The following is a 57,671-nucleotide window of genomic DNA, read 5'->3' as shown; positions in this document are numbered from 1 at the left end:
GCCGGTGACCTTGAGGATGGCGGCCACGGGCTCGGTCGGCTGCGCGCCGACACCCAGCCAATACTGGACGCGCTCCGAGTCGACCTCGATGCGCGAAGGGTTCTGCACCGGGTGGTAGAGACCGATCTCCTCGATGGCACGGCCGTCACGGCGCGTACGGGAGTCGGCCACGATGATGCGGTAGTGCGGCGAGCGGATCTTGCCCAGTCGCTTCAGCTTGATCTTGACTGCCACTGCTGTGGTGTCTCCTGGTCTTGACGTGGGTGGACACAACGGGTGACCACGTGGGGTTGCGGTACCCGGAGGTCCGATGGACGCGTCAGCCGTAGGAGAGAGGGGTCCTGTGCGACTGTCGAGTACAGCGCACCATGATGCCACAAGTGACCCGCCCGGCCGAACCGAAGTCCGGACCCCGGCCGCGGGCCTCGCCGCCGGGATCGTACGGAGGGGAACGGCGCAGGCCGGGACGCGGTGAAGCGGACCGGAATCCGGCCCGGCGCCGCCTCGCCGGCCCTCACGGAACCCGGCGCCAGTCGCTCAACTCACTTCGGCGCGGCGGCACTTGGGCTCCGCCCACAAAGCTGGGCTCAACCGACGCCGGCCACGGCCTCCACCCTGTCCTCGGAGCCCGCCGACGCGGCGCGCTCCACCGCGGCGTCCGCGGTGTCGGGGATGCGGAACGGCTTGCGGCACGCTCCGCACACGATCGGGGCCTGCGCCAGCACCGAGGGCACCACGCGCACGTTCCGCCCGCAGTCGCACACGGCCTTGACGCGCACGCCGCCCCCGCTCGATCCGTGCCGCGCCGCCGGACCGCGGAAGCTGCCTCCGCCGTCGGCCTCGGTCGCGGCGCTGTACGCCTTCAGCGCGCGCTGGAGACGCTCGATCGTGGGGCGGTAGGCCCGTCTGGTCTCCGCGGACGGAGTGACAAGCGAGAAACCACTGCTGGCATGCGGCTCTTCGGGGTGCACAAGCCCCAACTCCTCGGCCACGGCGAGGAATCGGCGGTTGTGATAGCGGCCGGCGCGGGAGGTGTCCCTGATTCCGCGCGCGGCGGCGATTCCGTGCACCGCCTCGTGCAGCAGCCTTTCGAAGGAGAGCCCGCTGCCGCATGCGGAAGAGGACTCCCCGATAAGCGATTCGGGCGCGGCCAAGTCCGGCAGCTCCGGGTGGCGGCTCTGAATGTCCGCCCAGGCAGCTGCCAACTCGGCGGCGAGAACTGGTGGTGTCGTGCTCACGTCGTGCTCAACGAGTCGGACCGCCTCAGTGTTCCGATTCCGGGACAACTTGAATATTTTGCACGTACCGGTCAGTTGCGAAGGTGCCGCATCAGCCGGGCGAGCAGGCAGGATTGCGCGTAACCGCTGCCGGCCCGGCCATCCCGGACGTACCTCCGGGATGGGAGGCCGTCGGGAGCGATCGGTACACCTCGGTGACCATACCGACATTCCCCGGAGCCGTGTGCACCGGGGTACCGCCTGCGACCAGGGAGAGAGCAGGATCACTTACTCTCGCCCGTTGGCAATATCCCGGATTCTGGATATTATCCGGCGCATGATCAGCGGCGCCGACGCGCGTTTCCTGACTCGCAACGGCATGGCAGCACGTCAACTGGCCGCGCTGCTGCTGAATCACGAAGCGGACACACGTCTTCCACGACTGCGCGACTTCGCGGGCGAGTTGCAGGTGGGGAACGGGACCGTACAGGCGGCGCTCCAGCTTCTCGAGGAGGCCGGAGCCGTCGAGACCAAGGCACGCGGCCATCTCGGCACGTTCCTGGTGCACTCCGACCGCGCCATACTGTGGCGGCTCGCGGGCCTGGGCACGCTGCTCGCGGCCATGCCCCTGCCGTATTCGCACCGTTACGAGGGCCTGGCCACCGGGCTGCGCGCCGCCTTCGAGCGGGCGGGGGCGCCGTTCGCCATCACGTTCATGCGCGGGGCGTCCACGCGGCTCGGAGCGCTGCTCGACGGAAAGGCCGACCTGGTCGTGCTCTCGCGCTTCGCCGCGGACCGGGTCGCGGAGGAGCATCCGGTCGAGCTCGTATGGGACTTGGGGCCCGGGACGTACGTCGGCTCGCACGGCCTGCTGCTGCGCCGCGGCGCCCGGCTTGAGGCGGAGGGGCTGCGGGTCGCCGTGGACTCCTCCTCCGAGGACCTGCGGATGCTGGCCGCGCGGGCGTTCCAGGGGCGGGAGGACGTGGAGTGGGTGGAGGCGTCGTACATGCAGCTGCGGGGGCTCTTCGCACAGGGACGCGTCGACGCCACGGTGTGGAACCTCGACGAGGTGCGCGACCATCTCGGGCCGGACGTCGAAGTCCTGCCGCTGGACGAGGAGATCGCCCGCGAGCTGGCCTCCCGCAACTCCAGCGCGGCGCTGATCGGGAGGGCCGGTGAGACGCCGGCGCTCGACGCCGTACGGACGTCGCTGGACTTCCGGCTGGTGACCGAGGTGCAGCGCGAGGTCATGAGGGGCGAACGGGTCCCGCAGTACTGAGACTTCGCGCGGCGAGGCGTTCCCGTGCGTGCGCAGATGCGCTTCCCGTTCCGGTCTCGCGCGGTTCTCGCGCGGTCCCTTTCACGCTTCCGGGCTCTTCTCTTTCCGTATGGAGGGTGAAAAAGAACCGCAGCAGGGCTCCCCAGAAAGCAGAATCCTGATTACTGTCGTGGCCGGTGATCGTGCCGCGGAAGGAAGCTCCATGGAGGAGAAGGCGGGCGGGACTCCGGAACGGGAACCGGAACTTGATCCGGATCAGGGACACGACCGTGAGCCGGGCGGTGAGCGGGGCGGAGGCCTGGACGGACAACTCGCCCTTCGCATCGCGCTGTTCCGGGATACGGGTCAAGTACGCGCGGAAGTAACCGAGTTCGTCGAGAGCGAGCTGAGGGGACTGACGCGCGAGGGCCTGCCCGTCTCCGAGGAGACCGCCGGCATGCTCACCAGCCATCTGATGATGGCCCTCAACCGGCTGCTCGACGGCGAGTCCCTCGACGACCCGGCCGCCGGCGAGCAGATGGCGGCCGAACTGGCCGACCGGCCCGGCGCCGTACTGCTGGCGCGGCGGATCGCCCTGCGGGCGGAGCGGACGCTCGGCACGGCGCCGCTCCCCGATTCCGAGACCCACTATCTGGCGATGCATCTGGCCGTGCTGGCGCAGAGCGCAGGCACGGCGGCCGGTTCGCGAGCCGGTGCAGGAGAGGACGTGCGGCAGGGCGCGTCCGTACGGCAGAACGGAGAGCGACCGTGACGAGGATCCTCACCGGAGGGATCGGCAAGACCCAAGTCGCCGAGGAGCTGGGCGGGTTGGGCATCGACGGCCTTGAGGTCACCGTCTCCGGGGACATGGAGGCGGCGATGAAGCTGCGCGCCGGGCAGGCCGACTACTACCTGGGCACCTGCCACACCGGCGCCGGGGCGTCCCTCGGGGTGCTGCTGGGCGTGCTGGGCAGCGGTACGTGCCACACCTTCGGCCGCGGTGTGCCCTCGGAGGCGGAGGTCACCGCGCTGCTGGAGGGCGGTACGAGGGTCTTCGGCTTCGGCGTGGACCAGATCCCCGACACCACGCCCGTGGTCGCGCGCGCCATCGCCGCGCACACCCGCTGACCGCCCGACGAATACAGGGAGCATCCCGTGAGCACTCTTCTTGCCGGCGCGGGGAGCGCGGGCGGGCACGGCCTCGACTTCTCGGGCGCCCAGCAGACCACCGTGATCGTGCTGTGCGCGCTGACCGCGCTCATATCCCATCTGGCGCTGGCCGTATTCAACGACGGCGTACGGCCGTTCATGCTCGACTTCATCCAGGGCCGCAGCACGCGCAGTGCGACGACCGCGGTCTCGTTCGGGCTCTCCGCGGGGTTCATCTTCGGGCTCGGGGCGCCGATGGCGCTGTCGACCGGGGTGCTCAACCCGTGGCTGCTCTTCCTGCCGACCGACGTGCTGGGGCTGCTCTCGCCGAAGAAGTGGCTCGCTCCCCTGCTGGGCGGGGCGTGGGGCGCGCTGGTCGTCTTCGGGCTGGGCGGGGCGAACAAGGTGGCACACGAGCTGCCCGTCGACTTCCTGACTGCCATGCAGCAGATGGCGACTCCGATCCTCTTCCTCTTCACGCTCTTCCCGGTGCTCGCGATCAGCAGGCAGTTCGGCAGGCTGCGCGGCGCGATAGCCGGTGTCGTGGAGCTGGCGCTGGTGATCCTCACGATGAAGCTGTGGCCGGACGTGTTCGCCGGTGCGCCGGCGATGGCGGTGGGCGTGGTCATGCTCGTCGGCCTCGCGACGGCGAAGGACGTGCGGCAGCGGCGTGCGGAGCGGGCGGAGGAGGCCGAACAGGCCCAACAGGCGGGCGGGGACGGGCAGTCGGGCGAGGGCGGGCGCACGGGCGCGGGCGCGGGCGCGGGCGGCGGCAAGGACGTCTCCGAGGCCGAGCTGGAGGACCCGATGCGCTCGCTGTTCAGCGCGAGCGCCACCCGGCTCCGCCGTCATCTGCCGCTGTTCATGGTGCTGGGCGCGGGCGTCTGCCTGCTGGCGCAGATGCACGTCTTCGGCGGCGGCGAGGCCACCAGCTTCCTCATAGCCAAGTCCGACTACTCGGGCGCCGCGCAGGTCGACTTCTACCGCGTCTTCGGCTTCATCCCGCTGATCGCCACCACCGCGCTCGCCTCGGGCGCGTACGCGATCGCGGGCTTCACCTTCGTCTATCCCATCGGCTATCTGCTGCCGAGCCCGTGGCTGGCGCTGCTCGCCGGCGCGGCGGTCTTCGCCGTCGAGGTGCTGGCGCTGTCGTGGATCGGCAGGATGCTGGGGCGGCTTCCGTCCGTACGCGACTCCTCGGAGCATCTGCGGAACGCGATCAGCGAAAGCCTGTGGCTGGCCATCCTGTTCGGGTCGCTGCTGGCGGCCAACACGATGGGCGGCGGTCTGGGCATCCTCATCGTGGGCGGCCTGTATCTGTTCAACGAGGCGACGGGCCGGGTCGTGGTGCGCATGGCCGCGGCGCCGGCCGCCGTGCTCGTGGGCGGTGTGCTGCTCAATCTCCTGTACTGGCTGGACCTGTTCACGCCGGTCAAGAGCTGACCGGGCCCCGCTTCAGGTCTTCGGCCACCGGCAGGGGAGGCGCACCGAGCACCATGTACGAGCAGCGAACTCCGCGTCCCGTGCACCCGCCCCTGCCCGCGCCGCTCCGCACCGTCACGGGGCCGGTGCCTGCCGCGCGGGTGCGCGGACCCGTACTGGCACACGAGCACCTGGCGCTGGACCTGTCGCACGGCGGTGATGCGGCAGCGGTGCTCGACGGCCGTCATCGCGCGGCGGTGAGCGCCGAACTGGCCGTGCTGCGAGAGGAGTTCGGCCTCTCGCTGGTCGTCGAGCTGACGTGTCGCGGCATGGGCCGTGACCTACGCGCCCTCGCCCGCATGTCCCGGAAGTCCGGGGTCGCGGTGGTGGCGGGCACGGGCTGGTACTACGAGCGCTTCCATCCTGCGGAGGCCGCGACCGCGGACGCGTCGGAGCTGGCCGAGTCGCTGATCCGCGAGATCGAGGCCGGTACGGGGGTAGGTAGCGGCACGGACCGAGGCACCGGTACGGACCGAGGCACCGGTACGGACCGAGGCACCGGCGCTGCGGACGGCCGCACGGAGTCCGGGGCGGACGGCGCCGACCACGCCGGGGCGGACGGCCAGTCCTGCGGTACGGGCATCGGGCCGGGCGTCATCGGCGAGGCCGGCAGCCACGGCGACGTACCGACCGGGCAGGAGGTCCGTACGCTCACGGCCGCCGCGCTCGCCGCACGCGCGACCGGCCTGTCCGTGGCCACCCACGCGCAGCTGGGGCGGGGCGGCGCCGCACAGCTGGAGCTGCTGACCGGCGCCGGACTCCCGCCGCACCGGGTGAGCATCGGGCACCAGGACCTGCTCGACGACCACGGGGTGCACCGCGAACTGGCCGCGGCGGGCGCGTATGTCGCCTTCGACACCGTCGGCAAGGAGCACTACCGCAGCGACGACGCGCGGCTTCGGCTCCTTCTCACGCTGCTGGAGGCGGGCCACGCGGACCGTGCGCTGCTCAGCTGCGACATCTCGCGCCACGCTTATCTGAGAAGCGAGGGCGGCACGGGCTACGGGCATCTGTTCCGCTCGTTCCTTCCGCGGCTGCGCGCGGCCGGAGCGGACGACGACCTGGTCGACCTGCTGACGCGGCGCAATCCGCTGCGCTTTCTGACGGGCGGCGACGCGGACGGGAAGGAGAGGGACGAGGAAAGGGACGGGGCGAGGGACGAGGAGGCACCGCGGGGAGGGCGCGCCGGACGGGGAGGAGCGGACGGGGAGGAAGCGCGGGACGCGCCCGCGCGCCGGACGGCCGGTACGAGGAGGACGGAGGGCCCGTGAGATGAACGCGCCACGACTGAACGCGCCACGACTGCCGCGGACTTACCCGCTGCCGACGGTGCCGCTGGAGGAGGCCGTGCGGACGCAGTTCCGGCTGATGGAGTCCACCGCGCGGCACTTCGAGGGCACGCAGCTCTTCGAGCCCGACGCCGGTGTGGTGCCGGGCCTCGGCAGGCCCCGTACCACCGCCCGCGTGGAGGCGGTGCTGGCGGACTTCTTCGGCACCGAGGACGCGGCACTGGTGCAGGGCGCGGGCACGGGCGCGATCCGCGGTGCGCTCGGCGCCGTGCTGCGCCCCGGGGATCCGCTGCTGATCCACCGCGCGCCGGTCTACCGCACCACCGCGGTCACGCTGCGCGGTCTCGGCGTACGGACCCGGGAGGCGGACTTCAACGACCGTGCGGAGCTGCGGTCGGCGCTGTCGGGCGGGGAGTTCCGTTTCGCGTACGTGCAGCACTCGCGGCAGCGGCTCGGCGACTCCTACGACCCGGGGGAAGTGGTGGCGCTGTGCAGGGAGGCGGGGGTGCGCACCGTCGTCGACGACAACTACACCGCGTTCCGGGTGCCGTTGAGCGGCGCCGGGATGGGCGCGGACGCCTCGTGCTTCTCGCTGTTCAAGCTGCACGGGCCGGAGGGCGTGGGCGCCGTCGTCGGCTCCCGCGAACTGGTGGGACGGGTGCGCGAGGACAACTACTCGGGCGGCGGCCAGGTGCAGGGCCACCAGGCGCTGGACGCGCTGCGGGCGCTCACGCACGTGCCCGTGATGTGGTCCGTGCAGTCGCGCACGGGCACCGAGATCGCGGAGCGGCTGGAGGCGGGCGAGGTGCCGGGGGTGGCGGAGGTACGCATCGCCAACGTGCAGGACCGCTGCCTTGTGGTGCGGCTGGAACGGCCGCTGGCGCGCGGACTGCCCGAGCATGCGGCGCGCTACGGGGCCGCGCCTCATCCGGTGGGCGCCGACTCCCGCTACGAGATCGCACCGCTCTTCTACCGGATGTCCTCCTCCGCCCTGGACGACCGGCCCGAACTCGCCGACTGGACGGTGCGGATCAACCCGATGCGTGCGGGGGCCGGTCTCGTACTGGACATCCTCCGGCGCGCGCTGGAAGACCTCTACGCCGCGAACGGCCCGGGAGCGGACTGAGACCGCCACGGCCGCCCGGGACCGCCCGGCCCCCGCGCCCCACGGCTGCCACATCCGCGGCCCCGCACCGCTTCGTCCGCCGTCGCCCCCGGCTCCAAGCCCTTCGCCCGGCCGCCCGGCGGCCGTTCCCCTCCCCCAGTCCCGAAGGACCGACCTTGTTCCTCGACACCGTCCTCGCCCGCAATCCCGGACTCGCGGACACCGCTGCCGCGCTGCACCGGGACGGTGCGATACCGCCGGACACCTACGTCGTCGACCGGGACGCCGTGGAGGCCAACGCCGCGCTGCTCGCCGACCAGGCCCGGCGGTCGGGCCTGACCCTGTGGTTCGTCGTCAAGCAGCTGGGCCGCAACCCGGAGCTGATCGCGGCCGTGGCCCGGCACATCCCCGCCTCCGCCGCGATCGACGCCCCCGAGGCACGCACCCTGCGCGCCGCGGGCGCCCGCGCGGGCAACCTCGGGCACCTCGCGCAGATTCCGCGGCGGGCGCTGCCGGAGATGCTCGCCTGGCGCCCCGAGGCGGTCACCGTCTTCGACCCGGCCAACGCCCGCGCCGTGTCGGACGAGGCGCGCAGGCAGGGCTTCGTACAGGACGTGCTGCTGCGGCTGGCGGGCGGACCCCGCTCGGCCTTCCCCGGCCAGGAGGGCGGGATCCCGCTGGAGGGCGTGGCCGGTTTCGCCGCCGAGGCCGAGGCGATGCCGGGCATACGGATCGCGGGCGTGACCGGATTCCCGTGCCTCGTATGCGATCCGGCTACGGGCACGCCGCGGCCCACGGACACCTTCGGGATGCTGCGCGAGGCCCGCGCCCTCCTGGACAGCCGGGGCCACACCGGCCTCCGGCTCAGCGCGCCCGGCGCCACATCGGCCGCCGCCCTCCCCCTCCTCGCCCGGCTCGGCGCCACGCACGGCGAGCCCGGCCACGCGCTGACGGGCACGACGCCGCTGCACGCGCTCGACCCGGACCAGCCGGAACGCCCCGGCTACGTCTACGTCACCGAGGTCGCCCACACCCTCGCCGACGGCCGCCCCGCCCTCTTCGGCGGAGGCTTCTACGCCCGCGCGCAGATCAAGGACGCGCTGCTGCACCGCACGGGCCTGCGGCTGCCCGTACAGGGCCTCCCCGCGGAGAACATCGACTACTACCGGCTGCTGGAGGCTCCCCCGCCGGGTGCGCCGCCGGTGCGCGCGGGCGACACCGCGCTGCTCGCCTTCCGCACGCAGATGTTCGTCACGCGCAGCAGCGTGGCGGTCGTCTCGGGTCTCGCCTCCGGGGCACCGGAGCTGACCGGCCTGTACGACGCGCTGGGGCGGGCCCTGTGAGCGGCGGCGGACGGCGAGCCGCCCGGGCGGGCTCAACGCGGGCCGCTCCCTCCCGGGTTGTGCGTACGCATCCGTCCGGGGACAGGGTCCGCAGGGCGGTGGTCGTCGTACTCGACGGTCTCGGCATCGGCGCCATGCCCGACGCCGGCACCCTGCGCCCCGGCGACCGGAACGCCCACACGCTCGTGCATCTCCTCGACCACTGCCGCCCCGCCCACGGTGGTGCGGAACCGGAGCTGCTGCTTCCCGCCCTCGGCGCGCTCGGTCTCGGCGTGCTGTGCCCGCACCCCGCCCTCGCGACCGGGACGGCGCTGCCCGTCGCGGTCGCCCGTGCCCGCCTCGGCTACGAGGGCGCGGACACCTATGCGGGCCACCAGACCATGATGGGCGCCGACTTCAGCCGGGTCGCCGTCGCCCGCCTCGCCGCGCACACGGGAGAGTTGGTACGGGCGCTGGAGGAGGCCGGTCACAAGGCGGAGCCCCTGGACGGCGGTCCGGTGCTGCTGGTCGACGGCGACGTCCTCGTGCACGACAACCTGGAGGCCGACCCGGGCGTCAACTGGAACGTCTCCGCCCGCCTCGACGACCTGCCCTTCGAGCGGATCCTCTCCGTGGCCCGTACGGTCCGGGCGGTCGCGCCCGTCGCCCGCGTCATCGCCGTCGGCGGCCACGCGGACGGCCCGCTGCGCTCCTTCGTACGGCAGGGCGAGGGCGGCACCACCGGTCTCGACACACCCGCATCGGGCTTCTACCGCAACGGCGGCCTGCGCGTACGGCACTTGGGGGCGCCGCTGGACCACACACGTCAGCTGCCGGAGCTCGCGGCACGCGCGGGCGCCGCGGTCACCCTCGTCGGAAAGGCGGCGGACATCCTCACGTGCGGGAGCGCGGTGCGCCGCCCTGCCGTACGTACGGACGAGGTGATGGCGCACACGCTGGACGCGGTGCGTGCCGCCGGGAGACGGGAGGGCGCCGCTTCGGGCGGGGACGACGGCCCGGCCCTCGTCGTCGCCAACGTCCAGGAGACCGACCTGGCCGGGCACCAGCAGGACGCCGCGCGCTTCGGCGAGGTGCTCCGGGAGGCGGACGCCGGACTGGGCCTGCTGGTGCGGGAGTTGGACCGGCCCGGCGATGTGCTGATCGTCACCGCGGACCACGGCAACGACCCGCTGATCGGCCATGCCTTCCACACCCGTGAGTACGTGCCGGTGCTGGTTCTCGCCCGCGGTGCGCCCACGGGCGGCCGGGAAGCGGGCCGCGCGCAACCGGCCCGCACGGAACCGTCCCGTACGGAACCAGACCGCGCGGAAACAGGCCGCGCGGAAACAGACCGCACGGAACCGGCCGCGACCGGAACGCGCCGCACGGAAACGCGGAACGCCGCGTCCGGGGCGGTGCTCCTCCCGGACGCGGCGTCACTCGCCGACGTGGGTGCGACAGCGGCACGCTTCCTCGGCATCGGCGACGGGCCCGCGGACGCGAACCCGGACGCGGACGCGAACTCGAACGGGGACGTCACCGGGGGCGTGCCCGAGGACGGCCCCCGAGCCGGGCCGCGCGGACTCGCCGCCGGTTCGCCCCTCCCTCTCTGACCCGCGCTCTGACCCGCTCTGACCCCGACCCGCGGATCAGCCGAAGACGCTGTCCCGCTGATCGGGCACGACACTGCCGTCGTAGCGCCGTACGGCCGTCAGCGCACCGTTCTCCTCGATGTACGCGGACGTCGCGCACGGATAGGGCTCCGGCTTCTGCGGCAGCGGCTCGATGAACATCGGGTTGACGATCCAGCGGCCGTCCTCGTCGTCGTACGCCCGGCACATCACCTCGTCCTTGTTGCGGTTGAGCACGAGGTGGGCGCCCGTGGCGTCGCGTACGAAGGTGACGTCGGTGTCGGCGTCACCGCCGCCCACCGTGATCCGGTGAGCGCGGTCCTGCTGCTTCCAGGCGGCAGGGCCCTTGATCCCGTAGATGTCCTGGTTGATCCAGCAGCGCTTGCCGTCGATGTACGGGATGGTCTCGCCCTCGCTCGCGGGCTCGCCCCCGCAGCCCTCCATGGCCGTGGTGATGCGGCCGTCGCGCAGGATGCTGCGGATCGCGATGGTGTGCTTGCGGTCGATGCCCACGCCCTTCGACCACACCTCGGCCGCGTACTCGACTCCGGCCGAGACGATGTAGACGTCGAAGCCCGCCTTCTGAAGCGTGCTGATGAGGTCCTTCTGCTGCTGGTAGTAGCGCACGTACGCCGGGACGGTGTGGGTGCCGACCTTCATCTCGCTGCCGACGCGGGCCGCGAGGGCCTTCTTGCGGGCGGCAGCCGTGTACTCGCCGACCTGCGCGGGGGTGTGCCCGGCGAACAGCTGCGCCACCCAGGCGTATTCGGGCACCGTGCGGCGGTGGTTCCACTCGCCGCCGAAGGCCGGGTGCCCGTCCATGGTCTGCGCCTCGGCACGGATCTCGAAGATCTCGTCGGTGCAGTCGGTGTCCCCGGAGGTGGGCAGCGGACGGCCCACGGGAACGGACCGGCCGCACGCCTTCGTCAGCGCACGGTTCGCGGCGGGCGTGAGCCACTTGCTCGTGTCGTGCCAGCTGCGCGGCTGGAGGATCTTGTCGTGCTGCAACGCCCAGGCGAGCGTGACGTCGGTGGTGTCGTTCTTGGTGACGGTGTTGTCCCAGTCGAACGCGGCGACGGGCCGGGACTTGCCGGGGCCGGCGTGGTGGCCGCAGAGGCCGCGCTCGTCGATCGTCCGCTGAAGCTCCTCGCGGTTGTGCCCGTACCACTTGAGCTTCTTCGACAGCTGCGGGCAGTCGCCGCGTGCGGAGGCGGGTGCCGCGCCGGCGGCGGTGGTCCCCGAGGCCGCGGCGGCGGGCACGGGAACCGACGCCACGAGGGCGACCGCCGCGAGGCTCACCGCTGCCAGAACGGATCTGTTGCGCATAAGGCTCTCCGGTCTACGAGGGGGTGGCGGAATGCTGTCGGGGCCGTGTCCGAATGACACCGCCCCGGTGGCATGTACCGTACATCTCTGTCCTGGCGGAACGTCAGATGCGCGTCGGTGCGGAGTCGGACGGCGGGGGAAGAGGACGGCGGCCGCGCCGGAAGGCAGTCACGGCAGCCGGTTCCGCGTCGGCGGCCTTCCGCCCGGACGGGCCGTCAGCGGTCGGCGCCCATCCCCACACCCGGTTCGGGCCGGCCCTGCTCCGGGCCCTGCCGCGACCCGTACTGCGATCCTTGCTGCGCCCTGTTCCGCGAGCCGTTGGGGCGGCTGTTCCGCTCGCGCATCCGCAGCGCGGCACGCGCCTCCGGCCATTCCTCGGCGGTGATCGCGAACCGCTCGTGGTCCCGCCAGGCGTCGTTGAGGAAGAGCAGGCGGGGCGAGAACCCCTCGTGCCGGAAGCCCAGCCGCCGCGCCATGGCGGTGGAGCGGTCGTTCTCCGGCTGGACGTTGATCTCCAGGCGGTGCAGCCCCAGACCTTGCGGAGCGCTCTCGAAGCACCGGTCGACGATCAGGCGCATCCCCTCGGTCATCCGGCCGGTGCCCGCGTACGGCACGTAACTGTCGTAGCCCAGCGAGCCGTTGCAGAAGCGGGCACGGACGATGTTCGCGACGTTGACGCGGCCGACGAGCCCGTCGTCGTCGCTGTCGAAGATCATGAAGCTGCGCAGCGCGGGGCCCTGACGCCGCAGCAAGTCGGGAAGGCCGTCCGGCTCGACGGGATTCCAGGGGCTGAGGTGGTCGGCGGAACGGAGCACCGCCTCTCGGTAGGCGGTCTCGTCGCCGGGCTGCGGGGGCCGGATGTATACGCGCATGAACGACATCATCCGCCCCCGGGCCCGATGGTTCACTTCGGGGGCAGCATGTCCTTGAACTCCTGAGGAAGTTCGAACTCCTCCGGGCTCTGCGCCGCGCCCGCTCCGCCGAAGGCGCTGCCCGCGCCCGCGGCCTTGCGCTCGGCGGCCGCCTTCTCCTCCTGCTTGCGCTTCATCGGGTTGCCCGACTGGCGCTTGCCCTTGGCCTTCTTCTGCTGCTTCGGCTTCTTCTTGCCGCCGCCGCCCATGCCCGGCAGCCCCGGCATACCGGGCATGCCGCCGCCCTGCGCCATGCGGGACATCATCTTGCGGGCCTCGAAGAACCGCTCGACCAGGTTCTTCACGGCGCTGACCTCCACGCCGGAGCCCCGTGCGATACGGGCACGGCGCGAACCGTTGATCATGGTGGGCTCGGCGCGCTCGGCCGGCGTCATGGACTTGATGATCGCGGCCGTACGGTCGACCTCGCGCTCGTCGAGATCGTTGATCTGCTCCTTCATCTGGCCCATGCCGGGCATCATGCCGAGCAGCTTGGAGATGGAGCCCATCTTGCGGACCTGCTCCATCTGCGCCAGGAAGTCGTCGAGCGTGAACTCCTTGGGCCCCTTCTGCAGCTTCGCGGCCATCTTCTCGGCCTCTTGCTGGTCGAAGGTCTGCTCGGCCTTCTCGATGAGCGTGAGCACGTCGCCCATGCCGAGGATGCGGGACGCCATGCGGTCCGGGTGGAACGCGTCGAAGTCGTCCAGCTTCTCGCCGTTGGAGGCGAACATGACCTGCTTGCCGGTCACTTGGGCGACCGAGAGGGCGGCACCGCCGCGTGCGTCGCCGTCCAGCTTGGAGAGGACCACTCCGTCGAAGCCGACGCCATCGCGGAAGGCCTCGGCGGTGGTGACGGCGTCCTGGCCGATCATCGCGTCGACGACGAAGAGGATCTCGTCGGGGCTGACGGCGTCGCGGATGTCCGCGGCCTGCCGCATCAGCTCCTCGTCGATGCCGAGGCGGCCCGCAGTGTCGACGATCACGACGTCGTGCTGCTTGTCGCGCGCGTGGACCACGGAGTCCTCGGCGACCTTCACCGGGTCGCCGACGCCGTTGCCCGGCGCCGGCGCGAAGACGGCGACCTCGGCGCGCTCGGCCACCACGGAGAGCTGGTTGACGGCGTTCGGACGCTGGAGGTCGCAGGCGACGAGCAGCGGCGTGTGGCCCTGCTGCTTGAGCCAGCGGCCCAGCTTGCCCGCCAGCGTCGTCTTACCCGAACCCTGAAGACCGGCGAGCATGATGACGGTCGGCGGGTTCTTCGCGTACCGCAGGCGGCGGGTCTCGCCGCCGAGGATGCCGATCAGCTCCTCGTTGACGATCTTGATGACCTGCTGGGCGGGGTTCAGCGCCTGGGAGACCTCGCTCCCGACGGCGCGCTCCTTGACCTGCTTGATGAAGGCACGCACCACGGGAAGGGCGACGTCCGCCTCCAGCAGCGCGATGCGGATCTCGCGGGCCGTGGCGTCGATGTCCGCCTCGGACAAGCGGCCCTTGCCCCGGAGGTTCTTGAAGGTCGCTGCGAGGCGATCGGAGAGAGTGTCGAACACGGCGTTCGCGGGTCCTTCGCGTCTGGGTACTGGGTCAGGTCGGCAGTCGGCCTCCAAGGGTATCCGTCCGTACGGAGTGCGGTCAGGTCCGGGCGACGACCGGCTCCGGAACGGGACGGAAAGGGCGGAAGAGGGCGGACGGGACAGGATGGACGGAGCCCGTGCGGACCCGACCGTCCGGGGGGCGGGTCCGCACGGGACGTGACCGGCCGCGGCCGAGGGGCCTCGGCCTACGCGGCGTCGTCCGGTTCCCGGCCCAGCTCGCGCTCGAGTTCGCGGGCGATCCCCGCGGCCTCGCCGGCCGGCAGCGGGGCACCGTCGGCTCCCGTGAGATAGAACGCGTCGACGGCGTTGGCCCCGAGCGTGCTGACATGCGCGCTGCGTACGAGCACGCCAGCCCCCTCCAGGGCCCGTCCGATGCGGTACAGCAGGCCCGGTGCGTCCTGGGCCCGTACCTCCAGCACGGTCGCTGACTGCGAACCCGCCGGCGCCACGGTGACCCGGGGCGGCGGTGCGTGCCGCCCGGCCCGGCGCCGACGTGGCCTGCGGTAGGCGGCCTCGCGCTCGGCGAGACGGGCCGCGACGTCGAGGGAGCCGTCGAGGACACGTGCGAGGTCGGCGCGGAGCCGCAGCGCGGGTGGCAGCGAACCGTACTCGGCGGCCACCCGCCACGACAGCAGCAGTACGGCCGCCTCCTCGTCGGCGGTACCGGGCAGGCCGGGCACCGCCCCGGTCACCGAAGGCCCGTTCTCCATCGGCCCGTTCTCAGCCGGCCCGTTCTCAGTCGCCCCGCTCACCGCCGCCCCGGTCACCTGGGCGGGCAGCCGCATCAGCCGCAGGTCCGCCGCGCGTACGGTCATCCGGTGCAGTGCGAGGACGCCCGCCACGGCAGGGAGCACGCCCATCGCATACGGGCCGCTGCCGCCGGGGGCGCCGGCGGCGCCGGCCGCTCCGAGCGCGCCCTCGTCACCGGCCGCCTGCGCCGGGTGGTCCGCGGCGGGGCGCGTCGGGACGGCGATCAGCAGCTCGGCCCCGACGGGGGCGCTCGGCCGGTCCTCTTCGCCGTCATTCGCGAGGCCGTGTTCCGCGACACCGTGTTGCGGAAGTCCGTCGCGCCCGTGGTGCTCGTCGCCGTGTTCCGCGTCCCGTGCCGCGTGCGCGGCAGGCGTGCTGAGCGCGAGCGCGGGCCCCCGGCTGCGCCACGCCTCGACCGCGAGCCGTTCCGCCTCGGCCGACGGCACGAACGGTTCGGTGTGCTCCTCCACCGCCTCCCCCGCGAGCACCCCGCCGACCCGCTTGACCAGGTCCGCGACGAGCGTGCCGCGCCATGCCGACCATGCCGCGGGCCCGGTGGCGAGCGCGTCGGCCTCGGTCAGCGCATGCAGGAGTTCAAGGGTTCCCGGCGCACCCACGACGTCGGCGACCGAACGGATCGTCGCCGGGTCGTCCAAGTCGCGCCGCGTGGCCGTCTCCACGAGCAGCAGGTGATGCCGTACGAGCCTTGCCAGCACGTCCGCGTCCGCCGCGTCGAAGCCCATGCGCCGCGCCATGTCGTACGCGATCGTCTCGCCCACCATCGAGTGGTCGCCCGGCCAGCCCTTGCCGATGTCGTGCAGCAGCGCGGCCACCAGCAGCAGGTCGGGACGCTGTACGCGGCGCGTCAGCGCGGAGGCCCGTACCGCCGTCTCCACGAGATGACGGTCGACGGTGAACCGGTGCACGGGGTTGCGCTGCGGGCGGCAGCGCACGCGCTCCCAGTCGGGCAGCAGGCGCCCGGTCAGGCCCTCGGCGTCGAGCGCCTCCCACACCGGCACCGTCGCCTCGCCCGCACCCAGCAGGGTCACGAACTCCTCGCGCGCTTCCGCGGGCCATGGCACCGGCAGCTCCGGCGCCGACGAGAGCCGCCGCACCGCGGGCAGCGCCAGCGGCAGCTGCGCCTGTGCCGCGGCCGCCGCCGCACGCAGCGGCAGCACGGGGTCGCGTTCGGGCCTGGCGGTGCGCGCGAGCGCCGCCTCCCCCTCGTGTTCGACGACGCCCTCGGCGAGCGGCGTGCGCTCCTGCTCCCCCGGCCTGGCGCTCGCCTGGCCGCCCGCCCGGCCCGCCTGGTTCCGCGCCCGGGTCCCCGTCTGGGCCGCGGACCGCGGGGAGCCCGCGCCACCGCCGCCCAGCAGCACCCGCAGCCGCGAGGTGCGTCCCCCGCGGGACTTCAGCACGCGTCCCACTTCGCGCCACGTCACATCGGACGCGTAAGCGATGGTGCGGGCGGCCTCGTAGACCTGCCGCAGCAGGGCGTCTGCGTCGGCGAGGCCGACCGCCGCGGCTACCTGGTCCTGGTCCTGGAGGACGAGCCGGTCGGTGGCTCGGCCCGTGGAGAGGTGCAGCACGTCTCGTACGTCCAGCAGCGACTCGTACGCCCGCGCCAGCCCGCCGCGCGGCGCGTCCGCCAGCCAGGACGCCGCCACCGCACGCAGCGCCGTAGCGTCCCGCAGCCCGCCGTACGCCTCCTTGAGGTCGGGCTCCAGCAGGAATCGCAACTCACCGTGGTTGCGGGCCCGTTCGTCGGCCAGCTCCCGCAGTTCGGGCAGGCGCTTGGGCGCCTGCGCCCGCCACCGTGCGAGCAGCCCGGTGCGCAGCCCCTCGGTGAGCGTCGCGTCGCCGGCGACGTGCCGGGCGTCGAGCAGGCCGAGCTGGACCTTCAGGTCCTCCTCGGCCGTGGCGCGGGCCTCCGAGGTCGTGCGTACGGAGTGGTCCAGGGCGATCCCGAGGTCCCAGACGGGGTACCAGACGCGGTCCGCGATGCGGGAGATCCCGCCCGGGCCCGCGCTGCCGTCGTGCAGGAGCAGCAGGTCGAGGTCGCTGCGCGGCGACAGCTCGCCCCTGCCGTAGCCGCCGACCGCGACGAGGGCGACGCCGGGACCCGCGTCCCCCAGCAGACCGGTCAGCCACCGGTCGGTCAGCCGTGCAAGCTCGGCACGGCGGGGCGCCCCGGCCGCCGTGCCGTCCTCGCCGCGGAGGAGACGGAGCCGGTCCGCGGCATAGCCGCCCTCCGCCTCCGCCTCCGCCTCCGACTGCTGCGCGGCACCGGCCGCGTGACGGGCACGGGCGTCGGCCGCGCCACGGGTCCCGTCACCGACCGCATCACCGGCCGCGCCTTCGGACGTGTCCGGGCCCGCTTCCCCTGCCGTGCCGGGGAGCCCGCCGAGCCCGCTGATTCCGCCGCCCATGCGCCGCCCCTCAGAGGGCGTCCGGCCCGCGCTCGCCGGTGCGGACCCGTACGGCGGTCTCGACGGGCACCATCCAGACCTTGCCGTCGCCGATCTTGCCGGTACGTGCGGACTTGACCACGATCTCCAGCAGCTCCTCGGCCTCCTCGTCGTCGGACAGCACCTCGATCCGCAGCTTCGGCACGAGGTCGACGGTGTACTCGGCGCCCCGGTAGACCTCGGTGTGGCCGCGCTGGCGTCCGTAGCCGCTGGACTCGGTGACCGTCAGGCCCTGCACTCCGAAGGCGCGCAGCGCCTCCTTCACGTCCTCCAGCTGGTGCGGCTTGATGACCGCGGTGATGAGCTTCATGCGTCAACCTTCTTCTCGGAGAGCGGGCCGGACTCCGCCGTGCCGGGACGTGCGGGGGACGAGGCGCCGGACGACGCTCCGTCGGACGACGTGGCCGTGGTCCCGGCGGCAGCCGCCCCGGCGAGTGTCCCGGTGAACGGCCCGGAGGAGGAACCGCCCACCGCACTGAAGTCGTACGCCGTCTCCGCGTGGTATGCGCGGTCGAGCCCGTTCGTCTCGTCCTCGTCGCTCGCCCGCATCCCGATCGTGACGTGGATCAGCTTGGCGATGATCCAGGACACCACGAACGAGTAGCCCATCACGGAGAAGGCTCCGGTGGCCTGCTTGCCGAACTGCGCCAGGCCGGCGTCGCCCCCGGTGGCCAGGAACCCGACCATCAGCGTCCCGATGACGCCGCCGACGAGGTGGACACCCACCACGTCCAGCGAGTCGTCGAAGCCCAGCTTGAACTTGAGGCTGACGGCCCAGGAGCACACGAGCCCGGCGACCAGGCCGATGGCCAGCGCTCCCATGGCGTTGACGTTCGCCCCGGACGGTGTGATCGCGACGAGCCCCGCGATGGCGCCCGACGCGGCACCGAGGGTGGTGAAGGCGCCGTGCCGGATCCGCTCGTAGGCGAGCCAGCCCAGTACGGCCGCACCGGTGGCGAGCTGCGTGTTCATGGCCATCAGGGCGGAGGTGCCGTCCGCGGCCAGCTCCGAGCCCGCGTTGAAGCCGAACCATCCGAACCACAGCAGGGCGGCGCCGAGCACCACTAGCGGCAGGCTGTGCGGACGCATCGGGTCCTTCTTGAAGCCGGCGCGCTTTCCGACGACCAGCACGGCGGCCAGCGCCCCGATGCCCGCGTTGATGTGTACGGCGGTGCCTCCGGCGAAGTCGATGATCCCGAGGTCGAAGAGCCAGCCGCCGTCGGCCCACACCCAGTGCGCGACGGGGAAGTAGACGAGGGTCGCCCACAGCGCGATGAACACGGTCCACGCGGAGAACTTCACGCGGTCGGCGAGCGCCCCGCTCATCAGCGCGGGCGTGAGGATCGCGAACATCATCTGGAAGAGCGCGAAGGCGAAGACGGGGATGCCGCCCTTCTCGGTCAGCGTCCCGTCAGAGATGCCCTTGAACCCGGCGAAGTCGAGATTGCCGATGACGCCGCCCGCGTCGGGCCCGAAGGCCAGCGAGTAGCCGTAGAGCACCCACAGGATGCTCAGCACCCCGAGGGACACGAAGGACATCATCAGCATGTTGAGCGCGCTCTTGACGCGGACCATGCCGCCGTAGAAGAAGGCGAGGCCCGGTGTCATCAGCATGACCAGGAACGCACTGAGCAGTACGAATGCGGTATCGGCGCCGTTCAATGGACGTCTCCTCGAAGTACCGGCCCGCGCCTTACGGACGGGACGGGCGGGTTGATCGGGGTGGCCGGGGGGTGATGCGGCCACAGTCGCCGCGTCCCGTTTCCATTGATGCCGTGCGGTGTTTCACCGTGATGACGATGGGCGCCGCGGTGTTACGGGTGGATGAACCGCCGTGTGGCGGGGCGCCGCGCGGGCCACTGTGGACCGGGCGCTCCCTGACGTGGAGAACCGGCCGCGACCGCACCCTGTACGACTGGCAACGGGGGGAGCCTGTCGGGTGTCCGGGGTACCGGTCACGGCCGGTTGTCATGGGTTGGACGGATCAACTCCCGGGTGGGTTCCACGAGTTCGTAATTCTTTTGAGATCCGTCCCGCCGCGGGCGCCACGCGCGCGGCGATAGCGTGTGGCGGCGTGCGGCCGGGGCCCCTCCCGGCGCGCACGACAGCGGTGCGGCACGCGCTCACCCCGCCGCCGCGGCCGGCGATTCCGCGTCGGACAGCTCGGCCGCGAGCCGCTCGCCGAGCTGCACCACCTCCGCCACCTCCCCGAAGTCGCGCGCCGCCCACGCCGCGGTCCTGCGCAGCCGGTTGTTTACGCGTTCGGAGCGCAGCCTCCTGGCCAGCTCGATCGCCTCCCCCGCGCGGAACGCGCAGTGCTCCGGCTCCTTCTGGAGCAGATGCACGCTCGCCATGCCGAGGAGGTTCAGCGCGTACGAACGGCGGTGGCCGCCGCCCTCCGTCTCCTCCGCCTCACGCCTGAACAGCTCGACGGCCCGCTCCATCGACGGCCGCGCCATCGACGCGTAAGTCGGGCTGCGCCCCTGCGAGTAGGCGAGATCGCGGTAGGAGTGGGCGGTCTCCGCGTTCAGTTCGGCCTCGGAGAAGAAGCGGATCCAGTCCGGGTCGCCGTCGCCCGGCCCGGCGTCCTCGAAGGTGTCCTCGGCCATGCGCACCGCCCGCCGGCACTTCCCCGGCTGGCCCATGTTCGCGTACGCGCGCGCCTCCATCGCGTGCAGCATCGCCTGCGTACGGGCCGTCGCACCCTCACGGCTGCCGTACTGCGCGAGGTGCACCAGCTCCAACGCGTCGTCCGGGCGCCCCAGATGGATCATCTGCCGGCCCATCTTGCTCAGTACGTACGACCCGAGGGCCCGGTCCCCGGCCTCCTTCGCGGCGTGCAGCGCCAGCACGAAGTACTTCTGCGCGGTGGACTGGAGGCCGACGTCGTAGCTCATCCACCCTGCCAACGCGGCGAGTTCGGCCGTCACACGGAACAGGCGGCGCCCGACCGGCTCCGCGTGCCGCTCCTGAAGCAGGTCCGTCACCTCGTGCAGCTGCCCCACGACCGCCTTGCGGCGCAGCCCGCCGCCGCACTGGGCGTCCCACTGCCGGAACATGACCGTGGTGTGCTCCAGAAGCTCGACCTCGGGCATCGACAGCTTCTCCGTGCGCTGCCGCGCTCCCGGTCCGCGGCGGGCGGGCATCGGCGTGACCGCGCCGCCGCTCCCCGTCGCGGACGCCGTGGCTCCGCTGCCGTGCGGGGAGGTCACGACAGCGGAGCCGGCGGCCGCGGAGCCGCCCGCGTCCGCCGCCGAGGGGCTCGGCACCAGCCAGCGCTGCATCGGCTCGATCAGCGACGGCCCGGCGGAGACCGACAGGGAGGCGCCGAGGAATCCGCGCCGGCCCAGCATCAGGTCGCTACGCGTGAACTCGTTGATCATCGCGACGGTCTGCGGGCCCGCCCACGGCAGATCGACCCCGGAGGCGGCGGGCGACCTGCGTACGGGCTGCAACCCGAGGTCCTCGACCGCGACCACGCAGCCGAAGCGCTCGGAGAACAGCTCGGAGAGGATGCGCGGAATGGGTTCGCGCGGCTGCTCGCCGTCCAGCCAGCGGCGCACCCGCGAGGTGTCGGTGCTGATGTGGTGTGCGCCCAGCTGACGGGCCCTGCGGTTGACCTGGCGCGCGAGCTCTCCCTTGGACCAGCCGCTGCGCATGAACCACGAACTCAGCTGCTTGTTGGGGAGCTTGTCGCTCTCACCAACCGGTAACGCCCCCATCAGGCCCCTCACCGCCCCCACGAACCATGCCTCCGGCATACCCACGAGGCGATTCCGCCACCGCGTGTGTACCGAAAGTAATCCTACGATCACGGGCGGGGCGAGGGGGTTCGCAGAATCGCCACCATTCGCCACCCCTTCGAATGAACCCCTCTGTGGCCGCACACGATTCACTTGACACACGACTCGGCCGATACGGGCGGACACCCACGCATGTGTCCCGTCACTGTGCGCAGCAGGCTCGTAACCACAGGCAGGCAGGACCAGTTGGAGGGAGCATGGGCTTCACGATCGGCGCCATCAGCGGCCTGGGCGGCACCCGGGACTCTCATCAACTGCGCTCCGGCGGCCGCCGCCGTCACCGCACCTCCGCGGCCACGACGGTCGCCGAGTACACCGGGCTGTGGGGATGGTCCGTGGTCCCGGGCGCGCGTGCCGCGCGTGGTGCGGGCGGGCGTACGGAGTGCTCGTGCGGCGCGGCCGTCTGCCCCGCGCCGGGAGCACACCCCCTCGACGCCTCCCTGGAGGTGCCGCCCGGCTCGACGCTCGACGAGGCGGGCGCGGCCTGGCGGCAGTGCCCCGGCGCCGCGCTCCTGCTGCCGACGGGACGGCACTTCGACGTGATCGAGGTCGGCGAGGCTGCCGGCCGTCACGCGCTCGTACGGCTGGAACGGATGGGTCTGCCGCTCGGACCCGTCGCGCTCGCACCGCACGGCCGCGCATGGTTCTTCGTCGCACCCGGCGCCGCCGCCGAACTGCCCGAACTGCTCTACCGGATGGGCTGGGACGACGCCCGGCTCGATCTTCGCGGCCTGGGCGAGGGCGAGTACGTCACCGCGCCGCCGTCGGACCGCGGCGGCCTCGGCGCCGTGCGCTGGCTGCGCCCGCCGACCCTGGAGGGCACGGGCCGTCCGCCGCAGGCCCGGCTGCTGCTGGGCACGCTCGCATACGTCTCCCACCGCTCGGCGGCCTGACCGGGGCCGTACGCACCTGCGCCGCGGTCACGCGGCACGCACATCACGCCGACGCGAGAGCGCCCCGTCCCTCACCGTGGGACGGGGCGCTGCGCCGTACGGACCCGGCCGCGACCACGGCGAGGCCCTCGCCGGGACGGGAGCGCGGCGAGGCGGATCACTCCCCGCCGATCAGCGCGTCCACGAAGGCCCCGGGCTCGAACGGCGCGAGGTCGTCCGCGCCCTCCCCGAGCCCGATCAGCTTTACGGGGACGCCGAGTTCGCGCTGCACCGCCACGACGATGCCGCCCTTGGCCGTGCCGTCCAGCTTGGTGAGCACGATGCCGGTGATGTCCACGACCTCGGCGAAGACGCGTGCCTGCACGAGACCGTTCTGGCCGGTCGTCGCGTCGAGTACGAGCAGCACCTCATCGACGGGACCCTGCTTCTCGACGACGCGCTTGACCTTGCCCAGCTCGTCCATGAGCCCGGTCTTGGTGTGCAGCCGCCCCGCGGTGTCGATGAGCACCACCTCGGCGCCCTGCTCGGTGCCCTCCTTCACCGCCTCGAAGGCCACGGACGCCGGGTCGCCGCCCTCCGGCCCCCGCACGGTGCGGGCGCCGACGCGCTTGCCCCACGTCTCCAACTGGTCGGCCGCGGCGGCCCTGAAGGTGTCGGCGGCGCCGAGCACCACGGACTTGCCGTCGGCCACGAGCACGCGTGCGAGCTTGCCGGTCGTGGTGGTCTTGCCGGTGCCGTTCACGCCGACGACCAGCGCGACGCCCGGCCGGTCGACGGGCCCTCCGGTCTCGGTCTGGACCGTACGGTCCAGATCCGGGCCGACCAGCGTGAGCAGCTCCTCCCGCAGCAGCCCGCGCAGCTCCTCGGGCGTACGGGTGCCGAGGATCCGCACACGCTCACGGAGGCGCTCGACCAGCTCCTGCGTGGGTGCGACGCCGACGTCGGCGGTCAGCAGGGTGTCCTCGATCTCCTCCCAGGTCGCATCGTCGAGATGCTCGCGCGAGAGCAGTGTGAGGAGCCCCTTGCCCAGGGTGTTCTGCGAGCGGGAGAGCCGGGAGCGCAGCCGTACGAGTCTCCCGGCCGTGGGCTCGGGCTCCTCGATCGCGGGCTCTGCGGGCGCGGGGGCGGCGGGGGCCTCCGCCTCGGCGGGCGGCAGGCCGACCTCTTCGATCGTTCTGCGCGGCGCCTCGGCGGTGCCGGTGGCCTCCTCGCCGACATGCGGTTCGGCGGGCGCGGTGGTCGTGCCACGGGCGGCGGCGGGCTTCTCGCGCTCGGCGGTCTTCTTCCTACGGCCGCTGACGACGAGCCCGCTGATCGTGGCCAGCACGACGACGGCGATGACTGCAACAAGGATGACGATTTCCATAGCCCGTCCAGTATCCGCCACCGTCAAGTCCGGGACGGCACACCCGTCCCCGCGCACGCCGCCGCCCCGGCCCGCATCGGGGGCCGGGGCGGCGACCGTTCAGAGGAGCGGGCGGCGGGGGTCGGTTAGCCCATCTCCTCCAACGCCTTGCCCTTCGGCTCCGGCACCCACTTGAGCAGGAACGGAATCGAGAGCAGGGCGAAGAACGTGTAGATCACGTACGTGCCGGACAGGTTCCAGTCCGACAGGCTCGGGAAGCTGGCGGTGATGACCCAGTTGGCGATCCACTGGGCCGCCGCCGCGACGCCGAGTCCGGCGGCGCGCAGCTTGTTCGGGAAGATCTCGCCGAGCAGCACCCAGACGACGACGCCCCACGAGAGCGCGAAGAAGAGCGTGAAGGTGTGCGCGCCGATCAGTGCGACGGTGCCCTGGGTGTCCGGCAGCGAGACGTTGTCGCCCGATCCCTGTACGGCGGAGAAGGCCCAGGCCACGAGCCCCAGCGAGATCGTCATGCCGACCGATCCGATGAACCCGAGCGGCTTGCGGCCGATCTTGTCGACCAGCAGCATCGCGATGACGGTGCCGGCGATGTTCACGATCGAGGTCGTGAAGGAGTAGAAGAAAGAGCTCTCGGGGTTGATCCCGACGGACTGCCACAGCGTCGACGAGTAGTAGAAGACGACGTTGATGCCGACGAGTTGCTGGAAGACCGACAGACCGATGCCGACCCAGACGATGGGCAGGAAGCCGAAGCGCCCGCCGAGCAGGTCCTTGAACGTCGACTTGTGCTCGGTGCGCATGCCGTGCTCGATCTCGGCGAGCCGCTCGTCGATGCGCTCGTGCTCGCCCTCGACACCGGCCAGCACCTCGCGGGCCTTGGTCTGCTTGCCCACGGAGATCAGATAGCGCGGCGACTCGGGGATCACGAAGGAGAGCAGGAAGTAGGCGATCGACGGGATCACCATGATGCCGAGCATCAACTGCCAGGCCTCCAGCCCTGCCAGCTTCCCTCGCTGGTCGCCGTCCGCGAGCGTCAGGATCCCGAAGTTGACCAGCTGCGAGACGGCGATGCCCGTGACGATCGCGGCCTGCTGGAAGGAGGCGAGACGCCCGCGGTACGCCGGCGGCGACACCTCCGCGATGTAGGCGGGACCGATCACGGAGGCCATGCCGATGGCGACGCCGCCCAGGACGCGCCACAGCGCGAGGTCCCAGAGCGCGAACGGCAGCGCCGATCCGACGGCGCTCACCGTGAAGATCACGGCGGCGATCTGCATGACACGGATGCGGCCGATGCGGTCCGCGATGCGCCCGGCGAGGGCGGCGCCTATCGCGCTGCCGATGAGCGCTGCGGCGATCACCTGGGCCAGCATGGCGGAGCCGGCCTCGAACCTGCCGCGTACCGCCTCGACGGCTCCGTTGATCACGGAGCTGTCGTAGCCGAAGAGGAAGCCGCCCATGGCGGCCGCTGCTGCGATGAAGACGACACGTCCGAGCGGGGCGGTGTGGCCGCCTTCCGCCGGGGGCGCCGATGCTGAGGTGCTCGTCAAGGTCTCTCCTGCGTGCCCGGCGTGGGGACCGGGTTCGGGACTGTGCCGCCTTCGGTGCGGGCACGCAGACTGCACGCGCCACGGCTTGAAGGTAAAAGTGACGTTGCAGAGACTATGACTTTAAGTTTCGAAGTCAATAGGTCCAGACTGATCAGATGGCAGTTACGACCGTCACGTCGTTGTTCAAGGTGTGAAGAGACGGTGTCCGCCTAGGCGTTGTGGCAGTCGCACCCGCCGGCCCGGGCTCAACTCAGCCGCTGGCTGATGACCTTCGTTACGCCGTCACCCTGCATCGAGACGCCGTAGAGCGCGTCCGCGACCTCCATCGTCCGCTTCTGGTGCGTGATCACGATCAGCTGGGAGCTGTCCTTCAACTCCTCGATCAGGCCGATCAGTCGCTGGAGGTTGGTGTCGTCCAGCGCCGCCTCCACCTCGTCCATCACATAGAAGGGGCTGGGGCGCGCCTTGAAGATCGACACCAGCAGCGCCACGGCCGTCAGCGAGCGCTCGCCGCCGGACAGCAGCGACAGCCGCTTGACCTTCTTGCCCGGAGGCCGGGCCTCGACGTCGACCCCTGTGGCGAGCATGTCGTCGGGGTCAGTCAGTACGAGCCGGCCCTCACCGCCGGGGAAGAGCCTGGAGAAGACGCCCTCGAACTCCCTCGCGGTGTCGTAGTAGGCCTCGGTGAAGACCTGCTCGACCCGCTCGTCGACCTCCTTCACGACCTGGAGCAGGTCGGCACGGGTCTTCTTCAGGTCCTCCAGCTGCTCGCTGAGGAACTGGTGCCGCTCCTCGAGCGCCGCGAACTCCTCCAGCGCCAGCGGGTTGATCTTCCCCAACTTCTGATAGGCCCGCTCGGCCGTCTTCAGCCGCTTCTCCTGCTCCGCGCGTACGAACGGCACCGGCTTGTTGCGCGGGTGCTCCGGATCCTCCGGAAGCTCCTCGCCCTCCGCGGGCGGGGACGGCGGTACGAGCTGATCCGGCCCGTAGTCGCTCACCAACCCCGCCGGCTCGACGCCCAGCTCCTCCAGGGCCTTGGTCTCCAGCTGCTCGACCTTCATCCGCTTCTCGGCGCCCAGCACCTCGCCGCGGTGCATCGAGTCGGTCAACTTGTCCAGCTCGTCCTTGAGTTCGCGGCCCTCGTTGCGCTCGGCGGTCAGCGCGCGCTCGCGCTCGCTCTTGGCCTGCGCCGCCGCCTCGCGCTCCTCCTGGGCCCGGCCCAGCGAGGCCTCCACGTGCGCGAGCAGCTGCCGCGCTCCGGAGGCCACCGCCCCGGCGACCTCGGCCTCGTGCCGCATACGGGCGCGGCGCTGCTCCGCGCGCGCCCGGGCCTCACGCTCGGCACGCGCCGCACGGTCGAGTGAATCCGCCCGTCCCGCAAGCGACTTGACCCGCTCCTCGTGCGTACGCACCTGGAGGCGGGCCTCCATCTCGGTCTGCCGCGCGTTGGCACCGTCGGCGGAGAGCCGGTCGCGCAGCGACGTGTCGGGCTCGGTGTCCTCGCCCTGCTCATCCTCTTCGGCGACGGAGAGGCGTTCCGCCAGCTCCTCGGCCTCCTCGGTCGCCCTCGCGAGCGCGGCCTCGGCCTTCGCCACCGCGGCAGCCGTGCGCTCGGCCTCGCCGGCCGCGCCACGGGCCTGTCCGCCCAGCGTGCCGAGACGGCCGGCGATCTGCGACTTCTCCTTGTCGGCTGCGCTGCGCCGCGCCCCCAACTCCTCGACCTGCGCGGCGCACTCGCGGCGCCGCGCCTTCGCGCTCTCCTGCTGCTCGCTCAGCTCCGTGTGCCGGGTCGCGAGCTCCTCCAGCTCCGCCGCGGCCTCGTCGACGGCCGCCTGTGCCTCCAGCAGGCTGGGCGCACCGGCCGAGCCGCCCTGGGCGAAGTGGGCTCCCAGAACGTCGCCCTCGGCGGTCACGGCCACCGTGCCGGGCCGCTCCGCGACCGTCTGCTCGGCGTCCTCCAGCGTCGTGACGACCACCATGTCCCGCAGCAGCCCGCGCACCGCCGGCATCAGCTCCGCGGGAGCGCGCACGAGCCGCGCCACCGGTGTCGGCCCGCCTTCGCCCTGCGCTACGGGGCCGGACTCGTGGGATCCGGACCCGTACGCCTCGTGTCCGTCGTACGGGCCGGACTCCGAGGCCAGCAGCAGCGCCGCCCGTCCCGCGTCGTGCTTGCGCAGCAGCCGCAGCGCGTCCGCGGCCGCCGAGGCCCCGGAGACCGCCACGGCGTCGGCCGCCGCCCCCAGTGCCGCGGCGACCGGGACCTCGAACCCCGGTGTGACGCTGAGCAGTTCGGCGGCCGGGCCGAGCAGCCCGCTCAGCGCGTCGCCCGCGGAGAGCAGCGCGCCCGTACCGTCCTTGCGGCGCAGGCCCAGAGCGAGCGCGTCGTGGCGTGCGGAGGTGGCGGCCCGCTCCCGCTCGACGGTGGTGACGGCTTCCCGGGCCGCGGAGAGCGCGGCCTCGGCGCCGGCGAGCTCCCGCTTGGCGGCCTCGTGCTCGTCGGCGAGCCGGCTGTCGCCCTCGTCCAGTCCCTCGACCTCGGCCTGAAGGCTCTCGTACTCCTGCTGCGCGGCGGCGGCGCGCTCCTGCGCCTCATCTCTCGCCGTCGTCAGCCGGTCGATCTCGGACTGTGCCGAAGTCGCCCTGCTACGGGCGGCGTTGACCTGCCCGTGCAGTCTCGCGAGGCCCTCACGCCGGTCGGCGATGGCGCGGGCGGCGTCCTTGAGGCGGCGTTCCTCCTCGTGCAGCTGCCGCTCCAGCTCAGCCCGGTGCGAGACGGTGTCGTCCAGCGCCCGCTCGGCCGCCTCCAGCGCGGCCTCCAGCTCCGCCTCCTGCTCACGGATCCGTGCGGCCTCGCGCTCCATGTCCTCGGGGTCGCGACCGCGGCGCTCCTCGACCGGCCCGGCCGCCGCATGCTGTACGCGCTGATCCGCGAGGCCGATGGTGCCGCGCACCCGCTCGGCGAGCTGCGAGAGCTCGTACCACGTCTGCTGCGCCCGCTCCAGACGCGGCGTCAGCATCCGCACCTGGTGCTCCAGGTCGGCCTCGCGCCGCAGTGCGTCCTTCAGTCTCGATTCGACGTCGTCCTTGCGCTCCTTCAGCGCGGCCTCGTCGGCGATCTCGGATCTGAGGGCCTCCTTCAGGGCCACCAGGTCGTCGGCGAGCAACCGCAGTCTGGCGTCCCGCAGATCGGCCTGGATCACCTGTGCCTTGCGGGCCACGGCGGCCTGACGCCCGAGCGGCTTCAGCTGGCGCCGCAACTCGTCGGTGAGGTCCTGGACACGGGCGAGGTTGGCCTGCATCGCGTCCAGCTTCCGCAGCGCCTTCTCCTTGCGCTTGCGGTGCTTGAGGACTCCCGCGGCCTCCTCGATGAAGGCGCGCCGCCCGTTGGGGTCGGCGTGCAGCACACCGTCGAGCTGCCCCTGGCCGACGATGACGTGCATCTCCCGGCCGATCCCGGAGTCCGACAGAAGCTCCTGGATGTCCAGCAGCCGGCACGTGTCTCCGTTGATCTGGTACTCGCTGCCGCCGTTGCGGAACATGATCCGCGTGATGGTGACTTCGGAGTAGTCGATGGGCAGGGCGCCGTCGGCGTTGTCGATGGTGAGGGAGACCTCGGCGCGGCCGAGCGGCGGACGCCCGGTCGTACCGGCGAAGATGACGTCCTCCATCTTCCCGCCGCGCAGCGACTTCGCGCCCTGCTCGCCCATCACCCACGACAGGGCGTCCACGACATTCGACTTGCCGGAGCCGTTGGGGCCCACGACGCACGTGATCCCGGGCTCGAACCGCAGCGTCGTGGCGGAGGCGAAGGACTTGAATCCCCGCAGTGTCAGGCTCTTCAGGTGCACGCCGTCGGACTCTAGTCCACTTGCCGCCGCAACCTGTCCGGGACCGGCATCGAGCGCGGCGAACTCCCGCCCGTTCCATTCGGTTTCACCGTGTCAGGCCATGGGCACATCAGTCGGTAAGCGCAGCGCCAACTACTCACGGCACACGATGTGGTGAAGGAAGAGCCACCCCGGAGGACCTGGAAACAACGAAGGGACGCCGAAGCGTCCCTCGCGGATTTCATGAGCGGCAGCCTGTACGCCAGGCCCGGCCCGGGAGCAGGTCGAGTCAGGTCAGCGCAGGCTCTGCCTGGTGTACGTCGATGTCGATACCTTCGAGCATCGAGTCCTGATGCCGAGCGGCGGCGGACAGAGCGTCGTTCTCGGCCTGCATCCGTACAAGCTCGGATTCCAGGTCCTGGACACGCTGCTGAAGCCTTCGCATCTCGCCGAGAACTCGGGGGTCGGAACCGCCGACGTAACCGAGAAGCGCCTTTGCCATGATCGATGGTCCTCCACACTGAGTGACCAACCCGAGTGGTGGCTGGTCGTGAGGGAAAAAATCGCGCCCGCTGTACCACTTCTGAACTTGTTTTTCCGGAGCAAGCAGTCCGGCTGCGGGGGACTTCAAGCTTCTCACCAAAAGGTTTGACGGTCAACACGATCACACCCCGCGGCCCTGGGCGGCCCTGGCTCGACGGCGCTCAAGCACCGGAGGCGGCGGCCCGCGGGGGGCGTGAAGATCACTCTCAACCACTCGTTGCGGAAGCCTTGCATGGTCAGCCCCGATTGGCAACCGCTTTGGATCATCGAATGGCGAAGCCGGCATAGGCTCCGCGCGGCCTGTCCCAGATCTCCGTCACGCCGTCGACCTGCCCGGGCGTGTCGTCGGACCGCAGCCATTCCAGGAGCCGTTCGCACTCCGCCCGCTCCCCTTCGGCGACGACCTGGACCCGCCCGTCCCCGAGGTTGACGACGAAGCCTTGGAGCCCGCCGATGCGCAGAGCGGCGGCGCGGGTGAACCAGCGGAAGCCGACTCCCTGGACCCGGCCGCGGACCCAAGCGGTCATGCGCACCGGTGTTACTGACGCGTTATTGTCACTCGGCTTCGTATTACCCGCAGTCATTGCCGGAGGCTATCCGGACATTTCCTCGGTCGGCACGTGCGCCCCGTCTGTCATGCCGTAAAGTCCCGCGCAACGAGCCTCACCCGATCGGGGGGCTTCGAAGGCCAACACATGTGAGGACTTTCTGAGATGGGCCGTCACAGACGTGTTTCCCACGCTCCCGAGCCTGTCGTCACGTACGACATGGGGCCTCGGCAGCGCGGCTCGCACCGCAGGCCGACCCCCCCTACTCCTCAGCGGGGCGGGTTCTCGGCACGGGCGGGACTTCTGGGAGCGTCCGCGGCGATGGCGATGGGTGCGGTGGCCGTCGCTTCGACGGTGCTCCCGCAGCCCGGAGGCGCAGCAGGTACTCAGTACAGCGACGTCCAGGCCGGCGGTCCTCCCGACCAGTCGTCGAAGCCGAACGTGCCTGCGCCCGAAGGCGGTTCGGACAACCCGGTCCCCGGTGACGACGGGTCACAGGGCGGCGGCAACGTACCGCCGAACACCTCGCCCGGAAACCAGAGCCCCGCACCGACGCAGCCGTCCGAGCCGGGCGGCGGCAACGACTCGCAGCAGCCCGGCACCGGCAAGGGACAGGGCGGCGGGAGCGGCAAGGGCAGCGGGAGCGGGAACGCCCAGGGCGGCGGCGGTTCGGACAACGGGTCCGGCGCCGGCAAGGGCACCGGCTCGGGCTCCGGCAAGGGGAAGGGCGGCAGCGACACCGGCGAGTCCTCCAGCGAGGTGAGCCAGACCACCCGCGACGAGGCCCGGGTGCTCTCGCTCGTCAACGACGAGCGAGAGGACGTCGGCTGCAAGCCCGTCAAGGCCAGCAAGCAACTCGCGGACCTGGCCGGGGACTTCAGCCGCGACATGGGGATCGAGGACTTCTTCAGCCACCTCGCCCCCGACGGCTCCAGCCCCTGGGACCGTGCCGAGGGCCTGGGAATCCTCGACCTGGGCGGCGAGAACATCGCCCGCGGTCAGGAGACACCCGAGGACGTTGTTGACGACTGGATGAGCAGCCCCTCGCACCGGGCCAACATCCTCAACTGCGAGTACAAGACGATGGGCGTCGGCGAGTACGTGGACGACGACGGCCCCTGGTGGACTCAGGACTTCGGTTACTGAGAGACGGCCGGGCTGCCCGCCCGCCCCGGCGCCACGGACACCGTGGGCCGCGGGCGCGGCGGGCGCTGGCATGTGGGGCAGTAGTAGCTGGAGCGGTTCATCCACGGGCGGCGGCGCATCGCGGTGCCGCAGCGCCGGCAGGGCTCGTCCTCGCGCCCGTAGGCGTCGAGTGACCGCTCGAAGTAGCCCGACTCTCCGTTCACGTTGACGTAGAGGCTGTCGAAGCTGGTGCCTCCGGCGGCGAGCGCCGCGTTCATCACGTCGCGGACGTGGCCCAGCAGCTCGGTCGTACGGGGGCGGGTCAGCGATGCGGTCGGGCGCTCGTAGTGCAGCCGGGCTCGCCAGAGGGCCTCGTCGGCGTAGATGTTGCCCACACCGCTGATCAGGGACTGGTCGAGCAGTGCCCGCTTGATCGTCGTACGGCGCCGGCGCAGCGCCGAGTGGAAGATCCGCTCGTCGAAGAGCGGGTCCAGGGGGTCGCGGGCGATGTGCGCGATCACGTCGGGGAGCGCACCGGAGTCGGGGACGACGGATTCGGGATGCACGGACAGCCCGCCGAAGGTCCGCTGGTCCACGAAGCGCAGCTCACCCGCAGCGGGGTCCTCGAAGGTGACGCGGATCCGCAGATGCCGCTCGTCGGGGGCGTCGGAGGGCTGGATGAGGAGCTGACCGCTCATGCCGAGGTGGGCCAGCACGCAGAAACCGGGGTCGAGCGGCAGCCACAGATATTTGCCGCGGCGCCGGGCCGGCCCGAAGCGGTGGCCGCGGAGCCTGGCGGCGAAGTCCTCCGGGCCCGGGGTGTGGCGCCGTACCGCGCGGGGGTGCAGCACCTCGACGCCGGTGATCGTACGGCCGCTCGCCCAGCGCTCCAGCCCGCGGCGGACCACTTCGACCTCGGGCAGCTCGGGCACGGCTTCTCCTCAGTTGGGCGGGCCCGCCGGGGCGGGCCAGGACGCCGGGGCGGCCGGGCGCCGGGCCGTGGTGCGGCCCGGCCGGCACCGGCCGGAGCGTCAGCGGCCCTGCGACGAGGCCGTGGCGTCGGTGGTGGCGTCGTTCGTACCGACCGTGGTGCCCGGGGCGTCCTGCCCGGACGTACCGGACGAGGACGACGAGGCGTCGCCGTCCGCGGCCTCCCGGATCGCCCGCCAGGCCGTCTCCGCCGCCTGCTGTTCCGCTTCCTTCTTGCTGCGGCCGGTGCCGGTGCCGTACGCGACACCACCGACGCGGGCGGCAGCCGTGAAGATCTTCTCGTGGTCGGGGCCGGTCTCCGTCACCAGATACTCCGGGACGCCAAGGCCCTCGGCGGCGGTGAGCTCCTGGAGGCTGGTCTTCCAGTCCAGGCCCGCGCCCAGGTTCGAGGACTGCTCGATCAGCGGGTCGAAGAGCCGGTGGATGAGTTCGCCGGCCGCCTCCAGGCTCTGATCGAGATAGACGGCACCGATCACGGCTTCCAGGGTGTCGGCCAGGATCGAGGCCTTGTCCCTGCCGCCGGTGCCCTCCTCGCCCCGACCGAGCCGGATGAAGGCCCCCAGGTCCAGGCCGCGCGCGACCTTCGCCAGGGCCCGCGAGTTGACCACCGCTGCGCGCAGCTTCGCGAGCTGGCCCTCCGGGAGGTCGGGGTGCAGGCGGTAGAGAGTGTCGGTGACGACGAGGCCGAGTACGGAGTCGCCGAGGAATTCGAGGCGCTCGTTGGTGGGCAGACCGCCGTTCTCGTACGCGTACGAGCGGTGGGTCAGCGCACGCACCAGAAGGGCGGGCTCGAGTTCGTACCCGAGCCGCCCTTCCAGAGTCGCGTGGGACGAGGCCTCATCCACGGCATCCGCCGCCGGCGGCGCCCTGTGGCTTCCGCCGCGGCGGTCAGCGCCTCCATGGGCCGGAGCGTCTGACATGGAGCCTGTCACCAGCCGATCAGACCTCGAGGACCTGTCGCTTGTTGTAGGTGCCGCAGTTCGGGCACGCGATGTGCTGCTGCTTGGGCTCCTGGCAGCGCTCGCACTTCACCAGGGTGGGGACCGCAGCCTTCCACTGCGACCGGCGGTGGCGCGTGTTGCTGCGCGACATCTTCCGCTTCGGAACAGCCACGGCTACTTCTCCTGTGAGTCATCCCCGGCTTCGCGGGGCGCGTCCTTCTCGCCGTCCTTCATGGAATCGGCGAGTCCCTCCAGTGCCGCCCAACGGATGTCGACGGCGTCATCGTGATCGTGTCCCGGGTCGTCCGCCAGACGCGCACCGCACTTGGCGCACAGCCCGGGGCAGTCTTCCCGGCACACCGGCTGCAACGGCAGTGACAGCACCACCGCGTCCCGCAGCACGGGCTCGAGGTCGAAGTAGTCGCCCTCGATGGAGAAGGTGTCCTCCTCCTCGGCGTCGTCGCCGGCTTCCGCACCGCTGTGGCTCCGGTCGTCGGCGTCGGGGTAGGAGAACAACTCCTGGAAGTCCGCCTCGCATTCCTGCTCCAGCGGCTCCAGACACCTTACGCACTCCCCCTTGAGCGGCGCACGGGCGGTGCCCGTGACGAGCACACCCTCCATGACCGACTCCAGGCGGAGGTCCAGCTCGATCGTCGCGTCATCCGGCACACCGATGACCTCGACTCCGAGGTCATCGGGAGACTTCACCGAGCGGGAGAGCTCCTTCATCGCGCCAGGCCGCCGCCCCAGCTCCCGTGTGTCGAACACGAGGGGGGCTCGGGGGTCGAGGCGGGCGTTCAGAACTTCCTGCTTTCTACGGTGCGGTGCCGCCCGGCGGTGAACTCCGGGCAGCAGTCATCGCCATGAGCGCGTGACCGAAGAGCCAGGATACTGGACCTTCGCGCCCCCGCCCAATCGAGATCCGGCCGTCTCAGCCGCCCTGGCCGTAGCCGTGGCCCTGGCCGCCGCCGTGGGCGCCCGGGCCGCCGCCGTGACGGGCCTCGTACTCGCGCACCTGGTCCAGGTCGATCATGCTCGTGTCGAAGAAGCTTGTCTCGTCGAGCTGCTGCTGGGGGTGCTGGGGCTGCTGCGGCTGTCCCTGCATCTGCGGGTGGCCCTGCTGGGCCTGGGGGTGGCCCGCATAGGCCTGGCTCTGCTGGAGCCGGGCCTGCTGGATCTGCTGCATCTCGGCCTGCTGCGCGTAGTACGGGTCGGGCTGCTGTCCGTAGTAGGCGTATTGCTGCTGCTGGTAGGCGTAGGCGTCCTGGCCGCCGTAGTACGCGTCCTGCTGTGCGTACGAGTCCTGCTGTGCCTGTGCGGCGTACGGATCGGCGGCGCCCGCGACGGGCTCGTACCCGGGCTGGACGGGTGCGGGAGGCACCGGGGGCGCTGCCGGTGCCGGCGCCTCGGCGGGCTGGTCCTGGCCCAGCGCCGCGAGGTCCGCCATGAAGTCGGCGTCGCTGGTGTGCACGCCCTGGTCGGCGGCGTCCTGCGCGGCCATGTGGGCACCGAGCTCGTCGGACGGACGGTGGCCCAGCAGCTTGGAGCGGCCCCTGCCGACGGCCTCCAGCGTCTTGGCGAGCACCGCCGAGACCGAACCGAGCCTGGAGTCCACGTAGTTGTCGGCGCGCTCCCTCAACTCCCGTGGGTCGGTGGAGCGTTCCGGTGCGTCCTCGGCGTACTCCTCGTTCCACTCCTCGGAGCCGGGGCCGCTGCCGAGCAGCTTCTCGCGTCCACGCTCGACGGAGCCGATCGTCTTGCTGAGCACGACCTCGAAGTTGGCGAGTTTGCTGTCGACGTAGTCGTCCGCCTCGGCGCGGACCTCCGCCGCCTCCTGGCGGGCCTGGGCCAGGACCTGTTCGGCCTCGGCCTGCGCCTGGCGGGCCACCTCCGTGCCCGAGACCAGCGAGCCGCGCTCCGCGTGTCCGGATTCGATGATCCGCTGTGCTTCGGCCTGTGCCTCGGCCACCATCTGGTCGCGGCCGCCGAGCAGTTGCTCGGCCTGTGCGAGCGAACCGGGCAGGGCCTGGCGCACTTCTTCGAGCATGGCGAGCAGTTCGGCCCGGTTCACCACGCAGGAGGCCGACATGGGCATCGCGCGAGCGCTGTCCACGGCCGTCACGATCTCGTCGAGTTTCTGCTGAACGTCCACGGGAGCGACTGTACGGCCAGTGGCGCTCGGCTCGACAGCGGATGCCCCTACTCGGCCCGCGCGGAACTGTTCAAGGCTTGGCGAGCCGCTCCGTCAAGGCCCGGTGCACAGGCTCCGGCACCAGGTGGGAGACGTCGCCGCCCCAGGTGGCGACCTCCTTGACGAGGCTGGAGGAGAGGAAGCTGTAGGTGGGGTTGGTCGGCACGAAGAGCGTCTCGACGCCGGAGAGACCGTTGTTCATCTGCGCCATCTGCAACTCGTAGTCGAAGTCCGAGACCGCTCGCAGTCCCTTGACGATGGCGGGGATGTCGCGGTCCTTGCAGAAGTCGACGAGCAGGCCGTGGAAGGCCTCGACTCGTACGTTGCCGAAGGCGGCGGTCACTTCGTGGATGAGGTCGATGCGCTCCTCCACGGAGAAGAGCCCCTGCTTCGACTTGTTGATCATCACGGCCACATAGACCGAGTCGTAGAGCTTGGAGGCGCGGGCGATGATGTCGAGGTGTCCGTTGGTGATGGGGTCGAAGGATCCCGGACAGACTGCGCGACGCACTGGTGGTTCCTCGCTCTCCGGACGATGGGGGAACTGTGGGGTGTCCGCGGAGTTCAGCATGGTGTGGGGGCGCCTCCGCTTGCGGCGGCGCGACCGTACCAGAGCGTCCCCTCGCCGTAGCGCCGGGACCTGAGCCCCTCGAAGCCCTCCGGCCAGGCGAACCGGCCGCCGCGCGTGCTGCGCTCAACGGTGACGAGGGCTTCGGCGGCGAGCCAGTGCCCGGAGCGGAGTGTGAGCAGAATCTCGCGCACGCTTTCGTCGGCGACGGCGTACGGCGGGTCCAGGAAGACCAGGTCGTACGGATCCGCGGGCGGCGGTCCGGCCACGGTCTGCTCGGCCTTGGCGTGCCGCACCTCGGCTCCGGGCAGGGCGAGCTCCCGTACGTTCTGCCGGATGGTGCGGGCGGCGCGGGCGTCCGACTCAACGAGGAGCACGTGGGCGGCGCCGCGGGAGAGCGCCTCCAGGCCTACGGCTCCGGAACCGCCGTACAGGTCGAGCACGCGTCTGCCGTGCCAGGCGGCGGTGCCGGAGGCGCCCAACTGGGCTTCCCAGCTTGAGAACATGCCCTCGCGCGCACGGTCGGAGGTGGGGCGCGTGCCCTGGCCGGGCGGCACGGTCAGCCGCCTGCCGCCGACGGCACCTGCGATCACGCGCGTCATGGTGGGGGTGCCCTTCGTCTGTCGTGGGGGTCGTCTCTTGTGGAGGCCGTCTCTCGTGGCGTCTCTCGTGGGGGGCCGGTGTGGGGGTCGGTCGCCGGAGGCCGGCGGGGGGGGCGGGGCCGGCGCTCTCGTGCGGCGGGCGTACGCCCCGGATCCGGCTCCCGCGGGCCCGGCTTCGCAACCGAGGATCCCACGGCGCCGGTGCGGGCGCCCTCCCCTGTCCGTCCGCGGTCATCCCTTGTCGAGGTAGTCCTCGCGCTCCTCGTCGAGCAGCGCCGCAAGTGCCGTACGCAGCTCGGGCAGGGACTCCAGCTCCGGGTCCTCCTCGACCACGGAGTTCGCCGCCTGCCGTGCCGCCTCGATGATCTCCTCGTCCTCGATCACCGCGAGCATGCGCAGCGACGTACGGGCGCCCGACTGCGCCTGCCCCAGCACATCGCCCTCGCGGCGCTGCTCCAGGTCGATACGGGAGAGCTCGAAGCCGTCGAGCGTGGCCGCGACCGCCTCCAGCCGCGCACGCGCCGGGCCCGCCTCCGGGGCCTCCGTGACCAGCAGGCACAGGCCCGCGGCAGCGCCACGGCCGACGCGTCCGCGCAGCTGGTGCAGCTGGGAGACCCCGAAACGGTCGGCGTCCATGACGACCATGACCGTGGCGTTGGGCACGTCGACGCCGACCTCGATAACGGTCGTGGCCACGAGGACGTCGACCTCGCCGCGGGCGAAGCGGCTCATCACCTCGTCCTTGGCGTCGGGCTGCATCCGCCCGTGCAGCGCCTCCACGCGCAGGCCGGCGAGCGGTCCCTCGCGCAGCCGGGCCACGGTGTCGAGCACGGAGAGGGGCGGCCGTCCGGCGTCGTCCCCGTCGGCGCCGCCCCCGGCGTCTCCGTCGTCGGGGCTGCCGTCGGTGCCGCCGCTGCCGTCGTCGGACCGGCTGCCGGAACCGCCGTCGTCCCCGCGCCGCCCGCCCGGCGCCGCGGACTCCTCCTCGTCGCCGATGCGGGGGCAGACCACGTACGTCTGGTGTCCGGCCTCCGTCTCCTCCCGTACGCGCTCCCACGTACGGGCCAGGAAGTGCGGCTTGTCCCTCGCGGGGACGACGTGGCTGGCGATCGGCGAACGGCCCGCCGGAAGCTCGTCCAGCACGGAGGTCTCCAGATCGCCGAAGACCGTCATCGCGACCGTGCGGGGAATGGGCGTCGCCGTCATCACCAGCAGATGCGGCGGCTGAACTCCCTTGCTGCGCAAGGCGTCACGCTGCTCGACGCCGAAGCGGTGCTGCTCGTCGACCACCACGAGGCCGAGGTCGTGGAAGCGGACCTTGTCCTCGATCAGCGCGTGGGTGCCGATGACGATTCCGGCTTCGCCGGTGGTCAGGTCCAGCAGGGCCTGGCGGCGCGCCGCCGCACCCATCGAGCCGGTGAGCAGCACGACCTTGGTGGCGTGCTCCGCGCCGCCGAGCATGCCGCCCTCGGCGAGGTCGCCCATCATCGCCGTGACGGACCGGTGGTGCTGCTGGGCGAGGACCTCGGTGGGCGCGAGCAGCGCGGCCTGGCCGCCGTCGTCGACGACGGTGAGCATCGCGCGGGTGGCCACCATGGTGTTGTGCGTGACCGTGAAGTGGTCGGTGACGTAGGCGCTTTCGGGGTGACGGACGCTGATGCACCGCACCGGTCTGCGTCCGGCCGGCTCCGCCGCACGCACGCAGCGGCGCAGCGACTCCGGGTCCGTGACCGTGCCCGCCCGCCGGGCGGTGCGGCCCTCCGAGCGGAACGGAGGGTGCTCCGGGGGAAGCAGCAGCTCGACCCTGGATTCGGGGGCGGGTTGGGAGCCGGGTGCAGCGCCGGACCCGCGACCGAGGCCGTGGCCGGATCGGGGGCCGGGGCCCGACTGCGGTCGGCTGCCGGGGCCCGCCGGTGGCCGCTCCGGGGTGATGCGGGCGTGGCCGCCGAGGGAGCGGGCCAGCCAGGCCACGTCCTCCACGAGGGCCCGCGAGCCGGAGCGGAAGACGACGGCGGCCCCCTCGCCCGGGACGTGCCCGTGCCCTCCCCCCGGGACGTGCCCGTGCCCTTCCCCGGGGGCGTGCCCGTCCTCCTCGTCCGCGCCGGCGTCCAACAGGCCCTGGAGCAGGGCCAGTCTGTACTTGAGCGACTCCTCCTTGCACTCCTCCGGGACAGGCCCGTGCCCGCCGGGACAGCCGAGCCTCCGGCCCGTCGCGTACGGATCTTCCCGGCCCTCCGCCGGAGCGCCCAGGTCCACCGGCGCGGCCCGCGGCAGATACCACTTGGGCCGGCCCCCAGGCGTGGTCAGGTCGTTCCTGATCTCGCGGGTGGACAGCACCCGCGGCCGCTCACCGCGCCGCCATGCCTCGGCCGTGCCCGCCAGCCACAGATGCTCGTCGTCGCACTCCACTGTGCTGCCGTCGGAGAGCGTCAACCGCCATACGTCGCGCTCCCCTTGGGGGAACACGCCGTCGACGGACGCCGGCTCCCCGGACGGCGTGACCACCTCGTCCCCGACCTCGATCTCCCCCATCTCGCGGAAGCCGCCCGGGGTGAGCACGAGGGCGTCCAGCGGCTGGGCCTTGCCTGAGCCCACCTCGCCCTGGAGGAGGCGGTGCATGGGATGTCCGGCCGCGAGGTCGCCGAAGATCTCCCGGCTGACGTGCTGCTGGCCATCGGTGAGGGTGAACGGCAGCTTCGCGTCGAACGAGTCCAGCAGGCCTCCCGCCACGGGTACGCGAGGGACGGCGGGCAGCCTCGCCTCCGCCACCCGGCGCCTGGCGAGGGCGACTTGGAGGATGAACGCCTCGTCCCACTTCAGCCTGTCGCGCGCCGCCTCGACGTCCGCCTTCGAACGCGGCCTGTGCACCTTCTCGAAGGCCTCGGGCAGCGTGATCAGCCGCCGCTCCTCGCGAATGGCCGGGGGCAGCGGATCGACGAGTCCGTCCCAGCCCGTGGCCTCCATCGAGGCGAGGAGCATCCCGACCGACTTGGCGATCTTCCAGGACGCCATCTGCGCGACGGCCGGATAGATCGGCATCAGTCTGTTGGCGAACGCGTCGACGTCCTCGCTGCCGCTTCCCGCCCCGAGCTTCTCGTACTGCGGATGAGCCAGCTGTAGACGCCCGTTGAAGACCCCGACCTTGCCCGCGAACATCGCCCGCGTGCCCGGCTGGAGGTCCTTCTGCGGCGCGAAGACGCCCCGCCCGAAGAAGACCAGCTGCAACTGGCCGCTGCCGTCGGTGAGAACGACCTCCAGCCGCTGGCCCCTGCCGCGGTTGTACTTGTGCACCTTGGACTTGGCGACCTGCGCGACGACGGTCACGTGCTCGTCCAGCGGCAGATCGGACAGGCGCGTCAACTGGCCGCGCTCCTCGTACCGCCGCGGATAGTGGTGGAGGAGATCGCCGACCGTGTGCAGGCCGAGGTGCTCTGCGAGCACCTTCGCGGTGCTGCCGCCCAGGTGCTTCTTCAGGGATTCGTCGAGCGTCACTGACACGCACCCATTGCACACCATCGCGCTGACAGAAGCGGTGCGACGGGCGCGATGCCCGGGCCCCTGCCGACTTGCCCTTCGACCTGCCCGGCCTGCTCCGCCTGCTCGGCCCTCTCGCGCTACTCGGCCTGCTCGACCTGCTCGGCCCCCTCGCGCTACGCGCCCTGCTCGACCTACTCGACGCCGATCAGCAGCGGAGAGGAGTGCCCGCGGCCCTCGTAGACCACCGTGTCGACGGCGAGATGGCCGCCGCGCACCTGCTCCTCCAGCCGGTCCGCCAGCCCGTGCGGAGCGTGTTCGCCGACGACGAGCGTGACCATCTCCCCGCCCGCCGCGAGCATCCGCTCCAGCACGTCCGCGGCCGTGTCGCCGACGTCGTCGCCCATCACCACCACGTCGCCCTCCACCAGGCCGAGCACGTCGCCGGGTTCGCAGACTCCGGCCATGGTCCAGAACGCGCGCCCGGCGACGGTCACTTCGCCGTATCGGGTCGCTCCGGCGGCGTTCGTCATGGCGACGGCGTCGTCGTCGAAGCGGCGTTCCGGATCGTGTACGGCCAGGGCCGCGATCCCCTGCACGGCCGCCCGGGTCGGCACGACCGCCACGCGCAGCTCCGGTACGGCGGCACGGGCCGCCTCCGCGGCGCGGGCCGCCGCTGCGTGCAGTTCGGCGTCGTTGGGCAGCAGCAGGACCTCGGCCGCGCCGGTCGCCCGCACCGCGGCGGCCAGGGGTTCGCCGCCCTCCTCGCCGCCGGGAACTTCCTTGGCCCGTACGACGAGTGCTCCCGCGTCCTCGCAGAGCCCGGCCAGTCCGTCGCCGTCGACGACCGCGACGACGGCGCGGCCCCGCGGGGCGCCGGTGCCGGGGTCGGGGCCGGGGCTGGTGCCCGTGTCGGCGCCGGTGCCGGGGCTGGTGCCCGTGCCGGGACTGGTTCCCGTGCCGGTGCCGGTTCCGGCGGCCGTGGCCGTTCCGGCCGTGGCCGCGTCTGCGGGATCCGGGCCGCAGGGCTCGCCCGCCGCACCCCGCGTGAGGTGGGTGATGCGGATGCGGTGCGGCCTTCCCACGCCGACGCCCGCCTCGACCGCCGCACCGGCGTCGTCGACGTGCACGTGGACGCTCCACAGCCCGTCTCCGCCGCCTACGACGAGGGAGTCGCCCAGACCGTCGAGGCGTTCACGCAGAGCCGCCACGGCGGCGTCGTCGGCGTCGAGGAGGTACATCACCTCGTACGCGCCGCCTCCGTCACCCCCGTCGCCCCCGTCCTCGCCGGACGGGCCGGTCCCCGTACCCGTTCCGGACGAGCGGGACGGGCCGGACGGGCCGCCTCCGGGTGCGTCTAGACGTACGTACGGACCCGTGGCGCGCTCGCCCGCGACGGCGTCCGCCAGCGCACCCAGCACGGAGACCAGCCCGCTGCCTCCCGCGTCGACGACCCCGGCGCGGCTCAGCACGTCGAGCTGGCCCGTGGTCTCGGACAGTGCCTCACGGGAGCGTTCGTAGGCGGCGCGGGCGACCGCGGCCGCATCGGCGGCGGGATCGTCGTCGGCCGTGCGCAGGGCGGCGTCGGCGGCGGCACCGGCGACGCTGAGCATGGTGCCCTCCACGGGGTGTGCGACGGCCGCGTACGCGGACTCGGCGGCCCGGCGCAGCGCCTCGGCCAACAGCCGTCCCCCGCCGGGCACTTCGGCCCTGCCGTCGGCGACCCCGGCCCCGGCGGCGCCCCCTCCGGTACCTTCACCGGCGCTTTCACCGGCGCCCCCTCCGGTGCCTTCACCGGTCCCATCTCCCGTGCCGTGTCCGCCGGTTCGGCCGCCGGCCCCCGCTGCCGCGTACGCATCCGCCATGCCGCCCAGCAGTTGAGCCAGGATCGTGCCGGAGTTGCCGCACGCGCCGAGCAGCGCGCCGCGGGCGAGTGCGCGGAGCGCGGGCGCCGCGGAACCGGGGTCCGTGGAACCCGGGGCGGAGTGGGCGTCGCCGTCGCCCTCCGCGTCGAGGGCCTGTGCAGCCGCGTCCAGCGTCCGGTGGAGATTGGTGCCGGTGTCACCGTCGGCCACGGGGAAGACGTTGATCGCGTCGATCTCCTCGCGCCCTTCCCCGACGGCCTCCAGGGCGAGCGCCGTCCATGCCCGTACCACCGTGGAGTCGAACGGCTGCGGCACGTGAGGACCTCCTCCGGTCTTTGTCCCGTGTGCGGCCGTGGGTGCGGCCGTCGCTGCGGTTTCCGAAGGCTAGATGAGAGCACCGTCGAGGTGCGGAGCGGAACCCGCATGCCGGTGCGGGACACCGGTATCCCGGCGGACCGGGCAGATTCCGGCGGATCCTGGGAGATCCGAGGAGACGCGGGCCGGATCCGGAGAGGTACGGACGGACCACGGAACGGACGGACCACGGAGAGGGATCGGGGCGTCCCCGGCCCGGGCCGGGGAGAGCGGGTACCGCAGGGGCCCTCATGGGCTGGTTTCGCTGTTGATGAGCAGCCGTTGTATGCTGCTCCGGTTGCCTGACGAGTGTGAGTGTCAGGCGTCATGACTCCCTGGCAGTGCCGGTCGCTCACTGTGCCTGCGTCGCCGGGATTTTCCGTACATGCATCTGAAGTCTTTGGAGTTACCCGTGGCTGCCAACTGCGACGTCTGCGGCAAGGGGCCGGGCTTCGGCAACAGCATCTCCCACTCGCACCGCCGCACCCCGCGCCGCTGGAACCCGAACATCCAGCGCGTGCGTGCAGTGGTCAACGGGACGCCGAAGCGCCTCAACGCCTGCACCTCGTGCATCAAGGCCGGCAAGGTCTCGCGCTGACGAGCAGCGCGGTCGCCTGGCTGGTTGCTTTTCGGAGCCGGTCCGTCATCACGACGGACCGGCTTCTCGCGTTCGGGGCAGCTGGTACGCCTCAGCCGGTACGCAGCCTCCACCCGTGGTCCACGGGCCCCAGGCCCGCCCCCAGCGGGAACCCGGCCGCGACCGCACCCGTCACGTACTCCTTCGCCGCCCTCGCCGCCTCCGGCACGGGCATGCCGCGCGCGAGCTGCGCCGCGAGGGCGCTCGCGAGAGTGCAGCCGGTGCCGTGCGTGTGGCGGTTGTCGTAGCGCGGAGCCCTCAGCCAGTGCTCCTCGTCGCCGTCGGTCAGCAGGTCGACGGCCTCGTCGCCCGCCGAGAGGTGCCCGCCCTTGATCAGCGCCCAGCGCGGTCCGTACGACAGCACCGCCGCGGCACCCTCCCGCAGACCGGACTCGTCCGTGACGCGTACGCCGGTCAGTTGGGCGACCTCGTCGAGGTTGGGAGTGGCGACGGTCGCGGTCGGCAGGAGCTTGGTGCGTACGGAGTCCAGCGCCTCCTGTGCGAGCAGTGAGTCGCCGTGCTTGGAGACGCCCACCGGGTCGACGACCACGGGCTCGCGCACTCCGGCGAGCAGCCCCGCCACGGTCTCGACCAGCTCCGCCGACGCGAGCATTCCGGTCTTGGCTGCCTGAATGCCGATGTCGTCGACGACGCTGCGGAACTGTGCGCGCACGGCCTCGGCCGGAAGCTCCCAGTAGCCCTGCACACCAAGGGAGTTCTGCGCGGTCACGGCTGCCACGACGCTCATCCCGTGGGTGCCGAGCGCCAGCATCGTCTTCAGGTCCGCCTGGATGCCCGCGCCGCCTCCGGAGTCGGAACCGGCGATCGTCAGCACGCGGGGCGGCGCCGAGTGGGCAGTTGTCGTCTCCATGTGCACAAACGTAGCCGTACGGCCCGTACCGGTACGAGGGCCGGGGCCCACCTCGCCGCTCGGGGCCCGTGCGCGCCGCCGGACCGCCTCTCCCACACCGGGCCGGTCAGCGCTGTCCCTTCCACGCCGGACCCGTCAACTCCGGGCCGCTCAGCCCCGCCCCGTCAACTCCCGGCCCTCAACTCCCCGCCGCTCAGCTCCCGTCGCCGTCCCCGCCGCTGCCGAAGTGGTCCCAGCCGCCCGCCCGCTCCCACGGTGCGCCGTCCACGGTCACCTGCGGCTGCGCGGCCGGTGCCAGCACCTCGCCGATCTTGCGCCAGCGCGCCGGAAGCTTCGCCTCGCGCGGGAACGTCGCCACGAGGGCGTGGTCCTCGCCGCCGGTGAGCACCCACTGCAACGGGTCGACGCCCACCGCCCTGCCGATGTCCGACATCTGCGCGGGCACGTCGAGATCCGCGGAGCGCAGATCGATGCGGACCTTGCTGGCCTCGGCGATGTGCCCGAGGTCCGCCACCAGTCCGTCGCTGACGTCCGTCATCGAGGTAGCGCCCAGATCGGCCGCCGCCGGGCCCGCGTGGTACGGAGGTTCGGGCCGCCGGTGCGCCTCCACGAAGGCCCGCGGCGAGCGGAAGCCGCGCGAGAGCACCGCGTGACCCGCCGCGGACCAGCCCAGCCAGCCGGTGACGGCGACGGTGTCACCGGGGCGGGCGCCGGAGCGCGTGACCGGTTCCCTGCTGCGCAGATCGCCGAGCGCGGTGATGGAGACGGTGATCGTCCCGCCCCGTACGACGTCGCCGCCGACGACCGCCGCGGCGGCCACCTGTGCCTCGTCGCGGATGCCGTCCATGAGCTCCTTCGGCCAGTTCGCGGGGAGTTCGGCGGGGACGATCAGCCCGAGCAGCAGCGCCGTCGGTACGGCTCCCATCGCCGCGATGTCCGCGAGGTTCTCCGCGGCGGCCTTGCGGCCCACGTCGTACGCCGTCGACCAGTCACGCCGGAAGTGCCGCCCCTCCAGCAGGATGTCGGTCGTGGCGACGACCCTGCGGTCGGGCGCGGAGACCACCGCCGCGTCGTCGCCGGGCCCGATCCGCACGGCGGGCGTGGTGGGCAGCCGGGACGTCAACTCCCGGATCAGACCGAACTCTCCGAGCTCCCCGACGGTGCCGGGCGTCCGCGTCCGGCCCCCGCGGTACTCGCCGCTCAGATGCATCGCTGCGCCCTTTCGCCTGTCTCCCTCTGCCCGGCCCCCGCAGCGCTCCCCGGTGCCGCCGGCGGCACCGATCCGCCGTCACGGGCCGTGCTGCGGGTCTCCCGCGCGGTAGCGGCTACGCGGTACCGTTGCGATCCCTTTCTCCCCATGATCCTCGTAGCCGCCCTGGAGGTTCCGTGGTACAGGCGTACATCCTGATCCAGACCGAGGTCGGCAAGGCATCGACCGTCGCCGATGTCATCTCGAAGCTTCCGGGGATTCTCCAGGCGGAGGACGTGACCGGTCCGTACGACGTCATCGTGCGCGCGCAGTCCGACACCGTGGACGAGCTCGGGCGCATGGTCGTGGCCAAGATCCAGCAGGTGGACGGCATCACGCGGACTCTGACCTGTCCGATCGTTCATCTCTAGTCCCCCCGTATGCTCGCCCGATGAGCACTTCCCTCCGCCGGGCGTCCCGCACCGTCGGCTTCGCCGTCACGGCCGCCGTGGTGGCGGCCGCCGGCTGTACGGCGGACGACGGCGGCCCGGCGGCGCCCAGCCCCTCCGGCGAGGCCGCCAGGACGTGCCGGTCGCTCCACGACCGGCTGCCGGGGCGTTTGGACGGGCAGCAGCGGATCACGCTCGACCCCGCCTCGAAGTACACCGCGGCGTGGGGCGATCCGGCCATCGAGATGCGCTGTGGTGTGCCGCGGCCCGAGAAGCTCTCGCCCGGTAGTGAACATTACAACCCCACGGCAGAGGCGGCGGAAGTCAACGGGGTCTCCTGGCTGCTCGAACAGCGCGACGACGGCTACCGCTTCACCACCACCGACCGGGCCGCGAACGTCGAATTGTCCGTGCCGAAGGACTACGCGCCGGAGGTCAACGCCCTTACGGATCTGGCGAAGCCGATACGTGCCACGGTGCCGCGGCGTCACTGACTTCTCCCCCGCGCACGCGGCCCGCTCACGGATCCCCGCGGCGCCCTGCTCCGTACACGTACACCGGCCCGGCGCCCGGCCGTGTGCGGCTACCGCAGTCCCGTCTCGCGGTTCAGCGCCGCCTGGATGAGACGGTCCACCAGCTCCGCGTAGCTCACGCCGCTCTTCTGCCACATTCGCGGATACATCGAGATCGGCGTGAAGCCCGGCATCGTGTTGATCTCGTTGATGACGAACTCGCCGCTCTCCGTGAGGAAGAAGTCGGCCCGCACGAGCCCCTCGCAGGACGCCGCCTCGAAGGCCTGCACGGCCAGCTCCTGCACGCGCTCCGTCTGCTCCGGGGTCAGCGGCGCGGGCACGATCCCGGACGCGGAGTCGATGTACTTGGCCTCGAAGTCGTAGAAGTCGTGCGCGCTCACGGGCGGGATCTCGGCGGGCACGCTCGCCCGCGGCCCGTCCTCGAACTCCAGCACCCCGCACTCGATCTCGCGCCCGTGCAGCAGCGATTCGACGATCACCTTCGGATCGTGCCGCTGCGCCTCGGCCACCGCGTCGTCGAGGCCGCCGATGTCGTCGACCTTCGTGATGCCCATCGACGAGCCGCCGCGTGCGGGCTTCACGAACAGCGGCCAGCCGTGCTCGCCCGCCAGGTCCACGATCCGCTTGCGGGCCGCGCCCGGGTCCGTACGCCACTCGCGGGGCCGGATCGTCACATACGGGCCGACCGGCAGCCCGAACGAGGCGAAGACCCGCTTCATGTACTCCTTGTCCATGCCGACCGCCGAGGCCAGCACGCCCGCGCCGACATAGGGCACCCCGGACAGCTCCAGCAGCCCCTGGAGGGTGCCGTCCTCGCCGTACGGGCCGTGCAGCACGGGGAAGACGACGTCGACCTCGCCGAGCGCCTTGGGCACCGAGCCCTGCTCCTGGTACGTCACCTCGCGGTTGCCCGGTTCGAGCGGCAGCAGCACGCCGCCGGGCTGGGCGTCGGCCAGTTCCGCGACGCTGGGCAGCTTCCGGTTCTCGATCGCCATCCGCTCGGGTTCGTCGGCGGTGAGCGCCCAGCGGCCGTCGGCGGTGATGCCGATGGGCAGCACCTCGTACTTGTCGCGGTCGATCGCGCCGAGCACGGCGCCCGCCGTGACGACGGAGATCGCGTGCTCGGAGCTTCGGCCGCCGAAGACGACGGCGACACGGGGCTTGCGGGAGGGGCTCTGGCTGCTCATATCGCGTCGACTGTACCGCCTGGCTCCGAACGCGTCAGGGTCCGCGGAAGCCGCGTCGTCGCCGCGCTCTGCGCCACCGGCGCGGGAGCGCGCGAGCGGGCCGTGCGAGAACGGCCGCGGCCCCAACTCCCTTGACCGGGCGGGGAGGTAGGGGTGCCAGGGCGGACGCTAGACCCGTTCCGCTTTGGCGCTGCGCGACATGAGTTCCTTGAGCGCCACCAGCGGCGGCTTGCCCTCGTGCACGATGCCGACGACCGTCTCGGTCAGCGGCATCTCCACGCCGTGCATACGGGCCAGTTCACGTACGGACTCGCACGACTTGACACCTTCCGCGGTCTGCCGTGTGACCGCGATCGTCTCCTCCAGCGTCATCCCGCGGCCGAGGTTGGTGCCGAAGGTGTGGTTGCGGGAGAGCGGCGAGGAACACGTGGCCACCAGGTCGCCCATGCCGGCCAGGCCCGCGAAGGTGTGCGCGTCGGCGCCCATCGCCAGCCCGAGGCGGGTGGTTTCGGCGAGACCGCGGGTGATCAGTGAGGCCTTGGCGTTGTCGCCGAGCTCCATTCCGTCGGCGATGCCGACGGCCAGCGCGATCACGTTCTTGACCGCGCCGCCGAGTTCGCAGCCGACGACGTCGGTGTTGGTGTACGGACGGAAGTACGGGGTGTGGCAGGCGGCCTGGAGGCGCTGCGCCACGGATGCGTCCGTGCAGGCCACCACGGAGGCCGCGGGGCGTCGGGCGGCGATCTCCTTGGCCAGATTGGGTCCGGTCAGCACGGCCACACGTGAGCGTTCGACCCCGGCGACCTCCTCCACGACCTCGCTCATCCGCTTCGCCGTGCCGAGTTCGACGCCCTTCATCAGCGATACGAGCACCGTGTGCGGGTGCAGGAGCGGCGCCCATCCGGCGAGGTTGCCGCGCAGCGTCTGGGACGGCACCGCCAGCACCGTGAACCCGGCACCGTCCGCCGCCTCGGCGGGGTCCGTCGTCGCCCGTACGGAGGCCGGGAGTTCGACGCCGGGAAGGTAGTCCGGGTTGACGCGACGGGTGTTGACCGCCTCCGCCAGTTCCGCTCTCCTCCCCCAGAGGGTCACCTCGCAGCCCGCGTCGGCGAGCACCATCGCGAAGGCGGTGCCCCAGGAACCGGTGCCGAATACGGCGGCTTTCGTCACGCGTTCTCTCCCCCGGCGCCGCCCGGGGGCGCCGTGTCGTGCTGTGCTCGTTCTGTGCGCTGTGCCGGCTCCGCGGGTACGGACTCCGACTGTGCGCCGGATTCTGCCTGCTGTTGTGACGGCATCTGCTCGCGGTCCCGCTGTGCCGCGGCGCGGTAGTCGTAACGTTCGGCGGGCGCGGGCTCTCCGCGGATCTCCGACAACAGCGCGGTGATCTCGTCCATGATGCGGTCGGTCACCGCGCGCAGCACCGCCGCCGTCGGCTCCTGTCCGTAGAACTCCGAGAGATCTACGGGCGGTCCGGCCTTCACGATCAGCGTCTTGCGCGGAAAGAGCTTGATCTCGCCGCGCTTCGGATACGGCGGAACCGCGAGATTCGCGCCCCACTGCGCGACAGGAATGACGGGCGCCCGCGTCTCAAGTGCCACACGTGCCGCACCGGTCTTGCCTTTCATCGGCCACATCGCCGGGTCGCGCGTGAGAGTTCCCTCCGGGTAGAAAGCGACGCACTCGCCCTTGTCGATGGCTTCAACGGCGGCTCTGAAGGCCCCTATGGCGTCCTTGGACTCGCGGAAGACGGGGATCTGACCGGTGCCCCGCATCGCCCTTCCCACGAACCCGCTCCTGAAGAGGCCGACCTTCGCGAGAAACCTCGGGACCCTGCCGGTGTTGTACTGAAAGTGCGCATAGGAAAGCGGGTCCACGGCGGAGTTGTGATTGACGACGGTGATAAAGCCGTCATTCTCCGGAATATGTTCCATTCCGCGCCAGTCCCGCTTGAAGAACACCAAGAGCGGCGGTTTCAGCAAAACCGCGGCAAGGCGGTACCAGAAGCCGATTCTGCGGCGGGACACCCGGACACCATCTCCTCTTGCCTGTTCGAACAGCCACGTGGGTCCCGGCGGGCGGCTTGGCACGGGCCTGCCGCGGGGGTGGGCGCGGGACCCTCGGCACGGCGGGCGTGGGCCTGACCGGCGCGTCCGGCGTGCGTTCACCCCGGCGCGCGAGGGGCAAGTCTCACCCCGTACCCCCCACCGTGTCGAGCACACGGTTCGTCTGCGTCTGCCCCGCAACCGTAGCCGGGCGCCTGCCCGGCCCTTCCGGCGGCGGGTGAGAATGAGGGCGTGCACCCACAAGTGACGCCCGTCGCGTGGACCCTCGTGGTGCCCTTGAAGCCGCTGGCACGGGCCAAGAGCCGGCTCGCCGCGACCGCGGGCGACCCGGCCCGCAGACGGCTCGCGGCGGCCTTCGCACAGGACACCGTGGCGGCCGCGCTGGCCTGTACTTCCGTGCGCGGTGTGGCAGTTGTCACGGACGATCAGCAGGCGGCGCGTGAGCTGGCGGGGCTCGGCGCGCACATCGTCCCGGACGCCCCCGGCGCGGGTCTCAACCCGGCGCTCGCGCACGGTGCCGCCGAGGTGCGGGCCCTGCAACCGGACGCGGCCCTCGCCGCGCTCAACGCCGATCTGCCCGCCCTGCGCCCCGAAGAGCTGGCCCGCGTACTGGACTTCGCAGCGCGCTTCCCCCGCGCCTTCGTCGCCGATGCCGCCGGTACGGGCACCACGCTGCTCTCGGCGCTGCCCGGCCATGCGCTCGGACCGCTCTTCGGGCCCGCGTCGGCTGCCCGGCACCGCGCTTCGGGAGCGGAGGAGATCGTGCTCCCCGGTGTCGACAGCGTGCGCCGCGACGTCGACACGTCCGAGGACCTGGTGGCCGCCCGCGCCCTGGGGATCGGCCGGTTCACCTTGCGCGCGTGCCAGGAGATCCCCTGTGAGGGCGCCGCGACCGCGCCCGCCGGCAACGGCCGGTGACCCTCTAGGCTTCGCTGCATGCAGGCCACTTCGTACACCTACGACGCCGAGACGCGCACGGGCAGCGTGCTGCTCGACGACGGAACGCCGCTGCCCTTCGACGCGGCGGCCTTCGACGCGGGCGGCCTGCGGCTGCTGCGGCCGGGACAGCGCGTGCGCATCGAGGTCGAGGGAAGCGGCGACGGGCGCAGGGTCACCTTCGTGACGCTCCAGACCCTTTGACCGATCCGGCCCGGCCGGCCGGCTGCCGGACCCGCGAGGGCCGGAAGCGGTCCGGCGACAACGGCCTATAAACGCCCGCCGGGCCGGACTCCCGGCGGGAGTCCGGCCCGGCGCTGCGGGACGTCGTGCATGTTGTGGATCCGGTCCGTATCCCGGTGCGGCTCCGAGCCGGCACCCCGATACGTCCGTACGGTGCGGGACTCAGCGCTTGCGTGCCGTGGCCCTCTTTGCGGTGGTCTTGCGGGCGGCGGTCCGGCGGCCGGGCGCCTTCCTCGCGGGAGCCTTCTTGGCGGTGCCCTTCTTCGCGGTCGACTTCTTCGCCGTCGTCTTCTTCGCCGCAGCCTTCTTGGCCGTCGTCTTCTTCGCGGCGCCGCGCTTGGCGGTGGTCTTCTTCGCCGTCGTCTTCTTCGCCGGCGTGCGCTTCGCCGCGGTCTTCTTCGCGGTGGTCTTCTTGGCGACGGCGCGCTTGGCGGCGGTCTTCTTCGCGCCGGCCCGCTTGGCCGTCTTCTTCGCGGAAGTGCCGCCCATCAGGCTGCCCTTCGGGGCCTTCTTCACCGCGACATCGTTCTTCGGAAGCTTCTTCGCCCCGCTGACCAGTTCCTTGAAGCCGGCGCCCGCACGGAAGCGCGGCACCGAGGTCTTCCGCACGCGCACCCGCTCGCCGGTCTGCGGGTTACGGGCGTATCTGGCGGGCCGGTCCACCTTCTCGAAGGAGCCGAACCCGGTGACCGAGACCCGCTCCCCTTGCACAACGGAGCGGACGATCGCGTCCAGTACGACATCGACCGCGTCGGCGGCCTGCTGACGTCCACCGAGCTTGTCCTGGATTGCTTCGACGAGCTGCGCCTTGTTCACGTCTTCCCCTTCGGAACTATTGCAGGAACGAATGTGTTCAAGCTTTTTCGCACGCTAGGCAGATATATACCGCGAATCAAACATGAAACGGGCGAATCACCCTTGTGCCGCAACGAACTCGCCCTTCATCGAGTTCCGTCAGCGCGCTTGCCTGCCTGTTCCTCGGGGAAGCGCCCCTCGTCGATATCCGTCATCAGACGGTCCACGCGCCGCTCCGCGTCGGCGAGATCGTGCTTCGAGGCCGCGGTGATGACCAGCAGTTTGCGCTGGAGCGCCACCCGTACGCCCTCGGGGACTTGCAGTGTGCGCACTCGTGTGTGCGCCTCCTTCAAGCGGGCGGCGAGCCGGTCGTAGAGATCGAGTTGACCGTCGCGTTCCATGCACCGATTGTGCCATCTGCGGTGAGTTGTCGCATACCGGCTTCCCAACGCGCACTCGCGCCCCACGCGTGAGGGCGCGGGGCGCGAGTGCCGATGCGGTTGTGATGCCGCGCGATGCGGGCTGTGCGTGCGTGCCGTACGGGTGCCGGGCGGGGTGCGCCCGGACGTGCGTCAGGCCTGCTGCGTAAGGGGTTTGAAGGCGGGGCGCTTCGATTCGTAACCCGTGATGACGTCGTCGTTCTTCAGCGTGAGGCTGATGTCGTCGAGCCCTTCCAGCAGCCGCCAGCGGGCGTTCTCGTCCAGCTCGAAGGCGGCCTCGACGCCCGGCGCGAGGACCTTGCGCTGTACGAGGTCCACGGTGATCTCCGTGCTCGGGTCGGCCTCGGCCAGTTCCCACAGCCGCTCCACCGTGGGATACGGCAGCACGACCGTCAGCAGGCCGTTCTTCAGGGAGTTGCCGCGGAAGATGTCCGCGAAGCGGGGCGAGATCACGGCCTTGAAGCCGTAGTTCTGGAGGGCCCATACGGCGTGCTCGCGAGAGGAGCCGGTGCCGAAGTCCTCGCCGGCGACGAGCACCGTGCCGCCCTTGAACGCCGCCTGGTTGAGCACGAAGTCGTCCTGCTTGCGCCACGCCTCGAAGAGCCCGTCCTCGAAGCCGTCGCGGGTGACCTTCTTCAGCCAGTGCGCGGGGATGATCTGGTCGGTGTCGACGTTGCTGCGGCGCAGCGGTACGACCCGGCCGGTGTGTGTCGTGAAGGCTTCCATGGTGATGCTTCCTCCTCAGACGCCGGCGGGCACGCGTACGTCGGTCAGGTCGGCGGGCGATGCGAGGCGTCCCAGCACCGCGGTGGCGGCGGCGACCTGCGGCGAGACCAGGTGCGTACGGCCGCCCTTGCCCTGCCTGCCCTCGAAGTTGCGGTTGGAGGTGGACGCGGCGCGCTCGCCCGGCTTGAGCTGGTCGGGGTTCATGCCCAGGCACATCGAGCAGCCCGCGTGCCGCCATTCGGCGCCGGCCTCGGTGAAGACCTTGTCCAGGCCCTCCTCGACGGCCTGGAGCGCGACGCGTACGGAACCGGGCACGACCAGCATCCTGGTGCCGTCGGCGACCTGACGTCCGCGCAGCACGGCGGCGGCCGAACGCAGGTCCTCGATACGGCCGTTGGTACACGAGCCGACGAAGACCGTGTCGACGCCGACCTCTCGCAGCGGCTGCCCGGCCGTGAGCCCCATGTACTCCAGCGCCTTCTCGGCCGCCACCCTAGAGGCGTCGTCCTCGAAGGAGGCCGGGTCCGGGACGGACGCCGACAGCGGCGCGCCCTGGCCGGGGTTGGTGCCCCAGGTGACGAACGGCGCCAACTCCCCGCCCTCGATGACGACCTCGTGGTCGAAGACGGCGTCGTCGTCGGTGCGCAGCGTCCTCCAGTACTCGACAGCGGCGTCCCAGTCGGTGCCCTGCGGTGCGTGCTCGCGGCCCTGTACGTAGTCGAACGTCGTGGCGTCCGGGGCGATCATCCCGGCGCGGGCGCCCGCCTCGATGGACATGTTGCAGATGGTCATCCGCGCTTCCATCGACAGCTTCTCGACGGCCTCGCCGCGGTATTCGATGACGTAGCCCTGGCCGCCGCCGGTGCCGATCCTCGCGATGACCGCGAGGATCAGGTCCTTCGCCGTGACGTCGTCGGGCAGTTCGCCGTTGACCGTCACCGCCATGGTCCGGAACGGGGCCATCGGCAGGGTCTGCGTGGCCAGTACGTGCTCGACCTGGCTGGTGCCGATGCCGAAGGCGAGCGCGCCGAACGCGCCGTGCGTCGAGGTGTGCGAGTCGCCGCAGACGACCGTCATGCCGGGCTGGGTCAGTCCCAGCTGCGGCCCCACCACGTGCACGACGCCCTGCTCGACGTCGCCCAGCGGGTGCAGCCGTACGCCGAAGTCCGCGCAGTTCTTGCGCAGCGTCTCCAGCTGGGTGCGCGAGACGGGGTCGGCGACGGGCTTGTCGATGTCGATGGTGGGGGTGTTGTGGTCCTCGGTCGCGATGGTGAGATCGGTCCGGCGCACCTGCCGGCCGTTCTTACGGAGACCGTCGAAGGCCTGCGGGCTGGTCACCTCGTGCAGCAGGTGCAGGTCGATGTAGAGGAGGTCCGGCTCTCCCTCAGCGCGCGTGACGACGTGGTCGTCCCAGACCTTCTCGGCGAGTGTCCGTCCCATCGCTTTCCCTCCGGCCGGCCGCACTGCCGGCCCACATGTCGAGATCCAATGGCACATCCCGCCCAGAGTCCGCTCGGACCGCGGGTGTGCTCCGCCACTCCAGGGTGGCGGGTGGCGCCGGAAAAGGAACTTGCGTTTCACACTCTGAGACGCGAGTATCGACGCATGGACAACTCTAGCGGCGTCGGCGTTCTCGACAAGGCGGCTCTGGTACTGAGCGCTCTGGAGTCCGGTCCGGCCACCCTCGCCGGACTGGTCGGGGCCACCGGCCTGGCACGTCCGACGGCACACAGGCTCGCGGTGGCGCTGGAGCACCACCGCATGGTCGCGCGGGACATACAGGGGCGCTTCATCCTGGGCCCGCGCCTTGGCGAACTGGCCGCGGCGGCGGGCGAGGACCGCCTCCTCGCCTCCGCCGGGCCCGTGCTGACTCACCTGCGCGACGTGACGGGCGAGAGCGCGCAGCTCTACCGGCGCCAGGGCGACATGCGGATCTGCGTCGCCGCCGCCGAGCGGCTGTCCGGATTGCGGGACACCGTGCCGGTCGGTTCGACGCTGCCGATGAAGGCCGGATCGGCCGCGCAGATCCTGATGGCCTGGGAGGAGCCGGAGCGCCTCCACCGCGGCCTCCAGGGCGCCCGCTTCACGGCGACGGCGCTCTCCGGCGTACGACGCAGGGGATGGGCACAGTCCGTGGGCGAGCGCGAGCCGGGCGTGGCCTCGGTCTCGGCGCCGGTGCGCGGCCCGTCGAACCGGGTCGTCGCCGCCGTGTCGGTCTCTGGCCCCATCGAGCGGCTCACCCGGCACCCCGGCCGCATGCACGCGCAGGCGATCGTGGACGCCGCGGCGCGGCTGAGCGAGGCGCTGCGCAGGACGACGGGCTGAGCGGGCGGCGCGGCCTCCCCGTGACACCGCGCCCCGCCGCCGTGTTGACCACGTCGACCGCCGCGTGAGGACCGCCTCGACCGCCGGTCCGCTTCAACCGCCCGTGCTTCCGTACGACATCCGCTCCGCGGCCCGTTCACCGCGCCGGTCGGCGGGCTCGTTGCCGTGCGCAGCCGCGAGACCGTACGGCGGCATGTTCACGTACAGCGTCTCGTAACGGCCCGCCGGGACCGCATAGGTCTCGTGCCAGATCCCCACGTCCGAACCGCCGTTGCGCGCGCGGCGGTTGTACGCCGCCCACGCCGGGCGGTGCTCCTTGCCGGCGGCCGAGGCGTACGCGAACAGCGCCTCATGGGACTCCCAGTACTGGACGACCGAGATGTCGCGCAGCCCGCCGACCATCACGCGGAAGCCCAGCAGGCCGCCGGCGGGATCCTTCGACAGCTCCTTGAGCATCCGCGGCATCGCCGTGAGGACGGGCACCCAACTCCGCAGCGCCCGCAGCTTGTTGATGCGCATCCCGATCAGGAACACGACCGCGTCGCCGCGCACCGCGGCCGTCGTCCGCCCCGCCCGCACATCGCCCGCCATGACAGACTCCTTCTGTCGCTGGGATACTTTCACTATCCAAAATAGATAGTGCTACTCTCCAACACCAAGCGCAAGCGGTTCGCAAGCGGTCGGCGAGCGGATTCGCTCGCGGTACGACGGGAGCGGAGAACGGCCACGGAATGCGTCTTGCGGAACTGAGCGAACGCAGCGGAATCAGCACCGCCACAGTCAAGTACTACCTGCGCGAGGGGCTGCTGCCGCCGGGACGCCGCATCTCCGCCACCCAGGCCGAGTACGGCGAGGCGCACCTGCGCCGGCTGCGGCTGATCCGCGCGCTGACACAGGTCGGCAGGCTGCCCGTGGCGACGGTGCGCGAGGTGCTCGGCAGCATCGACGAACCGTCCAAGGACCAGCACAGCCGCATCGGGACCGCCGTGTGGGCGCTGCCGCACGGTACGCAGCCGGACCCGGACTCCCCGGAGGCACAGGACGCGGAACGCACCGCCCAGGCTCTTCTGAAGGACCTCGGCTGGAGCTTCTCGTACGAGGCAGGAGCCGCGTCCCCCGCGTACCGGATGCTGATCGGCGCGATCGCCGCCCTGCGCAGGCTCGGCTACCCCTCGGCGATGGAGCACCTGCTCCCCTACGCGCGGGCCGCCGGACAGGCGGCGGAGGCCGACGTGGAGTTGATCGCCGGCTACGACGACCCGGAGCAGCAGATCGAGGCCGCCGTGGCGTGCACGGTGCTCTATGAACCGGTGCTGCTCAGCCTGCGGCGGCTCGCGGAGGCCGAGGAGTCCAACAGGCGCTTCCGCGCGGGGAGTTGAGCGGACGCGGACGGGCGGCTCATGGACGCGGAGGGACAATGGAAAAGCCCCCCGCGTCCCGCGGGGGGCTTCCGTCGAGTACCCCCGACCGGATTCGAACCGGCGCTACCGCCTTGAGAGGGCGGCGTGCTAGGCCGCTACACAACGGGGGCCCCAGCTACCGGTGATGGCCCTCAGCCTCACCGGCCCGTACCCCCGACCGGATTCGAACCGGCGCTACCGCCTTGAGAGGGCGGCGTGCTAGGCCGCTACACAACGGGGGCCTCGATCTTGTGACTTACGCCTCTGACGCCTCTGAAATGCGCCGATATCAAGATCGCGCTGGGCTACCAGGACTCGAACCTAGACTAACTGAACCAGAATCAGTCGTGCTGCCAATTACACCATAGCCCACCGAAACGCAACCCCCAGCCGCAATGTGCTGCGGGGTCCTTGTCCGGGTGGCCGCCTCCGGTCGGGCCTTCTCGGCCCCGTCCCGTTCGGCGACAGGAAGAACAGTACCCGATCGGCGACGGCGCTCCAAAACGGGTTCCGGGAGGTACGGGGTCCCTTCCCGGGGCCCGGTCACAGCGCGGCCCCGCCCCGCGCTCCCGGCCACGCGCTCCGGCGGAAAACGCGCTCAGGCCTGCTTCAGTGCCCGTACGGGCACCGCACGGCGAGGGGACGGGACCGCCTCGGCCCCGGCCCCACTGCGGGCTGCGTGGTGCGGCTCAGGCCGCGTCCAGTTTCGCCAGCGCCGCGTCCACGCGCGCCAACGTACGCTCGCGGCCGAGGAGTTCGAGGGACTCGAAGAGCGGGAGGCCGACCGTGCGGCCCGTGACCGCCACCCGGACCGGGGCCTGGGCCTTGCCGAGTTTCAGCCCGTGCTCCTCGCCGGCCGCCAGCACTGCCTCCTTGAGGGCCTCGGCCTTCCAGTCGGCGTCGGCGAGCTTCGTGCGGGCCGTGCGCAGCACCTGCTCCGCGCCGGGCTTCATCGCCTTCGTCCAGGACGCCTCGTCCTCCACCGGCTCGTCGAGGAAGAGGAAGTCGACGTTCGCCGTGATGTCGGAGAGGACGGTCAGCCGGGTCTGCGCCAGCGGGGCCAGGGCCTCGAAAGCCGCCTGATCGAAGGCCTCCGGGCGCCATGGCGCGTACGGGGCGTGCAGCCAGGGCGCGCAAGCCTCGACGAAGTCGTCCAGGGCGAGTTCGCGCAGGTGCGTGGCGTTGATGGCCTCGCACTTCTTCAGGTCGAAGCGGGCCGGGTTGGCGTTGACGTCCGCGATGTCGAAGGCGGCGATCATCTCGTCGAGGGTGAAGATGTCGCGGTCCTCGGCGATCGACCAGCCCAGCAGCGCAAGGTAGTTGAGCAGGCCCTGCGGCAGGAAGCCGCGCTCGCGGTAGAGGTTGAGGGACGCCTGGGGGTCGCGCTTGGAGAGCTTCTTGTTGCCCTCCCCCATGACGTACGGGAGATGGCCGAAGACCGGCGTGGTGCCGTTGCCGACACCGAGCTGCGCGAGAGCGCGGTACAGGGCGATCTGGCGCGGGGTGGAGGAGAGCAGGTCCTCGCCGCGCAGCACGTGCGTGATCTCCATCAGCGCGTCGTCGACGGGGTTGACGAGCGTGTAGAGGGGGGCGCCGTTGGCGCGGACGATGCCGTAGTCGGTGACGTTCTCCGGGGCGAACGTCAGCTCTCCGCGCACCAGATCGGTGAAGGTGACCGGCTCGTCCGGCATCCGGAAGCGGACGATGTGGGTGCGTCCCTCGGCCTCGTACGCCGCG

General features: G+C 71.8%; 49 protein-coding genes, 3 tRNA genes and 2 pseudogenes (2 of these 54 only partly in view). 17 read left to right on the top strand and 37 right to left on the bottom strand.

All coding sequences use genetic code 11. The annotated features are described in order from the left end of the window. Both rpsP and HCC61_RS20750 read right to left on the bottom strand, forming a co-directional pair. Positions 1-234: the 5' portion of a 30S ribosomal protein S16 gene (gene rpsP / locus HCC61_RS20755; RefSeq protein WP_169137457.1), read on the bottom strand. 213 nt of this gene lie to the left of the window's left edge; only the first 234 of its 447 coding nucleotides appear in the window; the start codon lies at positions 232-234; the stop codon falls past the left edge of the window. Positions 235-587: 353 nt separating this feature from the next. Beyond that, the gene (locus HCC61_RS20750) at positions 588-1,286 is read right to left on the bottom strand and encodes a hypothetical protein (protein WP_240969138.1); all 699 of its coding nucleotides are present in this window, start codon (positions 1,284-1,286) and stop codon (positions 588-590) included. 271 nt (positions 1,287-1,557) lie between these two features. Between HCC61_RS20750 and yhfZ the strand changes: the two genes are divergently transcribed. The 8 genes and pseudogenes from yhfZ to HCC61_RS20710 all read left to right on the top strand — a co-directional run bounded on the left by yhfZ (position 1,558) and on the right by HCC61_RS20710 (position 10,435). Continuing rightward, positions 1,558-2,496: a GntR family transcriptional regulator YhfZ gene (yhfZ, locus tag HCC61_RS20745; RefSeq protein ID WP_169137569.1), complete on the top strand. Its 939-nt coding sequence runs from the start codon at positions 1,558-1,560 to the stop codon at positions 2,494-2,496. Positions 2,497-2,794: 298 nt separating this feature from the next. Further along, positions 2,795-3,157: pseudogene (locus HCC61_RS20740) on the top strand (transcriptional antiterminator); the annotation flags it as partial. Between the two features lie 86 nt (positions 3,158-3,243). Continuing rightward, the gene (locus HCC61_RS20735; RefSeq protein WP_169137455.1) at positions 3,244-3,603 is read left to right on the top strand and encodes a DUF2620 domain-containing protein; all 360 of its coding nucleotides are present in this window, start codon (positions 3,244-3,246) and stop codon (positions 3,601-3,603) included. A gap of 27 nt (positions 3,604-3,630) precedes the next feature. Next, entirely contained in the window at positions 3,631-5,067 is a 1,437-nt protein-coding gene (locus tag HCC61_RS20730; protein WP_169137453.1) for a YhfT family protein, read from the top strand. A gap of 80 nt (positions 5,068-5,147) precedes the next feature. After that, positions 5,148-6,377, top strand: a complete 1,230-nt coding sequence (locus HCC61_RS20725; RefSeq protein WP_346777309.1) for a phosphotriesterase — start codon at positions 5,148-5,150, stop codon at positions 6,375-6,377. Between the two features lies 1 nt (position 6,378). After that, the gene (locus tag HCC61_RS20720; RefSeq protein ID WP_169137449.1) at positions 6,379-7,521 is read left to right on the top strand and encodes an aminotransferase class V-fold PLP-dependent enzyme; all 1,143 of its coding nucleotides are present in this window, start codon (positions 6,379-6,381) and stop codon (positions 7,519-7,521) included. Between the two features lie 155 nt (positions 7,522-7,676). Next, complete coding sequence (locus HCC61_RS20715; RefSeq protein WP_169137447.1) at positions 7,677-8,843, top strand: alanine racemase; 1,167 nt, start codon at positions 7,677-7,679, stop codon at positions 8,841-8,843. A gap of 59 nt (positions 8,844-8,902) precedes the next feature. Beyond that, positions 8,903-10,435 (top strand): phosphopentomutase, encoded by a 1,533-nt coding sequence (locus HCC61_RS20710; protein ID WP_346777302.1) that lies wholly within the window; start codon positions 8,903-8,905, stop codon positions 10,433-10,435. A 36-nt stretch (positions 10,436-10,471) separates the two neighbouring features. On the opposite strand, the gene HCC61_RS20705 is transcribed toward HCC61_RS20710, so the two are convergent. The 7 genes and pseudogenes from HCC61_RS20705 to HCC61_RS20675 all read right to left on the bottom strand — a co-directional run bounded on the left by HCC61_RS20705 (position 10,472) and on the right by HCC61_RS20675 (position 21,222). Next, the gene (locus HCC61_RS20705) at positions 10,472-11,779 is read right to left on the bottom strand and encodes a haloacid dehalogenase-like hydrolase (RefSeq protein ID WP_169137445.1); all 1,308 of its coding nucleotides are present in this window, start codon (positions 11,777-11,779) and stop codon (positions 10,472-10,474) included. A 365-nt stretch (positions 11,780-12,144) separates the two neighbouring features. Then, positions 12,145-12,663: pseudogene (locus HCC61_RS20700) on the bottom strand (GNAT family protein); the annotation flags it as partial. A gap of 20 nt (positions 12,664-12,683) precedes the next feature. Further along, the gene (gene ffh, locus HCC61_RS20695) at positions 12,684-14,237 is read right to left on the bottom strand and encodes a signal recognition particle protein (protein WP_169137443.1); all 1,554 of its coding nucleotides are present in this window, start codon (positions 14,235-14,237) and stop codon (positions 12,684-12,686) included. Positions 14,238-14,467: 230 nt separating this feature from the next. Next, positions 14,468-17,461 (bottom strand): [protein-PII] uridylyltransferase, encoded by a 2,994-nt coding sequence (locus tag HCC61_RS20690; protein ID WP_169137441.1) that lies wholly within the window; start codon positions 17,459-17,461, stop codon positions 14,468-14,470. 10 nt (positions 17,462-17,471) lie between these two features. After that, positions 17,472-17,810, bottom strand: coding sequence for a P-II family nitrogen regulator (locus HCC61_RS20685; RefSeq protein WP_169137439.1), 339 nt, complete (start codon positions 17,808-17,810; stop codon positions 17,472-17,474). Next, complete coding sequence (locus tag HCC61_RS20680) at positions 17,807-19,162, bottom strand: ammonium transporter (protein ID WP_169137437.1); 1,356 nt, start codon at positions 19,160-19,162, stop codon at positions 17,807-17,809. The genes HCC61_RS20685 and HCC61_RS20680 overlap by 4 nt, the downstream gene beginning before the upstream one ends. Before the next feature lie 461 nt (positions 19,163-19,623). Then, on the bottom strand, positions 19,624-21,222 hold the full coding sequence (locus HCC61_RS20675) for a hypothetical protein (protein ID WP_169137565.1): 1,599 nt from the start codon (positions 21,220-21,222) through the stop codon (positions 19,624-19,626). A 278-nt stretch (positions 21,223-21,500) separates the two neighbouring features. Here HCC61_RS20675 and HCC61_RS20670 point away from each other — a divergent pair, with 278 nt between their 5' ends. After that, positions 21,501-22,196, top strand: coding sequence for a bifunctional DNA primase/polymerase (locus HCC61_RS20670; RefSeq protein WP_169137435.1), 696 nt, complete (start codon positions 21,501-21,503; stop codon positions 22,194-22,196). 157 nt (positions 22,197-22,353) lie between these two features. Here the strand turns inward: HCC61_RS20670 and ftsY are convergent, their stop codons facing one another. The 5 genes from ftsY to HCC61_RS20645 all read right to left on the bottom strand — a co-directional run bounded on the left by ftsY (position 22,354) and on the right by HCC61_RS20645 (position 30,009). Continuing rightward, positions 22,354-23,562, bottom strand: coding sequence for a signal recognition particle-docking protein FtsY (gene ftsY, locus HCC61_RS20665; RefSeq protein ID WP_169137433.1), 1,209 nt, complete (start codon positions 23,560-23,562; stop codon positions 22,354-22,356). 125 nt (positions 23,563-23,687) lie between these two features. Continuing rightward, on the bottom strand, positions 23,688-25,112 hold the full coding sequence (locus HCC61_RS20660; protein ID WP_169137431.1) for a sugar porter family MFS transporter: 1,425 nt from the start codon (positions 25,110-25,112) through the stop codon (positions 23,688-23,690). A gap of 245 nt (positions 25,113-25,357) precedes the next feature. Further along, positions 25,358-28,960, bottom strand: a complete 3,603-nt coding sequence (gene smc, locus HCC61_RS20655) for a chromosome segregation protein SMC (RefSeq protein WP_169137429.1) — start codon at positions 28,958-28,960, stop codon at positions 25,358-25,360. Positions 28,961-29,228: 268 nt separating this feature from the next. Next, complete coding sequence (locus HCC61_RS20650; protein WP_169137427.1) at positions 29,229-29,441, bottom strand: hypothetical protein; 213 nt, start codon at positions 29,439-29,441, stop codon at positions 29,229-29,231. 304 nt (positions 29,442-29,745) lie between these two features. Beyond that, on the bottom strand, positions 29,746-30,009 hold the full coding sequence (locus HCC61_RS20645) for an acylphosphatase (RefSeq protein ID WP_206322753.1): 264 nt from the start codon (positions 30,007-30,009) through the stop codon (positions 29,746-29,748). A 342-nt stretch (positions 30,010-30,351) separates the two neighbouring features. Here HCC61_RS20645 and HCC61_RS20640 point away from each other — a divergent pair, with 342 nt between their 5' ends. Then, positions 30,352-31,176 carry a CAP domain-containing protein gene (locus tag HCC61_RS20640; protein WP_169137423.1) on the top strand — a complete coding sequence of 275 codons (825 nt, stop codon included), beginning with the start codon at positions 30,352-30,354 and terminating at the stop codon, positions 31,174-31,176. On the opposite strand, the gene mutM is transcribed toward HCC61_RS20640, so the two are convergent. The 9 genes from mutM to HCC61_RS20595 form a co-directional block, all read right to left on the bottom strand. Next, complete coding sequence (gene mutM, locus HCC61_RS20635) at positions 31,170-32,087, bottom strand: bifunctional DNA-formamidopyrimidine glycosylase/DNA-(apurinic or apyrimidinic site) lyase (protein WP_169137421.1); 918 nt, start codon at positions 32,085-32,087, stop codon at positions 31,170-31,172. The genes HCC61_RS20640 and mutM overlap by 7 nt on opposite strands. A gap of 99 nt (positions 32,088-32,186) precedes the next feature. Next, positions 32,187-33,065 (bottom strand): ribonuclease III, encoded by an 879-nt coding sequence (gene rnc / locus HCC61_RS20630; protein WP_206322752.1) that lies wholly within the window; start codon positions 33,063-33,065, stop codon positions 32,187-32,189. A 19-nt stretch (positions 33,066-33,084) separates the two neighbouring features. Then, complete coding sequence (gene rpmF, locus HCC61_RS20625; protein WP_028433405.1) at positions 33,085-33,258, bottom strand: 50S ribosomal protein L32; 174 nt, start codon at positions 33,256-33,258, stop codon at positions 33,085-33,087. Between the two features lie 2 nt (positions 33,259-33,260). Then, positions 33,261-33,854, bottom strand: coding sequence for a DUF177 domain-containing protein (locus tag HCC61_RS20620; protein ID WP_346777301.1), 594 nt, complete (start codon positions 33,852-33,854; stop codon positions 33,261-33,263). Between the two features lie 163 nt (positions 33,855-34,017). Next, positions 34,018-35,238, bottom strand: coding sequence for an ATP synthase F0 subunit B (locus HCC61_RS20615; protein WP_169137417.1), 1,221 nt, complete (start codon positions 35,236-35,238; stop codon positions 34,018-34,020). A gap of 70 nt (positions 35,239-35,308) precedes the next feature. Further along, complete coding sequence (coaD, locus tag HCC61_RS20610) at positions 35,309-35,788, bottom strand: pantetheine-phosphate adenylyltransferase (protein WP_346777300.1); 480 nt, start codon at positions 35,786-35,788, stop codon at positions 35,309-35,311. 53 nt (positions 35,789-35,841) lie between these two features. Then, positions 35,842-36,447: a 16S rRNA (guanine(966)-N(2))-methyltransferase RsmD gene (gene rsmD / locus HCC61_RS20605; RefSeq protein ID WP_169137413.1), complete on the bottom strand. Its 606-nt coding sequence runs from the start codon at positions 36,445-36,447 to the stop codon at positions 35,842-35,844. A 231-nt stretch (positions 36,448-36,678) separates the two neighbouring features. After that, complete coding sequence (locus HCC61_RS20600) at positions 36,679-39,945, bottom strand: helicase-related protein (protein ID WP_346777299.1); 3,267 nt, start codon at positions 39,943-39,945, stop codon at positions 36,679-36,681. A gap of 170 nt (positions 39,946-40,115) precedes the next feature. Further along, the gene (locus HCC61_RS20595; protein WP_169137409.1) at positions 40,116-42,101 is read right to left on the bottom strand and encodes a DAK2 domain-containing protein; all 1,986 of its coding nucleotides are present in this window, start codon (positions 42,099-42,101) and stop codon (positions 40,116-40,118) included. A gap of 451 nt (positions 42,102-42,552) precedes the next feature. Here HCC61_RS20595 and rpmB point away from each other — a divergent pair, with 451 nt between their 5' ends. Continuing rightward, positions 42,553-42,738 (top strand): 50S ribosomal protein L28, encoded by a 186-nt coding sequence (gene rpmB, locus HCC61_RS20590; RefSeq protein ID WP_028435377.1) that lies wholly within the window; start codon positions 42,553-42,555, stop codon positions 42,736-42,738. 91 nt (positions 42,739-42,829) lie between these two features. On the opposite strand, the gene thiD is transcribed toward rpmB, so the two are convergent. Continuing rightward, positions 42,830-43,648, bottom strand: coding sequence for a bifunctional hydroxymethylpyrimidine kinase/phosphomethylpyrimidine kinase (gene thiD / locus HCC61_RS20585; protein ID WP_169137407.1), 819 nt, complete (start codon positions 43,646-43,648; stop codon positions 42,830-42,832). A 193-nt stretch (positions 43,649-43,841) separates the two neighbouring features. Next, positions 43,842-44,858: a thiamine-phosphate kinase gene (locus HCC61_RS20580; RefSeq protein WP_169137405.1), complete on the bottom strand. Its 1,017-nt coding sequence runs from the start codon at positions 44,856-44,858 to the stop codon at positions 43,842-43,844. A gap of 176 nt (positions 44,859-45,034) precedes the next feature. Between HCC61_RS20580 and HCC61_RS20575 the strand changes: the two genes are divergently transcribed. Together HCC61_RS20575 and HCC61_RS20570 are read left to right on the top strand one after the other, a co-directional pair. Next, positions 45,035-45,268: an Lrp/AsnC ligand binding domain-containing protein gene (locus tag HCC61_RS20575; protein WP_169137403.1), complete on the top strand. Its 234-nt coding sequence runs from the start codon at positions 45,035-45,037 to the stop codon at positions 45,266-45,268. 20 nt (positions 45,269-45,288) lie between these two features. Then, positions 45,289-45,780: a DUF3515 domain-containing protein gene (locus HCC61_RS20570; protein WP_169137401.1), complete on the top strand. Its 492-nt coding sequence runs from the start codon at positions 45,289-45,291 to the stop codon at positions 45,778-45,780. 89 nt (positions 45,781-45,869) lie between these two features. Here HCC61_RS20570 and HCC61_RS20565 read toward each other — a convergent pair whose 3' ends face one another. From HCC61_RS20565 to HCC61_RS20555, 3 genes are all read right to left on the bottom strand, one after another. After that, positions 45,870-47,006, bottom strand: coding sequence for a D-alanine--D-alanine ligase family protein (locus HCC61_RS20565; protein ID WP_169137399.1), 1,137 nt, complete (start codon positions 47,004-47,006; stop codon positions 45,870-45,872). A 168-nt stretch (positions 47,007-47,174) separates the two neighbouring features. Continuing rightward, positions 47,175-48,176 (bottom strand): NAD(P)H-dependent glycerol-3-phosphate dehydrogenase, encoded by a 1,002-nt coding sequence (locus HCC61_RS20560; protein WP_169137397.1) that lies wholly within the window; start codon positions 48,174-48,176, stop codon positions 47,175-47,177. After that, complete coding sequence (locus HCC61_RS20555) at positions 48,173-49,030, bottom strand: lysophospholipid acyltransferase family protein (protein ID WP_169137395.1); 858 nt, start codon at positions 49,028-49,030, stop codon at positions 48,173-48,175. Before HCC61_RS20555 ends, HCC61_RS20560 begins: the two co-directional genes overlap by 4 nt. Before the next feature lie 270 nt (positions 49,031-49,300). Here HCC61_RS20555 and cofC point away from each other — a divergent pair, with 270 nt between their 5' ends. Then, the gene (cofC, locus tag HCC61_RS20550; protein WP_169137393.1) at positions 49,301-49,987 is read left to right on the top strand and encodes a 2-phospho-L-lactate guanylyltransferase; all 687 of its coding nucleotides are present in this window, start codon (positions 49,301-49,303) and stop codon (positions 49,985-49,987) included. Between the two features lie 18 nt (positions 49,988-50,005). Continuing rightward, positions 50,006-50,209 (top strand): hypothetical protein, encoded by a 204-nt coding sequence (locus HCC61_RS20545; RefSeq protein WP_169137391.1) that lies wholly within the window; start codon positions 50,006-50,008, stop codon positions 50,207-50,209. 201 nt (positions 50,210-50,410) lie between these two features. Here HCC61_RS20545 and HCC61_RS20540 read toward each other — a convergent pair whose 3' ends face one another. From HCC61_RS20540 to leuC, 4 genes are all read right to left on the bottom strand, one after another. Then, the gene (locus tag HCC61_RS20540) at positions 50,411-51,064 is read right to left on the bottom strand and encodes an HU family DNA-binding protein (RefSeq protein WP_169137389.1); all 654 of its coding nucleotides are present in this window, start codon (positions 51,062-51,064) and stop codon (positions 50,411-50,413) included. 125 nt (positions 51,065-51,189) lie between these two features. Next, a complete protein-coding gene (locus tag HCC61_RS20535) occupies positions 51,190-51,444 on the bottom strand; it encodes a hypothetical protein (RefSeq protein WP_028435369.1) in 255 nt (84 codons plus the stop codon). A gap of 171 nt (positions 51,445-51,615) precedes the next feature. Continuing rightward, complete coding sequence (gene leuD, locus HCC61_RS20530; RefSeq protein ID WP_169137387.1) at positions 51,616-52,209, bottom strand: 3-isopropylmalate dehydratase small subunit; 594 nt, start codon at positions 52,207-52,209, stop codon at positions 51,616-51,618. A 15-nt stretch (positions 52,210-52,224) separates the two neighbouring features. Beyond that, positions 52,225-53,649 carry a 3-isopropylmalate dehydratase large subunit gene (gene leuC, locus HCC61_RS20525; RefSeq protein ID WP_169137386.1) on the bottom strand — a complete coding sequence of 475 codons (1,425 nt, stop codon included), beginning with the start codon at positions 53,647-53,649 and terminating at the stop codon, positions 52,225-52,227. Positions 53,650-53,814: 165 nt separating this feature from the next. On the opposite strand from leuC, the gene ndgR reads away from it, so the two are divergent. Then, entirely contained in the window at positions 53,815-54,534 is a 720-nt protein-coding gene (ndgR, locus tag HCC61_RS20520) for an IclR family transcriptional regulator NdgR (RefSeq protein ID WP_070010751.1), read from the top strand. A 93-nt stretch (positions 54,535-54,627) separates the two neighbouring features. Here ndgR and HCC61_RS20515 read toward each other — a convergent pair whose 3' ends face one another. Next, positions 54,628-55,125 carry a DUF4188 domain-containing protein gene (locus HCC61_RS20515; protein WP_169137385.1) on the bottom strand — a complete coding sequence of 166 codons (498 nt, stop codon included), beginning with the start codon at positions 55,123-55,125 and terminating at the stop codon, positions 54,628-54,630. A 140-nt stretch (positions 55,126-55,265) separates the two neighbouring features. On the opposite strand from HCC61_RS20515, the gene HCC61_RS20510 reads away from it, so the two are divergent. After that, positions 55,266-55,913: a MerR family transcriptional regulator gene (locus tag HCC61_RS20510; RefSeq protein ID WP_169137384.1), complete on the top strand. Its 648-nt coding sequence runs from the start codon at positions 55,266-55,268 to the stop codon at positions 55,911-55,913. 79 nt (positions 55,914-55,992) lie between these two features. On the opposite strand, the gene HCC61_RS20505 is transcribed toward HCC61_RS20510, so the two are convergent. The 4 genes from HCC61_RS20505 to gltX form a co-directional block, all read right to left on the bottom strand. Then, positions 55,993-56,065: transfer RNA gene (locus tag HCC61_RS20505), tRNA-Glu, on the bottom strand. Between the two features lie 38 nt (positions 56,066-56,103). Next, positions 56,104-56,176 (bottom strand) — tRNA-Glu (locus tag HCC61_RS20500). A 58-nt stretch (positions 56,177-56,234) separates the two neighbouring features. Continuing rightward, a tRNA-Gln gene (locus tag HCC61_RS20495) sits at positions 56,235-56,306 on the bottom strand. A 317-nt stretch (positions 56,307-56,623) separates the two neighbouring features. Continuing rightward, positions 56,624-57,671, bottom strand: partial view of a glutamate--tRNA ligase gene (gltX, locus tag HCC61_RS20490; protein WP_169137383.1) — the 3' portion only. The gene runs 521 nt beyond the window's last position; only the last 1,048 of its 1,569 coding nucleotides appear in the window; the start codon falls outside the window, past its right edge; its stop codon occupies positions 56,624-56,626.

Origin of the sequence: Streptomyces sp. HNM0575, assembly GCF_012726265.1 — a bacterium.
In the GTDB taxonomy this organism is placed as follows: Bacteria; Actinomycetota; Actinomycetes; order Streptomycetales; family Streptomycetaceae; genus Streptomyces.
Note: the sequence above shows the minus strand (reverse complement) of the source record. Positions and strands in the feature narration are given on the sequence as shown.

Bases quoted from the DNA above. Each gene is read 5' to 3' on its own strand.
- HCC61_RS20570 (WP_169137401.1), top strand. From the start codon at position 45,289: ATGAGCACTTCCCTCCGCCGGGCGTCCCGCACCGTCGGCTTCGCCGTC.
- HCC61_RS20545 (WP_169137391.1), top strand. From the start codon at position 50,006: ATGCAGGCCACTTCGTACACCTACGACGCCGAGACGCGCACGGGCAGC.
- leuC (WP_169137386.1), bottom strand. From the start codon at position 53,649: ATGGGACGGACACTCGCCGAGAAGGTCTGGGACGACCACGTCGTCACG.
- HCC61_RS20720 (WP_169137449.1), top strand. From the start codon at position 6,379: ATGAACGCGCCACGACTGAACGCGCCACGACTGCCGCGGACTTACCCG.
- HCC61_RS20580 (WP_169137405.1), bottom strand. From the start codon at position 44,858: ATGCATCTGAGCGGCGAGTACCGCGGGGGCCGGACGCGGACGCCCGGC.
- HCC61_RS20705 (WP_169137445.1), bottom strand. From the start codon at position 11,779: ATGCGCAACAGATCCGTTCTGGCAGCGGTGAGCCTCGCGGCGGTCGCC.
- HCC61_RS20640 (WP_169137423.1), top strand. From the start codon at position 30,352: ATGGCGATGGGTGCGGTGGCCGTCGCTTCGACGGTGCTCCCGCAGCCC.
- rsmD (WP_169137413.1), bottom strand. From the start codon at position 36,447: ATGACGCGCGTGATCGCAGGTGCCGTCGGCGGCAGGCGGCTGACCGTG.
- HCC61_RS20510 (WP_169137384.1), top strand. From the start codon at position 55,266: ATGCGTCTTGCGGAACTGAGCGAACGCAGCGGAATCAGCACCGCCACA.
- ftsY (WP_169137433.1), bottom strand. From the start codon at position 23,562: ATGGAAATCGTCATCCTTGTTGCAGTCATCGCCGTCGTCGTGCTGGCC.
- thiD (WP_169137407.1), bottom strand. From the start codon at position 43,648: ATGGAGACGACAACTGCCCACTCGGCGCCGCCCCGCGTGCTGACGATC.
- HCC61_RS20515 (WP_169137385.1), bottom strand. From the start codon at position 55,125: ATGGCGGGCGATGTGCGGGCGGGGCGGACGACGGCCGCGGTGCGCGGC.
- HCC61_RS20535 (WP_028435369.1), bottom strand. From the start codon at position 51,444: ATGGAACGCGACGGTCAACTCGATCTCTACGACCGGCTCGCCGCCCGC.
- HCC61_RS20565 (WP_169137399.1), bottom strand. From the start codon at position 47,006: ATGAGCAGCCAGAGCCCCTCCCGCAAGCCCCGTGTCGCCGTCGTCTTC.
- HCC61_RS20670 (WP_169137435.1), top strand. From the start codon at position 21,501: ATGGGCTTCACGATCGGCGCCATCAGCGGCCTGGGCGGCACCCGGGAC.
- ndgR (WP_070010751.1), top strand. From the start codon at position 53,815: ATGGACAACTCTAGCGGCGTCGGCGTTCTCGACAAGGCGGCTCTGGTA.
- HCC61_RS20675 (WP_169137565.1), bottom strand. From the start codon at position 21,222: ATGGGGGCGTTACCGGTTGGTGAGAGCGACAAGCTCCCCAACAAGCAG.
- HCC61_RS20650 (WP_169137427.1), bottom strand. From the start codon at position 29,441: ATGGCAAAGGCGCTTCTCGGTTACGTCGGCGGTTCCGACCCCCGAGTT.
- HCC61_RS20645 (WP_206322753.1), bottom strand. From the start codon at position 30,009: ATGACCGCTTGGGTCCGCGGCCGGGTCCAGGGAGTCGGCTTCCGCTGG.
- HCC61_RS20690 (WP_169137441.1), bottom strand. From the start codon at position 17,461: ATGGGCGGCGGAATCAGCGGGCTCGGCGGGCTCCCCGGCACGGCAGGG.
- rnc (WP_206322752.1), bottom strand. From the start codon at position 33,065: ATGTCAGACGCTCCGGCCCATGGAGGCGCTGACCGCCGCGGCGGAAGC.
- HCC61_RS20685 (WP_169137439.1), bottom strand. From the start codon at position 17,810: ATGAAGCTCATCACCGCGGTCATCAAGCCGCACCAGCTGGAGGACGTG.
- leuD (WP_169137387.1), bottom strand. From the start codon at position 52,209: ATGGAAGCCTTCACGACACACACCGGCCGGGTCGTACCGCTGCGCCGC.